This window comes from Propioniferax innocua (assembly GCF_006716235.1).
GTDB lineage: Bacteria > Actinomycetota > Actinomycetes > Propionibacteriales > Propionibacteriaceae > Propioniferax > Propioniferax innocua.
Genome location: NZ_VFOR01000004.1, coordinates 1 through 57,671, shown reverse-complemented (window position 1 = coordinate 57,671; position 57,671 = coordinate 1). Strand labels below are relative to the sequence as shown.

Below are 57,671 nucleotides of genomic sequence, written 5' to 3'. Positions count from 1 at the left end.
ACTTCCTGTTCGTGAGAGTGGCCCAGCTGCGGTTGGGTGATGTCGAGTCCACACTCGAGCAGACCCGACGAGCGGTGGCGGCCCATCGGAAGCAGGATCTCTCCGGTCGATCACGGGAATCGCAAAGTCACTGACAGAGCCGTCGTTCTGGTGTGTAATCGGCGGCAGGAGGTTGTGATCGTGGATCAACACATCGTGGTGGTTGGTGCCGGACTCGTTGGACTCTCGACCGCTTGGCATCTGCAGAAACGTGGCGCGAAGGTCACGGTGATCGATCGCGAGGGGCCCGCCGCGGGCTCGTCGTGGGGCAATGCCGGATGGCTGTCACCGGCTCTGACGGTGCCGCTGGCCGAGCCTTCGGTCCTCCGATTCGGCCTGAAGTCATTGGTCGATGATGATTCCCCGTTGTACATGCCGCTTCGCCCGGACTCGACGCTCATCCGGTTCGGGCTCGGTTTCGCGCGTCGTTCGACGTTGCGGACGTGGAACGCGACGATGCAGCATTATCTTCCCCTGAGCGAGCGGGCGCTCGAGGCCTTCGACGAGATCGGAGCGGATCTCGATGAGGGGACCACCGAGGCCCCCATCTGGGCGGCCTTCCGGTCAGAGGCGGACGCCGCTGATCTGCTGCGTGAATTCGATCTGATCGAGAAGTCGGGCACCGACCTGAGGTGGGAGATGGTCGGCGGAGACGCCGTGCGTGCGGCACGGCCGGTGCTGAGCGACGAGGTGAACGTCGGGGTGCGCATCGATGGTCAGCGTTTCATCAACCCCGGACGCTACTGCGACGCTCTGGCCAAGGCCGTCACCGATGGTGGCGGTGAACTGATCATCGATGAGGTCGAAGGCATCCGGAAGGTCGCCAAGGGCGTCAGCGTGGCCTGTTCGAGTGCGTCGGTGCACGCCGACCATGTCGTCATCGCCACCGGGGCCTGGTTGCCACGGCTGGCTCGCGAGCACAAGGTCCGGGTTCCCCTGGTGGCTGGCCGTGGCTATTCGTTCCGTGTGGATGTCGACGCCGAGCAAGTGCCCGGTCCCTTCTACCTCCCGGGGCAGCGGGTGGCCTGCACGCCGCTCGATGGTGGGCTCCGTGTGGCGGGGACCATGGAGTTCCGTCCGGTGGATGCTCCGCTCGACGAGGCACGGGTGGATGCACTCGTGCGGTCGGTGGAGTCACTGATCGACGCTGATCTCTCGGTGCGCCACGACACCTGGGTGGGGGGTCGTCCCGTCACCGTCGATGGCCTGCCCCTGGTGGGGCCGACGCGCACCGCCGGCGTATGGGTGGCTGGTGGCCACGGCATGTGGGGTGTGACGCTCGGTCCGCTGACGGGTCGGCTCATCGCGGAATGGATGCTTGAGGGTCGTGTCGATCCGGCGCTGAGACCGCTCGATCCACTTCGTTGAGGTTTGGAATACTCGGTGCATGGATTATCGCCCCGAGACATTGGCCGTACACGCCGGTCAGGAAGAAGCCGATCCCGCGACCAATGCGCGGGCCGTGCCGATCTACCAGACCTCATCGTTCGTCTTCGACAGCACCGAGCACGCCGCCGACCTGTTCGCGCTGCGCAAGCCCGGAAACATCTATGCCCGGATCATGAACCCGACGCAGGATGTCTTCGAGCAACGCATGACGGCGCTCGAGGGTGGTCTGGCCTCCTTGGCGACCTCGGCGGGTTCATCGGCGATCACCTATGCGGTGATGAATCTCGCGCAGCAGGGCGACAACATCGTTTCGGTCACCACCCTCTACGGCGGTACCTACGCGCTGTTTGCGCACACCCTTCCCCAGTTCGGCATCGAGGTGCGGTTCGTCGATCCGGACGATCCCGACGCTCTCGCCGCGCAGGTGGATGATCGCACCCGTCTCGTGTTCGCCGAGACGCTCGGCAACCCGACCCTCAACGTCATCGACATCGACGCCTGGGCCCGGGCCGCGCACGCACAGGGGCTTCCGCTCGTGGTGGACAACACCACGCCTTCGCCCCACCTGTGCCGTCCGATCGAACACGGTGCCGATGTCGTGGTGCACTCGGCCACCAAGTACATCGGCGGACACGGCACGTCGATGGGTGGCGTCATCACCGACGCCGGCACCTTCGACTGGGTCGCCAACGCCGCGCGTTTCCCCAACATGACCGGCCCGGATTCGGCCTACCACGGTGTCGTCTGGACCGACGCCGCCGGCCCTGCTGCCTACATCACGCGTGCCCGCACGGTGCTCATGCGCAATATGGGCGCGGTCTCGGCACCGCTCAACAACTTCCTGTTCCTGCAGGGCCTCGAATCCCTGCACGTGCGCATGGAACGTCACTGCGAGAACGCGATGGCCGTGGCGCGTCATCTCCAGGGCCATCCGAAGGTCGACTGGGTGAACTATCCGGGCCTCGACGACAGTCCCCACAAGGCTGTCGCCGACCGCGTCTTCACCGGTCACGGGTATGGCGGTCTGGTGTCGTTCGGGCTCAAGGACGGACGTGAGGCCGGCTCGTCGTTCATCGATTCGCTCAAGCTCTTCAGCCATCTGGCCAACATCGGTGACGCGAAGTCGCTGGCCATCCACAACGCCACGACCACGCATTCGCAGCTCACCGACGATGAGCTCGTGGCTGCCGGGGTGGCGCCTGAGATGGTCCGACTCTCGGTGGGCCTTGAGCACATCGACGACATCATCGCCGATCTCGATCAGGCCCTCGACGCCTGAATCGCGCCGTTTCGGTGGGCGTCCGGAGCCCGGATGTTCTTCGGGCGTCCACCGGCCCGGGATGTTGTCACGAATCGATCTCATCGTGATTGGGGCCGGTCGTCCAGTCCTAATATGCGGGGCGTGACACAACCCACAGTCCGCACTGCCGACCAGCCCACCACCTCTCGCCAGCCTTCCCCGATGGTGCTCAGCGGGGCGCTCGTGCTTCGCCTCGTGCTGATCCTCGGTTGCGCTCTGACCGCTCCGGCGATTATCCGTGCCCTCGACCCGGCCGCCACCGACGCCTCCATCGGTTTGTACGGGAACGCCTGGGTGATCTTGGTCGATGTGGTGACGATCGCGGTGGTCGCGCTCCTGCTTCGCAGCGAAGGTCTGACGCTGGGCCGTCTGCTGTCGGGATCACCGGCCGATGTGGGTTGGGGGTTCCTGTTGTTCCCGATCGTCGCCATGGCTTTCTTCGGTGCGTCCTTCCTCGGCAATCTGGTGGCCTACCAGGGTCCGCCGCCGATGCTTGGCGAGATGCCGAGCATCCCGCTGTGGGTGGGCATCGCAGCGTTCCCGGCCGCCGTCACCATCGCGATCGCGGAGGAGGCGCTGTACCGCGGTTACCTGCAGCCCAGGTTCGAGGCATGGATCGGACGCTGGCCCGGCATGCTGCTCGTGGCCCTCGTGTTCGGTCTCCAGCACATCGGGTTCGCCCTCGGCTCACCGCAGGCGATCGTGGCGAAGGTCATCACCACGTTCATCGCCGGCATCGTGTTCGGCCTGCTCTACTGGTGGCGACGCAATCTCCTGCCGCTGGTGATCGCCCACGCCATGCTCGACATCGTTGGTCTCAGCATCCCGACGCTGATGCTCGCCGTCGGCTGACGCGGATCAGCGCGGCTGACCGTCGGGGAAGTTCCGCATCTGGAGGTCGTGCAGGCCCGCGAGCTGGGCGTCGAGTGTTTTCTGCACGCCATCGATTTCTTCGAGGGCCCGGTCGAACTGCTTCTGCGATGCCTTGTTGTGTTCGTGCACCTGTTGGTAGAACGACGCGATGTCAGGAGCACTGCGGATGGTTTCGCGGTGGGCATCGAGCTTTTCGAGGATCGCGTTGGTGGCTTCGGCGATCGCGCGGCCCAGCAACTCGGGCTGCTCCACACCACGTTCCTGCACCTGGACGCTTTCGATGCGCCCGGCCCGTGCCGTGATCGCGACCAGCCCGTGGGCATCGGAGGCTTGGATGAGTCCCTCGTCGGTGTCGTGGGCAACGCCGTGGCGGGAGGATTCGGTTGTCGGGCCTCGGCCGATGATGCCCTCATCGAATTCATCCACGGGCCATCTCCGGGTTCAGCGCCGAGGTCTCCGGCGGCGTGGGAGGAGCTGGGGCGACCGTTGCAGCGCCGCCCCCGGCTGCGCTGTCGATGACGTCATCCCAGGCGGATTCCGGCTCTTCGGCCGATCCGGAGGCCTCTGTCTCGACCGGAGCATCGGAGTAGGGGTCCACCCCGCCGGGGTAGGTGCCCGGTGGGGTGTCCACCGGGCGGGTTCCGGCGTCGTCCATCGGCTCGGCTCCGACGTCGATCCCCGGGGCGGAGGCCGGTGCCATCCCGGCGGCCGGCCACGGTGTGCTGCTTCCGGCCGGGGACGCTTCGTGGGGGGACGAGGGTCCGGAGAGTTGCGGTGACTGCTGCATGGGGACGGCCGCGTTTCCGAGTTTGCGGGCGGGTCGGTTCTGCAATATGGGAGTGGCCACCTTGGTGTACATCTCCACGATCCGTGCGGCGACATCGAGGACCTTCGACATCCCGAACTTGACGGCCTTCAGCGCGCTCATGAGCTGGACGCGCAGCGCTGCGATCTTGGCGGCGATGGCACCCAGCCCGAGAGGGCCGAGCAGCGCACCGAAAGCCTGGCTGGCGAACAGGATCGCCGCCTCGATGAGGATCATGATGGCGTGCACCTTGTAAGCCAACACCAGTGCGCCCGCCGCCAGATATGCGATGCCGAGCGCAGGTGCCGCCAGCCCTGAGACCATCATGTGGCTTCCGGCCATGGACGACAGGCGCTTTTGGAAGCGCTCGAACGCCGCCAGGCCGTCACTCTCGTTGGACTCCAGCAATTCACTGACCGCGTCGTTCACATCCGCGCGCAGCTGGTTGAACTCGATTCCGGATGAGATGTAGTTGCGCCCGATCGCGAACAGCTGCATCTCGTCGGACTGCGGCCAGACGAACCCCAGCTTCGCGGCTGCTTCCATCAGGAAGCCCGGGATCGGAAGCCCGAACCCCAGGAAAGTGGGGCCCTGGCTCTTGCCTCCGGACATGCCACCCGTGATGCCTCCCAGCATGCCGCCGGGCATGCCACCCGTGATGCCTCCGGGCATGCCACCGAGTGGACCGTCGAAGGACCCGGCGGAGGGGTCTTTCAGCGTCGGAGCGGCCTGTGTCGTGGGTGTGACGGTGGGGCCGGGTGCCGCCGATGCCATGTCGGGGCCGACCGAAGCCGTCGTGAGATCCGCGTTCGGGTGACGCTCACCGGCTGCAGGCATGTCTGCAGCCATCGGGGTGGGGGGCGGGTATGCCGAGAAGTCAGCCATCAGAATCGACCCACCGCATCCACGAGTGTCTGGACCTGCTCGGCCCTGGCGGCGTTGTCCATCTCGGTGTCGGCGTACAGGCGGCCGGTGTTGTCCAGCGCGGCACCGACGCTGTGGGCGCAGTGGCCGACTTCATGGAAATATTCGACGCTGGGTTGGTGCGTCCGCTGATGGAACGACGAGATCATCGATCCGATGTCGTCGCTGCCGAACGCGGAAGCAGAAGTCTGCTGCATGCTGCTGACGGCCTCCATCCAGTGGTCGGCCGAGGACGAGATGATCTTCGCCGTGCTCCTGATTTCTTCTGGGCTCACCCGCATGACCACATGCTCACTCAATCACGTGGTGATGTTCACCCTGCGGGCGTCGGAAGTTTCCCTCTGGACATGCGTTCGGCACCGAACCACGAGCGGGCCGGCGGTGATGTTCTCACCGACGGCCCGCCCGAATCAGATGTCGTGCTGTTCGATCACTTCATGAGCGTTGCGCGAGCAGCGGCGAAGCGTGCGATCGGCACACGGTAGGGGGAGCAGGAGACGTAGTCGAGTTCTGCGCTCTCGAAGAACTCGATCGACTCCGGGTCGCCGCCGTGCTCACCACAGACACCGCACTTCAGACCGCTCTTCTGGCCGCGGCCACGCTCGACGCCGACCTTCACCAGACCGCCGACACCGTCGACGTCGACGCTGGCGAACGGATTGCGCGGCATCACGTCGTGGGCCACGTAATGCCCGAGGAAGCCGCCCTCGGCGTCATCACGCGAGATGCCGATGCCGGTCTGGGTGAGGTCGTTGGTGCCGAAGCTGAAGAAGTCGGCGTGCTCGGCGATCTGGTCGGCCACGATGGCTGCGCGCGGCAGCTCGATCATGGTGCCCACCGTGTAGTCGAGTTCCTGACCGGCGGCCTGCAGCTCCTCGGCGATGGCCTCCTCGACGATGGCGCGCTGGCGCTTCAGCTCCTCGGCGTAGGCCACGAGCGGGATCATGATCTCCACGTCGACGGTCTCGCCCTTGCGCTCCCGCACTGCGAGCGCGGCGCGTGCGATGGCACGGGCCTGCATGGCCGGGATCTCCGGGTACAGCATTGCCAGACGGCAGCCGCGGGTGCCGAGCATCGGGTTCTGTTCGTGCAGCTTCTTGATGCTGCCCAGCAGTTTGCGGGCCTGCTCGAGTTCGGCGGCGTCACCACCTGTGAGTTCGAGACGCTGCACCAGCAGCGACTGCTCGACGAGGTCGGGCATGAACTCGTGCAGCGGCGGATCCAGCAGACGCACAGTCACCGGCAGGCCGGCCATGGCCTCGAAGATGCCCTCGAAATCGGCCTGCTGCATCGGCAGGATCTCCTCGAGGGCCGCTGCGCGCTCGTCGTCGTTGTCGGCCAGGATCATGCGCCGCACCGCCGGGAGACGATCGGCCGCCATGAACATGTGCTCGGTGCGGCACAGGCCGATGCCCTGAGCGCCGAGTTCGCGGGCCTTGGCGGCGTCGGTGGCGTTGTCGGCGTTGGCGCGGACGCCCATGCGGCGCACATCATCGGCCCAACCGACCACGGTCTCGAAGTCCTCGCCGAGCTGCGGCGGGACCAGCGGCAGGCCCTCACCGAAGACCTCACCGGTCGAACCGTCAAGGGTGATCACATCGCCCTCGTGGTAGATCTTGCCCTCGATCTCGAGGGTCTTCTCGGCGGGGTTGATGCGGATGCCCTGGGCACCGGCGACGCAGGGGCGTCCCATGCCGCGGGCCACGACGGCCGCGTGCGAGGTCATGCCGCCATGGGCGGTGAGGACGCCCTTGGCCTGGATCACGCCATGGATGTCATCAGGGGTGGTCTCGAACCGCACCAGCACGACGTCCTCGCCGTTCTGTCCCCTTTCCGCGGCCACATCGGCGTCGAACACGACGCCACCGACAGCGGCACCGGGGGAGGCCGGAAGACCGGTGGTGACCGGCGTCGCACCGTGCGAGGTGTCGAGAGCGGGGTGGAGGAGCTGATCGATCTGAGCGGGCTCGATCTTCTTGAGCGCCTCCTCACGAGTGGTGAGGCCCTCCTCGACCATGTCACGTGCGATCTTCAGAGCAGCGGCAGCGGTGCGCTTGCCGTTGCGCGTCTGCAACAGGTAGAGCTGACCGCCCTCGACGGTGAACTCCATGTCCTGCACATCCTTGTAGTGCGCCTCCATGCGGTTCATCGTCGCGATGAGCTGGTCGTAGGCCTCCGGGAGCACCTCGTGCATCTCGGCGAGCGGCTTCGGGGTGCGGATGCCGGCGACGACGTCCTCGCCCTGGGCGTTCACCAGGAACTCGCCGTAGAGCTCCTTCGCGCCGGTGGAGGGGTTACGCGTGAAGCAGACGCCGGTCGCGGAGTCGTCACCACGGTTGCCGAACACCATCTGCATGACGTTCACCGCGGTGCCGAGGCTGGCCGGGATGTTGTTGGCGCGGCGGTAGATCTCGGCGCGCGGGTTCTGCCACGATTGGAACACGGCGTCGACGGCGCGGCGCAGCTGCTCCTTGGGATCGTTGGTCCAGGCACCGCCCAGAGCGTCGGAGGCGAGCTTCTTGAACTGCTCGACGAGCTCCTTGAGATCGTCGGCGGTCAGGTCGGTGTCCTGGTCGACGCCGCGATCGACCTTCATGGCAGCCAGCGCGTCCTCGAAGATGTGGGGCTCGATGCCCTCGACGACCTCGCCGTACATCTGGATGAACCGGCGGTAGGAGTCCCAGGCGAAGCGCTCATTGCCGTTGGCCAGTTTCGCCAGCGCCGGAACGGTCTCGGCCGAGACACCGAGGTTGAGGATCGTGTCCATCATGCCGGGCATCGACTGCACCGCGCCCGAGCGGACCGAGACCAGCAGCGGACGTTCGGGATCGCCGAGCTTCAGGCCGGTGCGCTCCTCGAGACGATGCAGACCGCCCTCGATGTCCTCCCACAGGCCCTCGGGCCACTCGCCGCCGCGGTTCATCGTCTCGACACATGCCGTGGTGGTCACGGTGAAGGCGTCCGGAACGGGAACACCGAGACGGGCCATCTCAGCGACGCCGGCACCCTTTCCGCCCAAGAGGGCTCGCATCGAGGCATCGCCATCTGCGAGGTCGTAGACGTATGTGCTGTGGGTCATCGCTGCTCCTTCGATCGACATTGGTCAGGCGGTGAGGTGTTGAGTGGTGGTTCGGGGGTCACGGCTTCATGATCAGTTCGCCGGCATCGCGTCTGAGCCGGGCGCCTGCGGTGCGGGCGCGATCATCGACGATGTCGATCACATGTGACGCCGACTCCTCGAGGGCGACGCCGGTCTGATCGATCACCGGGCAGCCGAGACGGCGCAGGCTCTGCCGGATCTCGTCGAGCTCGGCCATGATGTGCAACAGGTTGTCGTAGCCGTCGCTGTGACTGCCCGCCGACCCCATGTGCTTGACGCGCGTGCTGCGGATCTTGGCCAGACGTTCGGGATCGATGGTCAGCCCCACCAGGCGCCAACGATCGACCTGGTGGACCTGTTCTGGCACCTTCATGCCGGCCATCAAAGGAACGTTCGCCGTCTTGTAGCCCAGATAGCCCAGATACATCGACAGGGGCGTCTTGCCGCTTCGGGAGACGCCCAGCAGCACGATGTCGGCGTCCTTCAAACCGTCGAGCATCTGTCCGTCGTCGTGACGGACCGCATATTCCATGGCCGCGATGCGCGTGTAGTAGTTGGCCTCCACACCCACCGGGCGCATGGGGACGCGTTCGGCTGCCTGGCCGGTCGCCACCTCCAGACGCTGCAGCGCCGGCCCGATCAGATCGCAGTGGACGAAGCCGAGGTCGGCGCAGATCTCATCGACGAGGTCGCGCTGGTAGGCGTCCACGAGCGTCGACATGACCGCCACGGCGTCGGTGTGCTCGCGGTGGATCTTCTCGAACGTCGCCATGATCTCTTCGGCGGTGTGGATGCGTGGATGCCGCACGATCCGGAACGGACGCGAGGGGAACTGCGCCTGCGCGGCACGCGCAAGGCGTGCAGCGGTCTCGCCGGTCGAGTCGGCGACGACATGGATCTCCAGCGGGGCAGCCACAGGGCCACCATAGCGGTCGAAGCCGTCTCCCGTGCCCCTGCTAGGTTCACGGACATGAGCGATGTCCACATCGGGCTTGCCTCGTCCGCGGCCCTGAACGACGCCCTGCTGGACGCCATCGCCGAGGTGGCGTCGGTTCGCCCCGTTCTGCGCGATGACCTCGGGCTTCCGGCGGCGGGGTGCCGCGTCGAAGTCGGCGAGGGAGACGTGACCGATCTCACGAAACGGGTGCGTCGGATCGCCGCTTCATTCGACGCCACGGGAGCGGTGACCACCGGGCCGCTGGCGTCGAGTGCGCCCGGCCTGCTGATCAGCGACGTCGATTCGACCATGATCACCTCCGAGGTGATCGACATGCTCGCCGAGCACGCGGGCAGGCGTGATGAGGTGGCTGCGGTGACCGAACGCGCCATGCGTGGGGAACTCGACTTCGCACAGAGTCTGGCTGCTCGGGTCGAGGCACTCGCCGGCCTGCCGCTGCGGGTGATCGAGGAGGTGGCCGAAGCCGTGGAGCTCAGCCCCGGTGCTGCCGACCTCGTCGCCCACGTCGAGCGGGGTGGCGGACGCGTCGCACTGGTCTCGGGCGGTTTCATCGAGATCGTGGAACGCATCGCAGCGCGGCTGGGGATTGACCTCATCGCCGCCAACCGGCTCGAGACCGCCGGTGGTGTACTCACCGGGCGCACGATCGGCCCCATCATCGACCGAACGGCGAAAGCCCACTGGCTCGGTGAGTTCGCCAGGACCATCGAGGCCGCATCTGTGGTGGCGATCGGTGACGGGGCCAATGACCTCGACATGCTCGCTCGGGCGGACCTCGGTATCGCCTATTGCGCGAAGCCCGTCACGGCTCGCTCTGCGGATGCGGCGATCGACTTCCCACGGTTGGACGCGGCCGCGGCGTTCTGGCCGAAGCCCGCATGAGACGAGACATCGGACGCCACGGGGGCTCCTGCCGCGTCGATTTCCAGGACGGGGGACACGCCACCGTGCTCGATTCAGGAGCACGGCTGACGGAGCTGCACGTGCCCCAATTGACTGAGGATGTACCCCTGCTGTGGGACGGGACTCCGCGCCCGAGCTCTCTGGCGGTGAGCGGCGTCTCGCCGGTGTTCCCCTGGTTCGCCGGCGGACGCGGAAGGCACCGGCGTCCATCGCACGGGCTGGTGGCCGACAGCAGTTGGGGCCTCCAGCGCATGATCGAGCGCGGCCGCACCCAGGAGATCGAATACACCCTCAATCACGCGCAACTCGACGCCGACCCCGAAGGAGAGCGTCGGCATGAGTTCTCGGCGCGGATGCTGCACGGTTTCGCCGGGCCCGCAGTGGAACCCGGGTCACGGGCCGGAACGCGTCTGGACTTCCTCGTGCGCAATGACGGAACCAACGTGGCTTCGCAGGCGGTCGGCGTGCTCGCCGCAGTGCGTGTCGGCGACATCGAGCAGTGCTGGGTGACGGGCGTGGACGGCCACGACTGGTCGGGGCTGGACGGACAGACAGCCGACACCATGCTCGGCGAACTTTCGCTGCACCAGCCGCTGTGCCGATTGTTCGAACCCCAGGTGCCGACCAGGAACAGTTTCATCGAGATGCACGACCCCTCGCTCGGCCGTACCGTCACGATCACCGGCAGCGGCATCACACAGTCCTTCGTGTGGCGTCCTCCCTACGGTGATGACGGAGTCGCCGACGTGGATGGGGATGAGCACTTCGTCGTCCTGGGGTTCGTCAATGTACGCCGCACTCTTGTGCGCCTCATGCCTGGACAGACCCACCAGATGGCCTTCGGGCTCACGGTGCGAGCCGGGGCCTGACGACGTTCTCGTCGGCACCGTGAGGGGTGAACCCGATGTATTCCTGTGCGCATGATTGAGTGAGAAGTACTTCACCCTCCCGTCGGGCGCGATGCGCGCCGAAGATGTTCGATTGTTGGGTGGGCTGCGAGGCTAGGGCAATGCGAGATCGTGCAGAAAGGTGATCCTTGAAAAGGAATTTCGGAGAATGTGCTCGTTTGGTGGCCATCACGTGTGCATCCGTCATGGTGTTGACGGCGGTTCCAGGGGCAGTCGCGCAAGCGGCAACACCGGCAGAGGGGCCGGCGGAAGCCAGTGGAGCCGACAAGTCCATCGCGTTCTACGTGGGCGGTGACCTGACAGCTGAGGGGCATCCACTGATTGGCGGTTTCGGACACGAGCCATCGAGCCACTGGGTGGAGGTCGTGCCGGAACAGAATCACGCTCCGGGGTCCACCGTGACGGTCGGCGCCACCGAAGAAGCCGATCTGCCCGGAGAGCTCACTGAGATTCCGCAGGTGGAGCGCACTCACCGATATGTCACCTCAAATTACTCCGAGTTCGCAGGATTTCCGGCTCCGCTGACCAACGGTGGGCTCAACGATCAGAACGTTGCTGCTCGGGATGTGTGGTCGGACTCGCGTGAGGAACTGGTTGATCGAACCCCGGAGGGCCAGACAGGGCCGCAATACTCGGATCTATCGCGGATCGCAATGGAACGGGCGTCATCGGCTGAAGAAGCCGTGACGATCTTGGGTGATCTCATCGATGAACACGGTTTCACGACCTACGGTGGGAACTCCCATATGTTCGCCGACGAGAACGAAGGCTGGATCTTCATCGAGTTCGCCGGTGGGGAAGGCCTGTGGGCCGCCGAACGGCTGGGATCAGACGAGGTTCGTGTCTCCTACCCCGGCTACATCCATGAATTCCCCGTTGAGGCTGCGGGGGGAGACCACCCCGATTATCGAGGTTCGGAGAACCTGGTGACCTTTGCAGAAGAACAGGGGTGGTACGACCGGGAGAAGGATGATGAGTTCAACCTCCGAGAAGTCTATGGCGTCGATTTCCCGACCGAGGAGTTCGAGCCGCACCAGCAGGCCGCTCCCGACGACAAAGGCCCCTACCGCAATCCGGTGTCGTTGGAAGCCGAGCTCGAAGAACTCGACGAGGTCACCTTGGAAGACATGCTGAGGCTCGTTCGTGATCCGAGGTGGTCCGATGATCGTTCGGGATATGGTCAGGTCGCCGAGCTGCGTGATGACCTCGCCGATGGATCGTTGGCAACCTTGTGGTTGGCTCCCACGGCTGCCGCGACCGCCCCATACATACCCATCGCAGTGGGTTCGGGGGACCTTCCCGTCGAGTACTCCCAACACCGATACCTGACCGCTGGATCGTCAGCGGAGTATCTGGATCCAGAGTTCATGGAGCAGGAGGCCACCGAATATGCGACCCAGACGTTCAAACGGTTGATGTATGCGGCGTGTGCTCGACCGGAAACATATTTCGATGACGTCACGGCTGCTCTGGAAGGGTTCGAGGCCGAATCGATCGAACAGTGGGATGAAGTCCAGGCTGAGGCCAGAAATGCTGTCGACAACGGCGAGGACCCACAAGCGATCCTGACCGAGTACACGAACGCCCGCGCCATCGATGGCCTGCGTCTCGGGAATCACCTGCTCGATGACGTCCTTGTCCGCTCTCGTGAGGACGGAGGCATTCACCGGCCTTCGGTCGAACAGAAGGAAGGAAACACTGCCTCCGCCCGTTCGGCACCGATGTCTTTGGACGGGGTCTCGGCCCGGGACCGGGTCAACTGCGATGTCGGAGGCGGTTGGAGTGACGGTGATGCTGTCGAACGAGCAGGTGACTATGGTGACCCGGAAGATATCCCGGACTACTCCAGTGCTCGAATCTCGGGACGCGCAGTGTCGAGCGACGCGGCGTCCGGGTCAACACCGCGATGGCTCTGGGGCCTTGGGGGATTGGTCGTCGGCGGTCTTGTCGTCGGCGTTCCGATGTACCTTCGGCGTCGGTTGACGTCCTGACTCAGATGGCGCTGGGCCTTGGCCGACGTTGAGCGCGATGCTGCCGGGCACGAGGGAGGAGATCGACCTCCTGCGCCTTGACTGCGAACCACAGGTGTGTCCCCACCTGCAGATCCAATTCGGCGGCCGCGGAGGAGGTCACCTCGGCGGTGACCTCCCCCAGATCTGGGTGGTTCGCGGTGACGAAGACCCCCGGGCCATCGGAGCGGACCGTGCACACCTCGACCGGCCACGTGTTGCGCGGGGACCCATGTGGTCGTGTCGGATAGACAGCGACGGCACGCGGCGGAAACACCGCCACACCGTGTGAACCGGGGCCATCCTCGACCGGCCGACCGGTGACGGTCGTGCCCGCACAGGTGAGCGTCATGTCGGCGAGCGTTCCGGTCACGAGGTTGACGCCGGCGATCCTTGCCGCGAATCGGCTGCGCGGCCGGGTCAGCACCTCGGTGGTTCTTCCTTCCTCGACGATGCGTCCCTCATCGAGCACGATGACGCGATCAGCCAGGGTCAGCGCATCGGGCAGGTCGTGGGTGACGATGATGCAGGTGGTATTCACGTGGCGGCGCACGAGGGTGCGCAGACCGTCGATGGCTTCGGCGTCGATGGCGGCGAAGGGTTCGTCGAGGAGCATCACGTCGGGCTCGGCGGCGAGGGCGCGGGCCATCGCCACGCGTTGCTGTTGCCCGCCCGAAAGCTGATCGGGGCGTCGATCCGCCCAGTGGGAGGCCTCCAGCCGTTCCAGCCATTCGCCGGCGATGGCCCGCGCGCGGCGTCGGGAGTGACCCGCGGAACGCGGCCCGAAGGCCACGTTGTCGAGCACCGAGAGGTGGGGGAACAGCAGGGCTCGTTGCCCCAGCAGGCCGACGCGGCGTCGATGCGGAGGGAGACCGAGCAGGTTCTGGCCGTGCAGGAGTACCTGCCCGGTGGCCGCGACGGTTCCGGTGATCGCGCCCAGAATGCTCGACTTCCCTGCACCGTTGGGGCCCAGAATGGCAGCGGTGTCGTCGTCGGCCACCTCGAAGGCGGCCTCGATATCGGCGCGGGGGATGCGCACGTCCACCTCGAGCGTCATACCGGCCTCCGGGGCTGGGCATGTGTCGCGGCGACGATGACCCCGGCCACCACGAGCAACAGCAGCGAGAGGGCGATGGCAGCGTCCATGTCGCTCTCCCGGACCAGGTAGACCTCCAAGGGCAGGGTGCGTGTGATGCCCGGGAAGGAACCGGCGAAGGTGATGGTCGCCCCGAACTCGCCGAGCGCCCGCGCGAAACACAGCACCGAGGCCGAGCGCAACGCGGGGGCGATCAGAGGCAGGGTCACCCGGGTCAGGACGCGGCCCGGGCCGGCCCCCAGCGTCGCAGCGGTCCGCTCGTGGTCGACCCCCTGCGTCCGGAGCGCCCCCTCGACGCCGAGCACCATGAATGGCAGGGAGACGAACATCTGAGCCAGCACCACCGCGACGGTGGTGAAGCCGATGCGGATCCCGAACCCCTCGAGCGCGCCACCGAGCAGACTGTTGCGGCCGAACGCCGCGAGCAGGGCCATACCGCTGACCACCGGGGGCAGCACCATCGGCAGCAGCACCACCGTGCGGATCAGACGTTGCGCAGGGAGATGCGTGCGGGCCAACACCCACCCCATGGGGGTTCCCAGTGCGATGCAGAGCGCGGTGGAGCCGAGGGCGGTCCGGAGTGAGAGGCTGAGCGCCTGCCGTGACGCGTCGGAGGTGAGGAGCTCGGGCAGATCGGCCCACGGCACGTCGACGACCGTCGCCACCAGCGGCACCACCAGCAGCAGCGCGCCGAAGCCGGCGGGGAGCCAGATCCAAGCCGGAGTGGCCGAGGGTGCGGTGGGCTGTCTCGTCACGCTGTCGATCCTCGCATCATGGCGTGCCGAAGCCTGCCTCCTGCAGCAGCCGCTGCCCGTCCGGGCCGGTGATGTGGTCGACGAACCGCTGTGCGGCCGGAGCGTCGGACTGCGTCGTCACCGCGATCGGATAGGTGTTCAACGCGGTCTCGGCCTCCGGGAAGTCGACGGCCTCGGCAGCGCCCTGTGACCGTGTGACATCAGTGGAGTACACCAGCCCCACGTCCGCCTGCCCACTGGTGACCTTCCCGAGCACATCGGTGACCGAGTTCTCCTCGCTCACCGGTGTCGTCTGGAGGTCGGCCAGCACCTTGTCACTGGCCGTGCCGCAGGGAACGGCCTCGGCGCAACGGACGAAGAGCAGGTCGGTGCGTGTGAGATCGTCCAGCCCCTGCACGTTCTTCGGATTCCCTGGAGCGACGGCGAGCGTCAGCGTGTTGGTGGCGAAGGGGAGCGGATCGGCCACGGTGCCGTCGGCCCGGGCCTGATCCATCGTCTTCTCATTGGCGGTCGCGAGCACATCGCCCGGTGACCCCTCGGCCAGCTGTGTCACCAGTGACTGTGACCCCGCGAAGCTGAATGTGACCTCGACGCCTGTCTGCTCGGTGAAGTCCTCGCCAGCGGCCTCGAAGACGTCCTGCAGGGACGCGGCGGCCAGGACCGTGATCTGCTCATCAGCGCTGGTGCTGCTGCACCCCGAAGAAAGAAGCGCACATACGGCAATGAGGCAGTAAATGGTTCGCATGTGCGGAACATTAGTCGAGGCTGGTCGCGGGTCTTCTCCCGGGGTCTTGTGTCCACAACCTCCCAGTCGATTTCCCCGGTCCTGCAGAAATCCTGCAGTTCCGGGGGCTCGGCATTCTTGCGGAAGATCGACTGGGAGGTTGTGGTCACTCCGAGCCGCGGCGCGGTACCGCTGCACTGAACCACTGGTCGGTTGTGGTCACCGGTGTGGTTGGCTCGTGCCATGAGCTGGAACTTCCGCAACCTCTGGGATCAGGGATTCGTCCGATGCGCGGCGGTTACGACGGTGACCACGGTCGCCGATCCGCTCGCCAATGCGAGGGCGATCATCGCTTCGGCCAAGGACCTCCACGATCAGGGTGTGGGGCTGGCGGCCTTCCCCGAACTCGGACTGACCGGCTACACGGTGGCGGATCTGCATTTCTCCGCAGCGCTCCAGAAACAGACCCGTAGCGCGTTGGGTGAGGTCATCGAAGCCAGCACCGACCTGCTGCCGGTGCTCGTGGTGGGTGCGCCGCTTCCGCACCGCAACCGCCTCTACAACTGCGCCGTCGTCATCCACCGTGGTGAGGTGCTGGGGGTGGTGCCCAAGTCCCACCTTCCGAACGAGCGGGAGTTCCAGGAGCCCCGGTGGTTCGCTGCGGGCGACGACAGGATGGGCGATGAGATCGGTGCCATCGGGCTGGGCATCGAAGGGTCCGAATCCGTCGCCTTCGGGGCCGATCTCGTCTTCGAGGCCGCCGACGTGCCGGGCTTTGTGTTTCACGTGGAGATCGGACAGGACCTCGGCGTGCCCATTCCGCCGAGCGCCCGTGCCGCGCTCGGCGGCGCGACCGTTCTGGTCAACCTGTCGAGCTCGCCGATCACGGTCGGCAAGTCGGCCGAACGGCATGAAGTGTGCGCCGAAGCGTCCCGACGCTTGATCGCGGGGCACATCCATACGGCAGCAGGGTCGGGGGAGTCGTCCACCGATCTGTCGTGGGACGGGCGGTCGATGATCCACGAGCGGGGTCGGCTGCTGGCCGAGACAGACCGATTCATCGACGCAGCCAGCAGCTGCATCGCCGATGTGGATGTCGAGGCGCTCGTGGCCGAGCGTCAACGGGTGGGTACGTTCGATGACAACCGACGGGCCATGGAATCGGCCACCACGTTCCGAGCCATCCGATTCGATCTCGAGCCGCCGGAGGGCGACACCGGTTTGATCCGGGAGGTCGACCGCTTCCCATTCGTGCCGAGTGATCCCCGGCAGCTCGATCAGGACTGTTACGAGGCCTATGAGATCCAGGTGTACGGCTTGGTGCAGCGCCTCCGATCGATCGGGAACCCGAAGCTCGTGGTCGGGGTCAGCGGCGGTCTGGATTCGACGCACGCCATGGTCGTGGCCGCGAAGGCGATGGACCGGCTCGATCGGCCGCGCAGCGACATCCTCGCTTTCACCATGCCGGGTTTCGCCACCACCGAGCACACTCGCAACAACGCCGAGGCCCTCGCCCGAGCGCTGGGCACGAGCTTCGAGACGATCGACATCCGTCCCACCGCCAAGCAGATGCTCACAGATATGGGGCATCCGTTCGGGCGCGGGGAGGAGGTCTACGACATCACTTTCGAGAACGTTCAGGCCGGGCTCCGCACCGACTACCTGTTCCGGATCGCCAACCAGCGCGGCGGCATCGTCCTCGGCACCGGAGACCTCTCGGAGCTGGCCCTCGGTTGGTGCACTTACGGCGTCGGGGATCAGATGAGCCACTACGGTGTCAACGCCGGTGTGCCCAAGACGCTCATCCAGCACCTGATCCGCTGGGCCGCCGACCGCGGTGGTCTGGGCGATGAAGCAGCCCGGGTGCTGCGTTCGGTTCTCAACACCGAGATCAGCCCCGAGCTCGTCCCCACCAGGGAGGGGGAGGAGCCACAGTCCACCGAAGCCTCCATCGGTCCGTATGCCTTGCAGGACTTCAACCTCCATGCGCTCCTGCACAACGGTGCGAGGCCCAGCAAGATCGCTTGGCTCGCCGAACAGGCATGGTCGGACGCCTCCCGCGGGCGATGGCCGGAGAACCTCCCTGAAGATCAGCGCGTGGCCTACGATCTCAGCGCGATCCGCCACTGGCTCCAGGTGTTCTGCCGACGCTTCATCACCCAGCAGTTCAAGCGTTCCGCTTTGCCGGATGGCCCGAAGGTCGTCACCGGCGGATCACTCTCGCCACGTGGGGGCCACCGTGCACCGTCAGATGCCAGTCCCACGGTGTGGTTGACCGATCTGGAACGTGTCCCCGAGCGCTGACCGGCGTGGAGGAGCCCCGCCCATCCGAATGTCGCCGTCGTGGTTAGGCTCGATGCATGGCTTCGTTCAAGCATCTGGCCCTGACCGGTATCGCGACGGCCGCCTGCGCCGTGGCGGGTTCTGCGGCGACATCCAGAAGTGTCGGCTCACGCTGGTACGAATCACTCGACAAGCCTGCATGGCAGCCACCCGGGTGGGCTTTTCCAGTGGCATGGACGACGCTCTACCTCGACATCGCATGGACCACCGCTGAGGCCATGGACCATATGACGCCCCAGGAGCGAGCCGCGCTGATGCGCGCGCTGGTGATCAATCTCGGTCTGAACGCCGGATGGTGCTGGGTCTTCTTCGACCGCCGACTGCTGAACCTGGGAGTTCTGGTGGCGGCATCCCTCGCCGTGTCCAGCGCGGATCTGGCACGACGGGCTGGTGGAGTACGAAGGGGGCTCGGACGCAGGCTGGCGCCTTACGCGTTGTGGTGCGCGTTCGCCACTGCTCTGACGTGGAGCATCGCCCGCCGCAACGGTTGATCCCCGGGACGTTCCGACATGTCCCGGCTTCCCCACAGATGGGTTCGGGGCCCTATGCTTGCGGCATGTGGACCGATCCGAAGAAGTATTGGGAAGCACTCACAGCAGCAACCGCGGATCGTCCTGCGCCCTGCGCCGTGGTGGAAGCCGGCGCCTGGGCCCACAACCGCGGTGAGCTCGTACGCCGCGTCGCGGATGCTCGCAGCGACGCCGGAATGACCGGTTCCCTCCCGATTCGGGTCGCGTCGAAGTCCATCCGCGTTCGTGGACTGGTCGAGTCGCTCCTTCGGCGTGACGGCTTCGCGGGCGTTCTCGCCTTCACACTCGCGGAGGCCAATTGGTTGGCCGACCACGGTGTCGACGATGTCGTCGTCGGCTATCCCACTGCGGATGCCGCTGCGATCTCGAGGCTCTGCGCGGATGAACGACGCGCATCCGCGATCACGTTGATGGTCGACGCGGTGGAACAACTCGATCTCATCGACGCCGTCCTGCCCGCCGCCCGTCGCCCGGAACTGCGGGTGGCTCTCGAGGTCGATGTTTCATACAACCTGCCCGGAATGCGGGTCGGGGTGTATCGCTCACCGGTGCGGGCGGCCCAGGACGCACGGGAACTGGCCGAGAAGGTTGCAGCCCGGCAGGGATTCCGGCTCGTGGGGCTCATGGCCTATGAGGCGCAGCTCGCGGGCGTCGGTGACGTGCCGTCGGGGTCGTTCATCGAACAGGCGAGGACACGTGCGATCCAGGTCCTCCAATCGCGATCCCGGCCGCAGGTTGCCGAGATTCGGGGCGAGGCGGTCGCCCAGGTCAGGGAGATCGCCGAGCTCGAATTCGTCAACGGTGGCGGGACCGGTTCGATCGAGTCGACTGCGCAGGATGAGTCGGTGACCGAGATCGCCGCTGGCTCTGGACTGTTCGGGCCCGGTCTTTTCGATCACTACCGTGCCTTCCTCCCGGCACCGGCGGCCGCTTTCGCGCTTGACGTCGTACGCAAGCCCACGCCGGACATGGCGACGCTTCTCGGCGGTGGATGGATCGCTTCGGGGCCGCCCTCGTCGTCACGGCTACCGGTGCTGACGTGGCCTCCCGGGTTGGGATACGTGGATGAGGAGATGGCCGGCGAGGTGCAGACGCCTCTCACCGGGGCCGAGGATCTGCGTGTGGGGGATCGCGTCTGGCTGCGTCACGCCAAGGCCGGTGAGTTGGCCGAACGTGTGAACCACCTGACCGTGGTGGACGCCGAGTCGGTTGCTGTCATCGCCGAACTTCCGACCTACCGGGGGGAAGGGCACGCCTTCCTCTGACTCGTTCCACGACCCATAATCGAGGAGAACAGCATGACCGCAATGAAGCGGAAACCTTGGCGGAACTGGGCAGGCACCTGTGCGGTGACTCCGGTGCGCGTCGAGCGACCGACCTCCACCGACGGTGTGGCCGCAGTCATCCGTGACGCGGCGGACGCGGGGTTGTCGGTCAAGGCCGTGGGCGCCGGGCACAGTTTCACCGACATCGCTGCGGCGCCGGGGATCCAGCTCGACCTCAGCGCCCTGCGCGGGATCGTCGACGTCGACCGGGCTGCCCGGCTCGTCACTGTGCGTGCGGACACGCGACTGAATCAGATGCCCGGGCTCCTGCGCCCCCACGGGCTCGCGATGGAGAATCTCGGAGACATCGATGCCCAGTCGATCGCGGGGGCGATCTCCACCGGAACCCATGGCACTGGTCTGCGGTTCGGCGGGATCGCGACGCAGGTCCGTGGCCTGACGCTCGTCGACGGTTCTGGAAACGTGCACCGGGTCGAAGGTGATGATGTTGCCGGGCATGTGATCAGCCTGGGCGCGCTGGGTGTGGTCACCGAGGTCACGCTCCAGTGCGTGGACATGTTCGCACTCGAGGACGTGGAAGCAGCAGAGTCCCTGGAGACCGTGCTGGAGGAGTGGCGCGAACGGATCACCGAACATGACCACTTCGAGTTCTACTGGTTTCCTCACACCGATGTGGCGTTGACCAAGACTCAGCGGCGTCTCCCCGGTGACGCTGAGTTGCGTCCGTTGCCGAGATGGCGTCGACGGCTCGACGATGATGTGGTCTCGAATCGGCTGTTCGAGCTCACCTGTCGGATGGGGCAGGTGCTGCCGACCGCGATTCCCGCGGTGAACCGTGTGGCGACACGTCTGACCGGGCGCCGTACCCACGTGGATCTCTCCACGAACGTCTACACCACCACTCGGGATGTGCGGTTCACCGAGACCGAGTTCGCCATCCCGGTGGATTCCCTACCGGCTGTGGTGAGGGAGATCGATGATCTCGTGACGCGTCGGGACTGGCGGATCAGCTTTCCGATCGAGTGTCGGGCTGCGGCCGCCGACGATGTGTGGATGTCCACCGCGTACCGTCGCGACACCGCCTACGTGGCGGTCCACCGCTACCACCGCGAGCCGAACGAGGCCTATTTCAACGCGTGCGAGGAGATCTTCCGCGAGCACGGTGGGCGTCCCCACTGGGGGAAGATGCACGGCATGGCGCATCGCGACCTGGCCGCCGCGTACCCGAAGTTCGAGGATTTCCTCGTTCTCCGGGACAGCCTCGACCCCCGCCGGGTGTTCGCCAACGCCTACCTCGACCGGGTGCTGGGGCGCTGAGGAGCCGCGTCACTCACTTCTTGCGCATGGGCTGCAGTATCTTCAGCAGCCCCTGCTTGACCTTCCGCACCGGCGGGTAGACCGCCGCCATCGAATCGGGCTGTGCGGGCTTGCGCATCACGGAGCGTTCATGCGAGAAGGTCCGGATCGATGCCTCCCCGTGGTAACTGCCCATGCCGGAGTTGCCGACGCCCCCGAACGGGAGGTCGGGCACCGACAGGTGCAGCACTGGGATCCCGTAGGTCAGGCCGCCGGAGCTGGTGCGTTCGCGGAATGCCGCACATGTTTCGGAGTCATCGCTGAACACGTAGAGCGCCAGCGGCTTTTCGCGTTCATTGATGTGGGCAAGGGCCGCCTCGGTGTCGGCGACGGTGACGACCGGGAGTATCGGGCCGAAGATCTCCTCGGTCATCAACGCGCTGTCCGGGTCCGGGTCGGTGATGACGGTGGGCGCGATGTAACGGTCGTCACGATCGGTGTGGCCGCCGTGGACGATGGTGCCCTGATCGAGCATTCCCGCGATGCGGTCGAAGTGACGTTGGGTGATGATGCGTCCGAAATCGCCGCTGCGGGAGGGGTCCTTGCCGTAGAACTCGGTGATCGCCTTGCCAAGGTTCTCGACCAGCTGGTCGCGTGCCTCGGGCGTGACGAGCACGTGGTCGGGGGCGACGCAGGTCTGTCCGGCGTTGAGGAACTTACCCCAGGCGATACGCCGGGCCGCGACGGTGAGGTCGCAGGTGGCGTCGACGAAGGCGGGTGATTTGCCGCCGAGCTCGAGCGTCACTGGGGTGAGGTGTTCTGCTGCGGCACGCATGACGACGCGTCCGACCGCCGGGTTGCCGGTGAAGAAGATGTGGTCGAAGCGCTCACGCAACAGCTCGCCGGTCTCGTCGGGGCCACCGGTGACGAGGCCGAACACCTGGGGGTCGAGGTATTGCGGGAGAAGCTCGGTGAGGACCTCCTCGGTGTGGGTGGAGATCTCGCTGGGTTTGACGATCACGGCGTTGCCGGCGGCGATGGCGCCGGCGAGTGGAGCGAGGGTGAGCTGCACCGGGTAGTTCCATGGGGAGATCACCAGTACCAGCCCCAATGGTTCGCGGATCACCTCGGCGGTCGCGGGCTTGGCGAACAGGGGGGTGGAGACGCGTCGCGGCGTGAACCAGACCTCGAGGTTCTCTGCGAGGTGCTCGATCTCGGCGGTGGTGATGCTGAGCTCCGTCATGCGGGCTTCCGAGGGGCTTTTGCCCAGGTCGGCCGCCAGTGCTCCGGCCAGATCTGCCTCGTGCTCGATGAGCATCTGGTGAAGCGCGTTGAGTTGATCGCGACGCCAGTCGAGATCGCGCGTCAAACCTGTGGCGAACCCGGTGCGCAGGCGTTCGACGAGAGGACGGAAACGGCTTGCCTCGGAGGCTGGTGGAACAACGCTGCTGACCATGACGTCCAGAGTAAGGGGCATCTGTGGCGTGATTTCCGGGGGCCGTCCGGGTGACTCGTCTCAGGGCCACGTGCGGTGATGTTCTGCTGTCTGCAACGTTCACTCGTGGTGATTGTGATTTTCCCGATTCGTTACCTACACTCAGCGTTTGGTAACGAATTGATATCGACTGATGGGACTAGCGTGACGCGACGAGCAATGGAGGGCTTCGCCCCCGACAAGGGTGCGGACGCCACCGAACACCGCCGCATGATGCCGCTCTCGGAGGGCGCCGCAGGTGCCAGCGCATGGGTTCCCGAGGGGGGCTCGCGTTCGCTGCGGAACCGACGTCTGCTGGTGGCCGTTCCGGCTGCTGCCATGATCGTGATCGGGGCTGCGGCGGCTTTCGCCCTGCCCGGCAACGATGACGTCAGCGCGACCGAGGCCGTCCCGGCTCCCATCGTCGAGACCCCCACTCCGACCCCCACTGCGGAGGAGATCGAGCGTCCGGAGAAGAAGGACGCGAGCCGAAACTCGCCGCGTGGCGACCTCAAGCCCGCAGCGCCCAAGGCCATCAGCGGGTTCGTGGAGAAGAAGGTCGAGAAGACCGGCACGATGTATGCCACCGAGACACTCAACGTGCGGTCCAAGGCGTCGGCGGAGTCGGAGAAGATCGGCAGCATCGCCCAGGGTGATGCGGTTGACATCGCCGAGGACACCGACGACGGCTGGCAGCAGGTGCTTGTCGACGGCGAGGCCGGCTGGGTCTCCGCCGAGTACCTGAGCGATTCGAAGCCCACGACGGAGTCCGACTCGGATGACTCCGACGATTCGGGCAGCGGCTCGTCCGGTTCCAGCGATTCGGGCAGTGACGAGGGCTCCAGCGGGTCGAACGGCTCTGGTGGGTCGTCCAGCCGTAACGGTTCCTCGAACTGCCCCACCAAATCGGGTCTCACCAGCGCGGCCCAGGCCGTCTTGAACGATGTCTGCGCGCAGTGGGGCGGATCGATCAGCGCATACGGTGGGGTGCGCCCCGGCGATTCGGGCAAGCACGGCTCGGGTCAGGCCGTCGACTTCATGATTAGCGACTCCAGTGTGGGCTGGGAGGTTGCCAATTACCTCCGCAACAACGCGTCGTCGCTGGGTGTCACCGAGGTGATCTACGCCCAGAAGATCTGGACCACGCAGCGCTCCGGTGAGGGCTGGCGCGGCATGTCCGATCGTGGCAGCGCCACGGCCAACCACTACGACCACGTACACGTTTCGGTCGGCTGACGTTCCCGCGGGAGCGCCCGCGCCGATCCGGCCGTGAGACATCATCAGGCCCCATGTTCCAACCAGAACGTGGGGCCTGACGCATGCGGTCAGTGTTCTGGTTCAGGGGAAGGGTGAATACGGTGGGTGTCTGTGCACCGACATCGGTGCGCTTGCTTCCACTGAAACCAAAGGAACGGTGAGCACGCTGGATGCCCAGATCGTGGCCGACCTGGTGACCGAGTCCTATCTTCTGGTGATCGAACGCAATCTGCCGCGTTCCGAGTGGCCGGTGGATCCGGGATCGTTCGGGCAGCGGTAACTCAGCCGCGGTCACCTCTTGGGACGGTTCACAACGCCCCACTGGCCCACAGCACACCACTTCCGGTGGTGCCGAGCCGCGTCGAATATGCGTAGGCCTGCGAGTCGCTGAGGCTGGCGACGTAGTCGATGATTCCGCGGCCTCGTGCCATGCGCGCCACGGCGGTGGTGTCGACATTGCCGAGCAACCAGGGTTCCTCATCGCGGACGCGTCGGTAGCCCTGCTCGGCCACCTCGACCAGATCCAACAGACGCTGGGGAGCGCGTCGACCATCGAGACGGTCCGAGAGCCATTCGTCGAGCATGTGCACCAGATGTTTGAGGACGCTGGCCTGACCTCGCTGCACCATGGCGAGATCGGGACGTTCGAGCACGAACTGCTGGTGGATGAACTTCAACACCAGGATCTGGTGCCACGCCAGTGGTGCCACGGTCACCAGTGGAGCGCGCGCTCCACCATGTTCGTTCAGTCTGGCTGACGCCACCAGTTCATCGAGCCATCGTCCGACGAAGGCTGAGATGGAGCGGTCCGAATCCATCGATCCGTCATAGGGGCGGGCCAGCACATCGTCGATGAAGTCGGCACCGATGATGCGGACCGCCTCAGCGAACAGCTCCTCGTCATAGACCCATCGGTCCTTCGCCTCGGCCCGGCGTCGCAGTCGTTCCAGGCTGCCGCCGGGGATCTGGCCGAGGCGCCCGAGTTCATCGGAGGCCATGAGGTGCAGTGACGCCCGGTCGCGCAGCCAGGATCGGAACTCGTTGGCGATGGGTGAGTACTGCAGTACACCCGAGCGGTGGAAGTCTTCGAGGTCGTGCAGGGAGTAGGCGATGTCGTCTGCCAGGTCCATCACGGCGCACTCGAGGGTCTGGCGCCCCGGTTCCAACCCCAACAGGTCGATCACCGAAACCATTTCGCCCAGGTCGGGCACGTAGGCGTTGAACTTGCCCGCACCCGGCCCATCGATGCCTCGCCCGGCGCCACGTGGGCGTTCCTCCCAGGTCGTGGGATGGGGATCGGGCACGGCGAAGCGCCCCCACGGATACTTCAGGACGCCGGCCCGTGATGCCGCCGTCAGGTTGAGGCCATCGGTTCCGATGTCGTGGACCTCGAGTTCGGTGATGATGCGGAAGGTCTGAGCGTTGCCCTCGAATCCGTCGGCGAGCCCGAACTCGTCGCGGGCCAGGCGATCAAGCGTTCGCTCACCCAGGTGCCCGAAGGGTGGATGGCCGAGGTCGTGGGCGATGGCGGCCACCTGGCACACCACGTGGTTGAGACCGCCGAGTGCGGAGAGTCGCTCCGGGGGAGAACTGCGCAGGAGCGCGATGGCGATCGAGCGGGCCACCACGGTCACCTTGATCGAGTGCGTCAGCCGGTTGTGGACCACGCCATCGGTGGCGCCCGGTGTCACCACCTGGGTCACATCGGCCAGCCGCGCGAAGGATGGGGTGAAACGCAGACGTTCCAGGTCGGTGCGGTACTCGGATTCGACGCCCACCGAGAGCGGCCGGTAGACGTCGGGGTCTTCGAGGTGGACGCGTTGCAGTCGCCGTTTCTCCAGGTCTGGGTCTGCCGCCGGTCTGCGATCGTGCCTGTCCATCATGAAGCCCTCCTCGTCCTGACGAACCTACCGCGATAATCTGCCGGTATGCAGACCCCGGTTGATGCCACCACGACGCCCTCCTGGAATCGCCTGACCGAGCTCTCGGAAACCTTCCGTCCCAATCTGCGACGCTGGTTCGACAAGGACCCCCGACGTGCTGAGATGCTCACGTTCACCGCTGGAGATCTGCACGTCGATCTCTCCAAGAACCTCGTGAGCCCCAAGGTCTTCAGCTCACTGCTCGAGCTGGCCGATGATGTGCGGTTGAAGGACCGGATCGAGGCGATGTTCACCGGCGAGCGCATCAACACCACCGAGGACCGCGCGGTTCTGCACACGGCGCTGCGTCTTCCGCGTGACGCCCAGCTCGTGGTGGACGGGCAGGATGTCGTGGCCGATGTCCACGAGCAGCTCGATCGTGTCTGCGAGTTCGCCGAGCGTGTTCGCTCCGGTGAGTGGCGTGGCGTCACCGGGCGTCCCATCGAGACGGTTGTCAACATCGGTATCGGTGGCTCCGATCTTGGCCCGGTCATGATCTACGAGGCGCTCAAGCACTACGGCAAGTTCGGGCTGCAGTGCCGTTTCATCTCCAACATCGATCCCACCGACGTTGCCGAGGCCACCTTGGGCCTCGACCCGGAGACCACGCTGTTCATCGTGGCATCCAAGACCTTCACCACGTTGGAGACGCTCACCAACGCCCGGCTGTGTCGTACCTGGCTGATCGACACGCTCACCGAACGGGGCGCCATTCCCCACGACGGGGGTGCCCGTGACGCGGTGGCCAAGCACTTCGTCGCGGTCTCGACGGCGTTGGACAAGGTGTCGGAGTTCGGCATCGACCCGCAGAACGCGTTCGGTTTCTGGGACTGGGTCGGTGGCCGCTATTCGGTGGATTCGGCCATCGGAACCGCGCTGGCCGTCTACCTGGGGGCGGACCGGTTCCGTGAGCTCCTGGCCGGCTTCCACACCATGGACCAGCACTTCCGGCAGGCCCCGTTCGAGCAGAACGTCCCGGTGCTCATGGGCCTGTTCAACGTCTGGTACACCAACTTCCTCGGCGCCCACACCCATGCCGTGCTTCCCTACAGCCAGTATCTGCATCGTTTCCCCGCGTACCTGCAGCAGCTCACGATGGAGTCCAACGGCAAGTCGGTGCGCGCCGATGGTGAGCCGACGCTGTACGACACCGGTGAGATCTTCTGGGGCGAGCCCGGAACCAACGGTCAGCATGCCTTCTACCAGCTCATCCATCAGGGGACGCGCCTCGTCCCGGCCGATTTCATCGCCTTCGCCAATCCGACGCATCCGCTCCGCGACGGTGACCACGATGTGCACGAGCTGTTCCTCGCCAATTTCTTCGCCCAGACGCGGGCGCTGGCGTTCGGACGCACCGCGGAGGAGGTTCGTGAGTCGGGCGTCACCGATGAGGTGCTGGTGGCTGCCCGCACGTTCGAGGGCAACCGCCCCACCACGTCGATCCTCGCCGGCGAGCTCACTCCGAACACGTTGGGCCAGCTCATCGCGCTGTACGAGCACATCACCTTCGTTCAGGGCGTGGTGTGGGGGATCGACTCGTTCGACCAGTGGGGAGTCGAGCTCGGTAAACAGCTGGCGAAGGAGCTCACCTTGGCTGTTGAGGGCGACACCGATGCCCTCGCGGGGCAGGATTCCTCGACGCGAGCATTGATCGAGCGTTACCGACAGCTGCGGGGCTGACCGAGTAGCGGAACCGTCCTCTGCCGGGGCGCGTGGTTTTTTTGGATGGGTCCTCTAATCTTTGACCCGTGCCCAAAGCCCTGCGTCGCATCCTTGGTGCCTGCCTCGGCATGGCCGTGGTGGGGGTCGTCTTCGTCGTTGTCATCGAAAGTGCGGTCACCGCGTGCGCAAAGGGCCGGACGCATGGCGTCGCCGATGTCCCGGAACGTCCGGTGGCTCTGGTCCTGGGAGCGCAGATCTATCCCGACGGCACTCCGTCTCCGTTTCTGAAGGGACGCCTGGACCTGGCGGCGGATCTGTATGAGGCCGGCAAGGTCAGCGTCATCCTCGTCTCGGGTGACAACCGCCAAGAGCACTACAACGAGCCCGACGGCATGCGGAACTACCTGATCCGCAAGGGCATCCCCGCGTCGAAGGTGGTGGCCGACTACGCCGGGTTCGACACCTATGACTCCTGCGTCCGGGCCAAACGCATCTTCGGCGTCGATCAACTCACCGTGGTCACGCAGGAGTATCACCTTCCGCGCGCGGTGGCCACGTGCACCATGGTCGGGGTGGACTCCACCGGTGTGGGTGATGTCTCGGTCAAGCGGCAGTCGCGCACCTGGTATCAGGGCGAGGTGCGCGAGTGGATGGCCAACATCAAGATGGTGTGGGACGTCGGCACGCGGCGTGAACCCACCCTGGGGCCACGTGAGACGAGCGTGCAGGAGGCCCTGGAGAGCTGACCTGCGACCACCTGGTCAGGGGATCAGCTCACCGAGCGCTGCGCCCGGTCGGAGACCTGTCCGATCATGCGCTCGACGATGTCTTCGAGCATCACCACGCCGATGACCGCTCCGCCCTCGGAGACCAGTGCCATGTGTGCCTTGTCCTTCTGCATCGCCGCCAGGACGTCCTGCAGACTCGCGTCGGAGTGGACGGTGACGAGATCGTGCCGTTCATCGGGACGGATGGTGCGGTCGAGCTCTTCGTCGGGCACTCCGAGCAGGTCCTTGACGTGGACGTAACCGAGGTGGTCGCCGTTCGTGTCGACCATCGGGAATCTGGAGAAGCCGTGGGTGACACAGGCCCGTTCCGCATCGGCGACCGTGGCGTCCTCGGTGAGGGTGCAGAGGGTGTCCATGGGCACCATCACGTCGTTGGCGGTCTCATCGCCCAGAGTGATCGCCCCGGCCATGAGCCGCATCTCGTTCTCCTCCAGGAGCCCCGACTCATGGGACTCGGTGAGGTATTCGCGGGCCTGATCCGCGGTGACGGTGGAACTGACGTCCTCGGTCGGCTCCACCCGCACGATCTTGAGAACCAGGTTGGCCAGAGTGTTCATGACCCACAGCAGGGGCCGGAGAACCCACGAGATGGCGTACATCGGTGGGCCCAGGAGCAGTGCGGCACGGTCGGGGGAGGCGATTGCCATGTTCTTGGGCACCATCTCGCCGACCACCATGTGGAGGTACACCACGAGCACGAGGGCCACGGCGAAGGCGACCGGGTGGACGAAGTGTTCGGGGAGACCGGCCCATGCGAACACCGGCTGCAGTGCGTGGGCCACCGCCGGTTCGCCGACGGCACCCAGGCCCAGCGAACACAGGGTGATGCCGAGCTGGGCCCCGGCCATCATCGTGGTGACTCGGTCCATGGCCCGCAGGGTGATGCGCGCGGCCCCCGAGCCTTCGGTGGCGAGCACCTCGATGCTGGAGCGCCGTGCTGACACGAGGGCGAACTCGGCGCCGACGAAGAAGGCGTTGCCGGCGAGTAGCACGAGGGCGAGGAGAATGGCGAGCCAGTCGGTCATGCGTCATCCTCCTCGATCGGTGAGGTCTTGAGTGTCAACAGGTCGACGCGGCGTCCGGCGAGGCGGGTGACGGTGAGTTCCACACGAATGGGTGAGGGCAGGTCATCGTCGTCACGGTGGGTGAAATCGCGCCCCTCGAACTCGACCACATCGCCTTCCTCAGCGAATCGTTCGAGCCGTTCGGTTATCAGGCCGCCGATGGTCTCGCTGGTATCTCCCTCGGGGAGTTCGATGCCAAGACCGGACCGGATCTCGTCTGGACGAAGCATGCCCATGAGCTCGACGCTGCCATCGGCCCGCATGACCCACCGCTGTTCGGGGGCGTCCTGCTCGTCGGCGATCTCTCCGACGAGTTCCTCGACGAGGTCCTCCAAGGTGATGAGCCCGTCGGTACCGCCGTACTCGTCGATGACGACCGCGATCTGGAGCCCGTCCCTGAGGACGTTCAGTACATTGTCCAGGGGCATCGTGTCGGGGACCTCCACGATGTCCCGAATGATCTGCCGCACAGGTGTGGTCGCTCGGGCCTGGCGTGGTATCTCCAGCGCATGCTTGAAGTGCACGACGCCACGGATGTCATCGGCGTGCTCACCGGTCACCAGCATGCGGGAATAACCCGTCTCATGGCAGGTTTCGAGCACCTCGGCGACGCTGGCGTCGACATCGACGAACAGAATCTGGGCGCGGGGTGTCATGGCGTCGGTGGCGTGCTTGCGGCCCAACGCCTCGCCGTGGGTCATCTTGCGGGCGACCTCGGTGTCGAGGGTTCCCTCACGGGCCGACCGGGAGGCGATGGCGCTGAGTTCCTGCGGGTTGCGGGCCGACGCCAGTTCCTCTTGGGGCTCCATGCCGAGGAGCCGCACCAACCCGTTCGCGGTGCCGTTGAAGAACGCGAGTGGCCAATGCATGACCCAGCAGAAGGCGATCGATCCGGGAGCGACCCACTTCGCCAGCCGCAGGGGCTGGGCCAGGGCCCAGTTCTTGGGGAACAGTTCGCCGAGCACCATCTGGGAGATCGCGGTGATGATGAACGCCAGCGTCATGGAGACACCGAAGGCGGCGGCCTCGGGGAGCCCGGCAGCTGTCATGGGCACCTTGAGCACCGCAGCGACCGACGGTTCGGCGATGTAACCGACGATCAGCGAGCTGACGGTGATGCCGAGCTGCGCGCCGGAGAGATGCGTGGAGAGTTTGGAGAGAGCGCGCTCCACGTTCGCCGCCCCCGGCTCGCCGTTCTCGACGGCCAGCCGGACGCTGGAACGATCCACCGTCACGAAGGCGAACTCGACGGCAACGAAGAAGGCGTTGACCGCGATGAGGGCCACCACGCAGAGCAGAAGAATTCCGGTGATGGCAGTCATGGGAGATCACGGCCTTCAGCAGGCGGTGTGGACGCAGGGGATTGTGCGGCCGTGAGGTCGGTCTGAGGGGCCGGTCGGGCGCTGTCAGAGCGGCCGACCGGCCGGGGACTCGGGGGTTTGTCGTTCATCGATTGGGGGCGACGAAGGTCGCCGGGTCACCCCCGCAGCGTTTGCCGGCTTCACAGGCGTCGAGGTCGGCCATCGCTTCGGCAGGGAGCTCGAAGTCGAACAGCGCGAAGTTCTCGGCGATCCGCTCGGGTGTCACCGACTTGGGGAACACGATGTAGCCGTGCTGCAGGTGCCAGCGCAGAACGATCTGGGCGGGCGTGCGGCCGAGCTCGGTGGCCCACTTCTTGGGCGCATCCAGATCGAAGTCGCCCAAGCCGAGCGGGGAGTAGGACTCCACCTCCACGCCGTGGCCACGGGTGTGAGCCACGAGGTCGGCCTGTTGGAACGAGGGATGGATCTCGATCTGGTTGACCGTGGGCTTGACGCCGGTGGCGTCGATGATCTGGTCCAGATGCGGGGCGAGGAAGTTCGAGACACCGATGGAGCGGGTGAGGCCCGCCTCCTTGAGCTCGATCAAGGATTCCCACGCCTGCTGGTAATGCCCCTGGGTGGGCACCGGCCAGTGGATGAGGTAAAGATCCACCTGCTCCAGGCCGAGCTTGGTGAGGGATTCCTCGAGGGCCGGGCGGGCGTCCTGGTGGCGCGTGTTCCACAGCTTCGTGGTGACGAACAGGTCGTCGCGTTTCAGCGCGGATTCAAAGATCGCCTTGCCGACGCCTTCCTCGTTGCCGTAGATCGCAGCGGTGTCGATGTGGCGATACCCCACCTCGAGCGCGGTGGAGACGGCGCGGGTGATGTCATCGGTGGACACCTGCCACACGCCGAAGCCCAGCTGGGGGATGGTGTTGCCGTCGTTCAGGGTGACCGAGGGAACGTTCATGTGTGGAACAATACCGCGCATGATCGATCCCACCAGCCCTGTTGCTCCGTCGGCCGGTCTTCCGGAGACTCTCAGCGCTCGCATCGAGAAGGTCATCGGGGTCGACCCGGAGTTGCGTCCGGCCACCAAACCGCAGTTCGGGCACTTCCAGTGCAATGCGGCCATGCGCCTGGCCAAGAGCGAGGGCAAGCCGCCCCGTGAGATCGCCCAGCGCATCGTGGAGGAACTCGACATCGACGACCTGTGCGAGGAACCCGAGGTCGCCGGTCCCGGTTTCATCAACCTCCGGTTGAAGGCCGAGGTGCTCGCCGCTGCTGCTGAGCATGTGCGTACCGATGAGTCCACCGGCATCCAGCAGGTCCCCGAGCCCCAGCGCGTGGTCATCGACTATTCGGCTCCCAACGTCGCCAAATCGATGCACGTCGGGCACCTGCGCACCACGATCATCGGGGACTGCTTCCGCCGGGTCCTGGGGGCGGTGGGCCACACCGTCATCGCGCAGAATCACATCGGTGACTGGGGACGCCAGTTCGGCATGCTCATCGAGCAGATCCTCGATGAGGGCATCGACCCCGCCGAGCTCACACTCGAGGAGGCCGACGCCCTGTACAAGCGCGCGAACGCGCACTTCAACGAGGATCCGGACTTCGCCCGGCGTGCCCGCGCGCGGGTCTCGGTGTTCCAAGGGGGAGATGAGGAATCGCTGGCGATCTGGCGTCAGCTCATCGAGATCTCCAAGCAGGGCTTCAATGCCGCTTACGAGCGCATGGACGTGCTTCTCACCGACGACGATCTCGCGGGCGAATCGACCTACAACGACGATCTGCCCGTGGTGTGTGCCGAGTTGGAGGACAGTGGCGTCGGCGTCATCGACGACGGCGCTCTCTGCGTCTTCCTCGACGGATTCGACGCGCCGCTGATCGTGCGCAAATCCGACGGGGGCTACGGCTACGCGACCACCGACCTCGCGGCGATCCGCCACCGGGTCGGTGCACTTGACGCCGATCGCATCATCTACGTCACCGACGTGCGTCAGGGCGGCCACTTCGCCCAGATGTTCGCTGCGGCCCGCAAGGCCGGGTTCCTGCCCGAGGATGTGAGTGCGGAGCATGTGGGTTACGGCATGGTGTTGGGCAACGACGGAAAGCCGTTCAAGACCCGTGACGGATCGGCGGCGACGCTGGAGAGCCTGCTCGACGCTGCCGAGGCCGAGGCGCCGCGTCCCATCGCCTTGGCGGCCATCAAGTACGCCGACCTCTCCTCGGGGCTGCAGAAGGACTACGTGTTCGACGCCGAGCGCATGGTGCAGACCACCGGCGACACCGGCCCCTACCTGCAGTACGCGCATGCTCGCTGCTGCCAGGTGCTGCGGAACGCCGAGGAGACCGGGCTGACCGAGCGTGCGGTGACGCGCGTCGACGAACCTGCCGAGCAGGCACTGGCCATGGCGCTCTCGCGCTTTGGTGATGTGGTGCATGAACTCGCGCAGAACCTGCAGCCGCACAAGCTGTGCACGTATCTGTTCGAGCTGGCCACCGCCTACTCGACGTTCTATGAGCAATGCCCGATCCTGAAGTCCGAGGGAGAGGTGCGCGTCTCGCGTCTGGGCCTGTGTGAGGCGACGCGGGATGTCCTGGCCGCCGGGCTGGATCTGTTGGGTATCGATGCGCCCGAGCGGATGTGAGCCGGAGAGCTGTGGGCCGGTTCCGGGTGGACTGAGGCTGCCTTAGACTCCTGGCCGTGCTCAGGGGGAGGAATCGGCTGCGGCCGTGGTGGATCATCGGGGTCGTGCTGATCCTCGTCGCTGCCGCGGTCGTCGTCGGCGTCAACCGATGGGGAAATGCCGACAAGATGGCCATTCGCAGATTCTTCGCAGCGCTCCAACGGGCGGATGTGGCCGAGGCGGAGCATCTGGTGGTCGACAGTGTCGACGTCACCGTCGCAGACCAGGAATCGAGCAATGAGAAGACGCCGCTCTCGTTGGTCCGCATCGAGTCCGACGGCGATCGCCGCTATGGCGTCACCTACCGCCTTGGTGATGCCGAACACGCCGCTCGGGTAGAGGCGGTGGGGGAGCGCGGCAGCGTCCGGCTTGACGGCCTTGTGTACACGATTTCGTTCGATGGGGCCGTGTTGGGCGACAGATACGACCGCGGCATGCGGGCCTGGCCCGGAACCTTCGTGAGGGAAGCACCCCACTTTATGGCCGAGAGTGGGTTGGTGCGTGCAGACCCGGTCGAGGTCACGGTGACGCAGGACAATCATGCCGAGTTCGATGTGAGCGTGACGTCGGTGGGCAGGGCCAGGGCGCGGCGACAGGTGGGCTTCGAGTTGATGGTTTGTGATCGCTCGTCGGCGCAGCTCACCGTGTGCCCTGCCGGGGGTGGGCCGGGGACCGACCGGTCGAACTTCCGTGTTCTCGAATGGCAGATCGCCGACGACTCGCCCGAGCACTATGGCGGGCCGATCACCTACTCCTATTGGGAACGCGAGGGTCAGGGGCAGGTCGCCAAGATCCACGAGACGCAGGCCTTCATGAAGATCGATCCCGATGGTGTGGAGCTCGCACGATGAAGACGTGGATCGGGGAGCACGTCAAGAAGCTCATCGCCGGGGCATTGGTGCTGGTCTGTGTGATCTGGGCCATCGTCGCTGCAATGACGCATCAGGGGAACAAGGACATCGCGAAGATCGAGCAGATCTTCTCCGACGCCGGTGACGGCTCGGTGTATTCGGCCGCGCTGGCCACCAGTGGGGAGTTCTCCGGCGTCGTGGCACCGATGTCAGCCGCCGAGTTGGTGTCGGTGCGTCAAACCGGTCGGCGTGGTTACCGCGTCACCTATCGCGTGGCCGATGAGGAACATGTCACCTCGGTGCGCGCCAGTGGCGACCCCGTGCGTATCGAAGGGCTGGCGGTACGGGTCATGGTGGAGGCTCCTGCCCTCGAGGCGCCGGTGATGCTGTCCCAGCACGCGGTGACGGGCCCCATCGATCTGTTTCCGGGGGTTTATGGCCTCGAGGGTTTTCGCCGCGACTACGGGGAGCCCGCCACTCCTTTGGTGGATCTCGCCCCGTCCATGGTGGTTGCAGCCCATGACGCAGGTGAGCCGGTGTCGATCCAGGCCGAGCCGAGCGTCAGCGCGGTTGGGGCGGACAGGGCCGAGGAAGCGGTCATCGACCACCTCACCCACATGTGCCCGGCCCGTGACCTGCCCTGTCCCGATCTGCCCGGCGGTGAAGCGGCCCGGGTCGTTGACGCAGAACTGACCGGGTGGGACATCACGGATGAGGCGATTGGCCATTACGGAGGAACGGCCACGTTGAAGGTCACGTCCGCTGAGCCGGGCATGGAGCTTGGTGATCGGCATCGTGAAACCGTCGAGATGGAGATCTTCGTCGATTTTCGAGGTAAGGACGTGGCCGTTCTTACCGAGTGAAGTGTTGCTGTTCAGGCACCGCAGTGTGGACGACCACAAGCTGTGGGAACCATCGGACGCTTTGGTGCGCCTCACGTACCGTTCACGCTCTACTATGTCGCCCTAGGAGGTAGACATGTCCCAACCCAATGGCCCACAACCGCACCCCGGTGGAGCGCCCCATTTCGGTCCCGCCGGTCCCCAAGGGCCCGTAGGGCCACCCGGCCCCGGTGGTCCCGGCGGTTTCGGAGGTCCGGGCGGTCCGGGATTCCCGGGCCCGCAGGATCCCCCGAAGAAGAAAGGCCTGCCGCTGGGACTGCTCATCGGCGGTGGGGCCTTCGTCCTCATCCTCGTTGTGATGGCAGCGTTGATCATCCCGGCGGTCACCAAGGACAAGGGGAAGGCCGCCATCGAGAACCTCTTCGCGGCGCTCGCGGAGTCCGATGCGCGGACAGCGGCGACGCTCACCGGGGAGTCGGGAACCTATGCGATCACCGACGAGATGCTGCGTCGCAGCAATGAGTTGGCGCCGATCGAGCTGAAGTCGGTCAATGGAGCTGGTGATGACCGCTACACAGTGGTCTTCACGCTGGGGCAGGAGGAGTACCGCACCACGGTGAAGGCTGTGGAGCGATACGGGCAGGTTCAGGTGGACGACGTCACCACCCGCGTCTCGTTCGACACCGGAGAGTCCTACGCGACGGTCCAGATGAATGGTGAGGACGTCTACACCGATCAGCACATCTACCCCGGCGTCTACGAGCTCTCCGCCAAGGACAACGAGAACATCACGTTCAATCCCGGCCAGGTCACCATCGACCTCAGCGAGACCTCCACCACGCTCAAGCCGGAGATGTTGGCGTCCGACGCCGGTAAAGAGGCGGCGAAGGAAGCCATGGCCGAGTGGGTGGAGCAGTGTGTGCAGTATGCGAGCACAGGTACCGAAGGATGCCCGGTGAAGCTCGACGACTCGAACACGACCATCGTCGGCGTCGACTGGGAGCTGAGCTCCCAGGGCATCGAGAACTTCGAGGAGACCGATGCATCGGCGGCTCACTACGGTGGCAAGGTCACCGTGAGCGCCAAAGCCACCTACACCGAATACGACAAGGACTACAACAGCTCCGAGAAATCGAAATCGGGGAGGTTCACCGAAGAGATCTTCGTCGATCTCACCTCGAGTGAACCCCGCGTCATCCGCTGATTTGCGCGATTCGCTCCAGTGAAGGTCGTCGTCATGGACGACTTTCACTGGAGCGAGGAGCTTCTGGCGCGGTTCTGACGTCGGCGTGCCAGATGCCGGGCTCTGCCGACGGTCAGTCGGTGCGTCGGCGCAGCGTCAGGAACACCGGGCCGCGTCCGGTGGCGGGAGCGACGCAGGTCGACGCGCTTCCACATGAACCGCAGCCATCGCTCGGGCACGCCGAGCCGATCTCTTCACGCTCCAGCATGTTCATGCGCTCGAGCTGGTGGAGAGCGGCTTCGACCATGCCGGGGCCCAGCCCGGTGTGCTCGCAGATCGCCCTGTGGCCCGTCGCGCCGGCGGTGATGGCGTCGAGAACCTGACGCATGGGGCCACCGCTCACAGGATCAACACTCCCACCTGGAACACGAGCACGGCGAGTCCGTAGGCCAGCGCGAGCTGCAGGACCACACCGAAGACCGTCCATGCGAGCCCGATCTCACGCTTCTGGGCCGCCAGCGTCGCCACGCAGGGCGTGTATGCGAGCAGGAACAGCATGAAGGCGATGACGGCGAGGGTTGGATGCCCGCCCGAGGCGGTGTCGAAGGTCATGCGCAGCTGATCGGCGAGAGCACTGACGCCTTGACCGGTGGGATCGAGCGTTGAAGGGTCGGCCACGGCATAGGTCTGGGCCCAAGAACTGATGACCGCTTCCTTGGCGAGGAAACCGGTGATCAGGGCACCGACGGCTCGCCAGTCGGCGAATCCCGCGGGGGCGAACACCGGAGCGAGCCAGGAGCTGATGGTCGCATACCAGCTTTCGGTGGGCGGGACCTCGCCGATCGCATGCCCTCCCGATGCGGGAAGGGCCTGCAGCAGCCAGACGATCATCACTGTGACGACGATGATCCCGCCGGCTGTCTGGAGGAACCCGCGCAGACGCATCCATGTCACCTGTGCCACCAGACGTGGTTGTGGACGCTGGTAGGTCGGAAGATCCAGAACCAGGGCGCTGGAGCCCATGGCGCGCCACAGCGTCGAACGAAGGGCCAGGCCGGTGAGCACCACCAGCAGGATCGACACCAGATACATGGCGAACACGACACTCCCCGCGTTCTCGGGGAAGAACGTCTGGGCCAGCATCACGTACACAGCGAGGCGGGCGCTGCACGAGGTCAATGGGACCAGCAGAGCAGTGAGGATACGTTGCTTCGCGTCGCCGAGGACTCGCGTCGCACTGACCGCCGGAACATTGCAACCGAACCCCACGATGAGAGGCAGGAACGCCTTTCCCGGCAGGCCGATGGTCCGCATGAGCCGGTCGGTCACCACGGCCGCACGCGCCATGTAACCCGAGTCCTCCAAAAGGGCCAGCAGACAGAACATGATCGCCATGAGTGGCGCGAAGGTCAGGACGGTTCCCACGCCGGTGACAAGGCCATCGACGATCAGCCCGACGACGAGGGGGTGGGCGACTCCCAGGGCTTCGAGTCCTGCGGTGGCCCCATTGGCGATCGGGCCGGTGAACAGGGCGTCGAGCCCGTCCTGCAGAGGAGCGGCCACTGCGGTGGTGAGTTGGAACACCAGCCACATGACGCCGAGAAAAGCCAACGGGCCGATGATCGGATGCAGCAGAAGGGAGTCGATGCGCTCGGTCTTCGTGCGGTCCTGCTCGGACTCCACGACAGCGCTGGCGACGGCGTCGTCGATCCAGGCGAAGCGAGCGTCGGCGCGGTCGAAGTCCGAGCCCTCGGGCGCTGTTCTGGCCGGTCGGGCGGGGGCGGGCGCGTCGAGTGATGCTGTCAACGCATCGGCGAGGCTTTCCAAGCCGGTGCCGCGTCGAGGATCGAGCTCGATGACCGGGTGCCCGAGCTGCTCGGCGAGCTTTACGGCATCAACCGAGACACCACGACGTTCGGCGACGTCGTTCATCGTCAGCGCGACGACCATGCGATAGGGCTGCTCGGCCACCTGCGCAACCAGATACAGGCTTCGGGCGAGGTGGCTGGCGTCGGCCACCACGACGATGGCGTCGGGGCGTTCCTCGAGGGGAACCTCGACCAGCAGATTGCGGGTGAGCTCCTCGTCGGGGGAGAGCGGATCGAGCGAGTAGGTGCCGGGGAAATCGATGGCATCCACGGTGCGATCGCCCATGCGCCAGGAGCCGCGTCCGATCTCGACGCTCGTGCCGGGCCAGTTGCCCATGACGCGGCGAGCCCCGGTCAGGCGGTTGAACAGGGTGGACTTGCCGCCGTTGGGGGCTCCCACGAAGGCGACGATCGGGCTGCCGACTGGGGCCGATCGGCCCGTTTCGGCAGCATGGCAGGAGGGGGCATGCGAGCTCATCGCAGCTGTGCTTCGCGTTCGCTCCGGGCAGGGGCTGGGTGCGGGTCGAGCGTGTGCTCGTCGGTGACCATGATGCTCCTGCATGTGGCGCGATCCAGGGCGATACGGGCGCGGCCCACCGCCACGACACGTCCGCCACCGGTGGTTCGACGCATGGCGCTGACCACCTGACCGCGGCGGATTCCGATCTCGGCGAGACGCAGCCTCAGCGCTGCGGGGACCTCGGGTTGTCCCAGCTCGACCGGCGTGCCGATGGCGGCGTCCAACAATGTCGACTGCATGGGGCAAGTCTAATGTAGGTATGCCTTACCTACAATGGTGATGTTCTTCACTGATGGGGATCGCGGGAGGATTCTGCGGAACGGCTCGAAGCGGGTAAAGTGAGCGGTCGGCTCATATGAGCCCGTATCGCACTCCTGCCATGGGACCGACCCATGGCCGCCGAGACCAGAGGAGGTGGGGCCGCGCATGCGCAAATACGAAGTCATGGTCATCATCGACCCCGACGCCGACGAACGCCAGGTTGCTCCCTTGATGGAGCGCTACCTGAAGATCATCACCAACGGTGGCGGCACCGTGGACAACGTGGACCTGTGGGGCAAGCGTCGCTTGGCCTACGAGATCCAGAAGAAGCATGAGGGCATCTACGTCGTCCTCGAGCTCACCGCCAAGCCGGATGACGTCAAGGAACTGGACCGTCAGTTCACCATCAACGAGCAGATCATGCGGACGAAGGTCATCCGCCCCGACCTGCACTGATCGCTTGCGACGGGCCGGCGTTTCCGTCGGACCGACTTGGCAAGCTGGTGTCACGCTCAACTGACTGGAGATCCTCATGGCTGGCGAAACCCAGATCACTCTCATCGGAAACCTGACCTCCGACCCGAACCTCCGCTTCACGCCCTCCGGCGCTCCGGTGGCCAATTTCCGCGTCGCTTCGACGCCGCGGACATTCGACCGCCAGACCAACGAATGGCGCGATGGTGAGGCTCTCTTCGTGGACTGCGCCGTGTGGCGTCAATACGCGGAGAATGTCGCTGAATCCCTGACCAAGGGCATGCGTGTCATCGTGCATGGCCGGTTGAAGGCGCGCTCGTACGAGACGCGCGAGGGTGAGAAGCGCACCGCGTGGGAGGTCGACGTCGACGAGGTGGGCCCGGCCCTGCGTTACGCGACCGCCCAGGTCACCCGCACCAGTGGTGGCGGTGGCGGTTACTCCAGCGGGGGTGGCGGTGGCTACTCCGGCGGGGGTGGCGGCGGCTACGGCGGCGGCAGCGGATACTCCGACGGCGGGGGTCGGAACCAGTCGGCCAATGACTGGGGTTCCAACTCCGGCCGTGGGTCCAACAACCCGAACCGTTCGGGTGGCGAGGACCCCTGGGCGTCGGCACAGTCCGACGAGCCCCCGTTCTGATCGGGCACCACACACTTTCCATCCATCAGGCACATTCCGGCGTCATGCCGGGCTCATGAAGAAGGAGCACCACAATGGCCGCAGCATCGCGTAAGCCGATGAAGCCCAAGAAGGCCGTTCCGGTCAAGAAGACCCGGATCGACCATGTCGATTACAAGGACATCAACACCCTGCGTAAGTTCATCTCCGAACGAGGCAAGATCCGCGCCCGCCGCGTGACCGGCCTCTCGGTGCAGGACCAGCGCAAGGTCGCGACCGCCATCAAGAACGCGCGTGAGGTTGCTCTGCTGCCCTACGCCTCGACCGCTCGCTGATAAGGGGGATCTGGAGATGAAGCTCATCCTCACTGCAGCCGTGGAGAACCTCGGCATCGCCGGCGACGTCGTGGAGGTCCGTGACGGTTACGCCCGCAACTTCCTGCTGCCCCGCCACTACGCGATCGCGTGGACCAAGGGCGCGGAGAAGCAGATCGAGGGCATCAAGCGTGCGCGTGACGCCCGCGAGATCCGCGATCAGGAGCATGCCGCCGAGATCCGCGACCAGCTCGAGAAGATGTCGTTGACCATCACGGTGAACGCCTCCGAGAGCGGCAAGCTCTTCGGTCGCGTCACCGCCGCCGACGTCGTCAACGCCATCAAGAAGGCCGGTGGCCCCAGCGTCGACAAGCGCGCGGTGGAGTTCACCAAGCCGGTGAAGAGCCTCGGCAGCCACATCGTCGGCGTCGACCTCCACGAGGCCGTCATCGCACACATCCCTGTGGAGGTTGTCGCGGCCTGAGTCGCGTCCACGCCTTCATCTGAAGCGGTCGATCCCCATGGGGGGTCGACCGCTTTTGGTTTTGGGGTGCGGGGGCTGGGGCCCCACCTCTACGTTCTGCCGGATAGACGCGGCCCGATGTCAAGGTGGGGCTGAGGATCCTCAGAGCAGCCCGGCTGCTCGTCCCACTTTCTGCCACCACTCCACGAGCACAGGGATCGGCGCATGGGCATTGAGGCCACTGGGTTGGGGGATGACCCATAGTTCGGCGTCGCCGATGGTTGCGTCCTGACGCCCCAGCTTGGCGTGGCGGTCCGCGAAAGCCGTCCGGTAGGCGGTGATGCCCACGACCACCACGACGCGGGGCTCGAGTTCGGCCGAGAGGCGCTGTACATGAGCCCGTCCCTGACGGAGCTCGTCGGAGGTGAGTTCGTCGGCACGCGCGGTGGCGCGGTTCACCAGGTTGGTGAGAGCCATGCCGTGGTCGTGCATCATCTGTTCATCCTCGGGCTTCAGGCCTGCGCTGGCGTCGACGCGCCACGGCGTCAGCCCCGCTTGATGCAGCGAGGGCCAGAACCGGTTTCCGGGGTGAGCGAACGGCGCATTGACCGCGGCGGTCCACAGGCCGGGGTTGATGCCCACGATGAGAATTGCGGGATCGGGGGAGAGGATGTCGTCGACCACGCCTCCGGCGAAGTCCGGCAGCTCCTCGCGGGTCGGGCGTCGACCGCCCAGGGGTGAGGTGCGCATGGAGCCATGATGCACAGAGGCCGTGAGAACAGGATTGCTGCTCCCGGGTAACCGATGGTTCTCGGTGCAACCGAGGTGTGGCATATGCAGGCGCATCGCCCGTGATCTGCGAGCCTGAACGACGCTTGGTTCCTGTGTGGGGCGGACGTGGGGAAACCAATCATTACTGATTGGTAACCTCTGGTTCGCAAGGCCAGCGAAATCTGGCATATTCGAGCCAACACGCCGCTGACAAGGGAGTCGCCATGACGGAGAACGCCAACCTCGCACTGAACCTCGACGCCACTGCAGCCCGTGTGCCCGACACGGTCGCTCTGGTCTTGGATGGCAGGACCATCACCTACGCCGAATTCGCTCAGGCCGCTCGTGCGGTCGCCGGATGGATGCGGAGCCGAGGTGTCGGCGTGGGTGACCGGGTGGCGCTCATGCTTCCCAATGTTCCGCAGTTCGCGATCATCTACTACGCCGCGATGCGCCTGGGCGCCGTGGTGGTCCCGATGAATCCGTTGTTCAAGGAACGCGAGATCCGTTACTACTTGGAGGATTCCGGCGCCTCGATGCTGTGGTGCTTCCCCAGCGACGAGGCCCAGCATGCGGTCGAGGGGACAGCGGCCGAACTTGTGCCGGTGGATCCTGCGGGGCTGTCCGGTCAGCTGGGTGAGCCCGTGGACGAGGTGGCACATCGTGAAGCCGCTGACACCGCGGTCATCCTCTACACCTCGGGGACCACGGGGCGGCCCAAGGGCGCGGAGCTGACCTACGCCAACCTGCAGACCAACAGTGCGCTCGTCATCGACACCTTGCTGCACCTGGAGTCCGACGATGTGATCATGGGATGTCTGCCGTTGTTTCACGTCTTCGGGATGACCTGCGGTCTGAACACCGCGGTCGCTTCGGGATCGACGCTGACGCTCCTGCCACGCTTCGATCCGGTCAAGGCCCTGGAGATCATCGAACGGGATGAGGTGACGATCTTCCTCGGCGTCCCCACCATGTATGGAGCGATGCTGAACAGCGCCGCTGAACTCGATCCGAAACCGGACCTGAGTCGCCTGCGCCTCGCGGTCTCCGGAGGTGCCAGCCTGCCGGTGGAACTGCTCAGGCGTTTCGAGAGCGACTTCGACTGCACCCTGCTGGAGGGTTACGGCCTGTCCGAGACCAGTCCGGTGGCGTCGTTCAACCACCCCGACGGCATCAGGAAAGCCGGTTCGATCGGGACGCCGGTGCGTGGCGTCGAGATGAAGCTTGCGAACCCCGACGGCAATGATGTGCCCGATGGGGAGATCGGTGAGATCTGGATCCGGGGCGAGGGGCTGATGAAGGGGTACTGGAATCGTCCCGACGCCACCGCCGATGCGATCACACCCGAGGGCTGGTTCCGCTCCGGTGATCTTGCCCGCCGCGATGAAGACGGTCTGTACTACATCGTCGACCGCCAGAAGGACATGATCGTGCGTGGCGGGATGAACGTGTACCCGCGGGAGATCGAAGAAGTCCTCTACGAGCACCCATCGGTGGCCGAGGTCGCGGTGGTGGGGCGTCCCGATGAACGGTTGGGGGAGGAGATCGCCGCCCACGTGGTGCTGCGTGAGGGTGCTCAGGTCACTGCGCAGGAGCTCATCGCGTTCGTGAAGGAGCAGGTCGCGCCCTACAAGTACCCGCGCGAGGTCATGCTCCTCGATGCCCTCCCCAAGGGCGCGACCGGCAAGATCCTCAAACGCGAGCTGCGGAGATCCTGAACCCTCTCCGGGGGTCGGGCGACGCCACCGCTGCTTGGCGTCCGTCCGTGGCCGTCATGCCGGCTGCACGAACCTTCGGTAGGACTCGACGATCTCGTGCACCGAGGGCGACACCGTTTCGTCGGTCAGTGTCAGCAGATCGCCGTCGACGGTCAGCGCAATGCCGTGGGGTGTGTGCGCGTGAGAGGCGTGGCGGGCCTCCATGATGTGCACGCGAGGCCAGGGGATCAGCTCTTCGCCACCCCCGGGGACCGGTCGGCGGACGCCATGGTGCGTCAGCGTCATGAGCCAGCCGTCACGCGTCGTGACCTTGGTGATCGCATGCAAGCGTCGTTGGGCCTGACGCGGCATCCACCAACCGAAGAGCACCAGATCCACCACGGTGATCGCGCCCATGATCACCGAGAGCTCGGGTTGACTGCGAAGGAAGAACACGACGAATACCACGAGGGCGGCGGCGCTGCCCAGACCCACCAGTCGCACGAGATTGAAGCTACGGCTCAGTCGTGCTGCGACATCGAGGGCGGCGTCGGTGTCGTAGTGGATTCGCAGGTCGTTCACGAAGCAGACCTTAGAGCCTTGGGCCTCCTCCTGCGAGGTGGTGCCTGTGCCCGAAGATCCCCGGCTCGACGTTGTGCCGCGCAGACGCGGCATCGGGTAGAGGTGGGGCTCAGTTGTGGGGGTCCTGAGCTTCAAGATGCTCGGGCGTGGGCGCGAAGTCGGCGATCTCGTCGGCATTGGCCCGCAGCTGGGGGTCGTTGATCAGATAGTTGCGGGTCTCGCGGACCACGAGCCCAGAGAGGATCAGCAGGCCGATGAGGTTCGGGATCGCCATGAGCCCGTTCATCACGTCAGCGAAGTTCCACACCACGGCCAGCGGGATGGTGCACCCGATATACACGACCAGTCCGAACAGGATGCGATATGGCATGACGCCACCGCGTCCCACCAGACGCTCGACGCAGCGTTCGCCGTAGTAAGCCCAGCCGAGGATGGTGGAGTAGGCGAACAGCACCAGCGCGAGAGTGACGATCCAGTGACCCCACTGGCCGGGGAGCCCGTGCGAGAAGGCCTGACCGGTCATGGTGGCCGCGACGTCCTCGCCGCCGGTCCAGGTGCCGGTGGTGATGATCACCAGACCGGTGAAGGTGACCACGACGATGGTGTCGATGAACGTCTGGGTCATCGACACCAGGCCCTGGCGCACGGGGTGGTGCGTCTTGGCCGACGCTGCGGCGATCGCTGCCGAGCCCATGCCCGACTCGTTGGAGAAGATGCCGCGGGCCACACCCATCTGGATCGCGACCATGATGGCCGACCCGACGAAGCCACCGGTGGCGGCGGTGCCGGAGAACGCGTCGGTGAAGATCTGGACGAAGGCTGCGGGGACCTGCCCGGCATTGGCGATCAGGATGTAGATGGCGCCGCCCACATAGAGCACGATCATGGCAGGGACAAGGCCAGCGGTGACCTTGCCGATCGCCTTGATCCCGCCGATCAGAACCACCAGCACCATCACCGTCAACACGATGCCGGTGACCCACATGGGCACGTTGAACGAGTGCTGCACATTCTCGGCGATGGAATTGCCCTGCGTCATGTTGCCGATACCGAATGAGGCGAGGAACGCGAACACCGCGAAGATCAAGGCCAAAGCCTTGCCGAAACCGCCGCCGACGCCCTTCTCGAGGTAGTACTGGGGACCGCCGGATTTCTCCCCGGCGGCGTCATCGGTGCGGAAACGGACGCCGAGGAACGCCTCGGTGTACTTCGACGCCATGCCCACCAGGCCGGTGCACCACATCCAGAACAGGGCGCCTGGCCCGCCGATGGCGATGGCGGTGGCGACGCCCACGATGTTGCCGGTGCCCACGGTGGCGGCCAGTGCGGTGGTCAGTGCCTGGAACTGCGAGATGTCGCCCTTGTGGTCGGCTCCCTCGTCGGACCGGTCGATCAGAGCAAGACGCAGCGCGGGAAAGAGCTTGCGGAACTGGAGGCCGGACAGCCTGATCGTCAGGAAAAGTCCGGTTCCGAGCAGGAGCGGGATGAGCAGGAATGGTCCCCACACGACGCCGCTGATGGCTTCCAAAGCGCTGTTGATCGATTCGATGACGTCCTGCATGGGCCCCCCTTGGCCTTGAATGGTGACGGCCGCAAGCTACTGGCTCACATGCGTTCCGTCCAGAGGTTCTGCAAAATAAGACGCGACGGCCCCACCACTGTGACAGTGATGGGGCCGTGGCTCTTGACCGGACGGGCCGAGTCGTACGCGCGACGCGGATCACTCCGCAGGCCGGATCAGGACGCGGATCACTCCGCAGGCAGGATCAGACCGTTGTACTCATCCTCGATGAACTTCTGGGTCTCAGGCGCCTGGAGCAGTTCCAGAAGCTTCTGGACGCGTGGGTCGTCCTTGTTCTCCTGGCGTGTCACCAGCACATTCGCATACGGGTTGCCCTCCACCTTCTCGACGCTCAGCTGGTCCTCCTTTGTGAAGTCGGCCTCGAGCGCGTAGTTGTCGTTGATGACCGCGGCGTCGACATCATCGAGGGATCGGGGAACCTGGGCGGCCTCGAGCTCCTCGAACTGCAGATTCTTGGGGTTCTCGGTGATGTCATCGGGGGTCTGGCCATCTTCGGGGAGGGTGATGAGCCCGGCATCGGCGATCACCCTGAGAGCCCGAGCCTCATTCGTGGGGTCATTGGGAACGGCGATCGTGGCACCGTCGGGGAGCGCTCCCAGATCGTCGAGCTTGTTGGAGTACACCGCCATCGGGCCCACGGTGACGCCGCTCACCGCGACCAGATCCGTTCCATGGGAGGCGTTGTACTCGTCGAGGTACGGCTCGTGCTGGAAGAAGTTGGCATCGAGTGAACCCTCGTCGAGGGCCTGGTTCGGGGTCACGTAGTCGGTGAACTCCTCGACCTCGAGCTCCAGCCCGGCCTCCTCGGCAAGCTCATCCTCCACGAAATTGAGGATCGTGCCGTGGGGCTCGGGGCTGGCGCCCACCACGAGGGGTGCGTCGGGGTCGGCGGGGTCGTTCCCACCAGCCCCGCAGCCGGTCAGTGCCAGGGCTGCGGTGAGTCCGATGGCGATTGTCGTGCTCGTTCGCCGGAGTGTTGTGCCGAAGGCGGTCATGGTTTTCTCCTGAAGTTCTGAATCGGATCGCTCGCGTCGTTTTGACGGCGATCCCGGTGTTCTTGGAAAGGCTTGGAGGCGCGGTGAACCGGGAAGAGGTGGTTCACCGCTTGGACATTCGGCGGGCCGCCCACGAGCCCGCAGACTGCACGAGACCGGTGATGAGCACCAGTTCGATCACCACGACCACCACGTACATCGGTTCGAACCGCTGGTAGCCGAAGCGCACCGCGACATCTCCCAGGCCCCCCGCGCCGATCGCGCCGGCCATGGCCGAGAAGTTGATGAGGGAGACCACTGTGGTGGAGAGGCCGAGGATCATCGCCGGCAGAGCCTCAGGGACAAGGACGGTGCGGATCACCGACCACGGGCCGCCACCCATGGACTCCACGGCCTCCACCAGACCCCCGGGGACCTCCCGAATGGCGATCTCCACCAATCGCGCGAAGAACGGGATGCCGGCGGCGGAAAGAGGGACCACCGCAGCTGTCGCGCCGATCGACGTGCCGGCGATGAAACGCGTCACCGGGATCAACGCCACCATCAGGATGATGAAGGGCAGGGAGCGTCCGATATCGACGATGATGCTGAGAGCACGGTGGGTCACTCGGCTCAGCAGACGCGACCCGCCGAGCCGGTCGAGAACGCCCCCGCGGTCGAGCACCACCAACAAGACGCCCATGGGCAGCCCGATGAGGACGGTGAACACCAGCGTCAGGCCACACATGTAGAAGGTGTCGATGGTGCCCTCGAGCACCTGTTCGGCGAGGCGAGACCAGTTCATGCAGAGTCACCCCCGTGGGAATGGTTGACCACGGCACCGACCCGCTTGAGGTCGTCGAGGAACGCCTCACGGTCACTGACTCCACGCACGAGGATGCGGACACGGCCACGCGTCCCGCCCCGTTGCTCGACGCTTCCAGCGAGCAGCGTCACCTCGCAGCGATGGCGCAGTGACAGGTCACCTACGGGAAGAGGTGAGGTGATCGCCAGATCGAGCATCCAGCCATGATCGGGACTTTCCTCGGTGACCAGGGGGAAGAGCCGTTCGGCCAGCACTGAACCGGGGTGGCCGACGAGATCAGCCACCACCCCGGATTCGACGAGTCTGCCGTTCTCCATGAGGGAGGCGCTCTGGCAGATGTTGCGGACCACCCCCATCTCGTGGGTTATCAGCAGGATCGTGAGACCGAGCTGCGCATTCAAGCGGCGCAGGAGGGCGAGGACCTGATCGGTGGTGGCCGGATCCAGTGCGCTGGTGGCTTCATCGGCCAACAGCACCGCAGGGTTCGTGGCGAGGGCACGTGCGATGCCGACACGCTGTTTCTGCCCGCCGGACAGACGTGAGGGGTGCTCGTGGAGACGTCCATGGAGGCCGACGATCTCAGCGAGTTCCTCGATGCGGTCAGGGCGGGCGGGAATCCCGGCGAGCTCCATCGACAGCGCGATGTTCCCGGCCACGGTGCGTGACGACAGGAGGTTGAAGTGCTGGAAGATCATGCCGATGTGGCGCCGGGCCGTACGTAGGGCTGCGGGGGAGAGTGTGGTCAGTTCCTGCCCGGAGACCTGCACGCTGCCGGCGTCGGGGCGTTCGAGCATGTTGACGCAGCGGATCAACGTGGACTTGCCCGCGCCGGATTGGCCCACGACGCCATGGATCGTTCCCTTGGGAACCGAGAGGTCAACGGAGTCGACCGCGTGGACGGGGCCACGGCGGCCGGGGAATGTCTTGGAGACTCCGGACAACTCGATCACAGCCCATGACCTTATCTCGCATCCACCCATAGGAAATACTTTTGAGACGATAAGTGTCTCAATGGTGTCGAGGATCACATATCGAGGCCCAGCCGCATCCAGTGATCGGTGCGCGCTCGAAGCGACAGGGTGACCCCCCGTGCCAGCATGAAGGCGGCGAAAGCCACCCACAGCCATGGCAGTGAGGCGCCCATCAGATGAACGGCGAGGGCCAACGGTGCGAATGCGATGAGCGTGATGACTCCGGCGATCGCGAGATAGCGTCCATCACCGGCGCCGATCAAGACCCCGTCCAGTACGAACACGACCCCGGACAGCGGCTGGGTGAGGGCAACCACCCACAGAGCATTGCGTACGTGGTCATGGACCGCTGGGTCGGAGGTGAACAGCCACCCGATCCATGGTGCCGCGGCTGCGATGGCAAGACCGAAAGCGATACCGGCGCCGATGCCCCAACGAACCATGAGCCTGGTCAGTTCGCGCACACGGTCGGGGTCGGAAGCGCCGAGGTGGCGTCCGATGATCGCCTGGGCAGCGATGGCCAGGGCATCGAGCGCGAATGCGAGGAGGTTCCACAGGCTCGTGGTCACCTGGTGGGCGGCCAGCGGAGCCGCTCCCATCTGTGCCGCCACGAAAGCGGTGAGCAGGATGCTCGCCCGCAGCGTGATGGTGCGCACGAACAGCCACCCTCCGTCGCGCGCCGAGGCGAGGACGCCAGCCGGGTTGAACGCGGGCCGGACACGCTCGCGTCGCATCCCTCGTAGAACGACGAGGCAGAGGGCACCGGTGGCGGCGGTCTGCGCGAGCAGTGTGCCGATGGCCGCACCGGCGATGCCCAGACCCAAGCCATAGACCAGAGCGATGTTCAAAGCGATGTTGGTGAGGTTCGCGATGACCGCGACGTAGAGGGGCGTACGGGTGTCCTGAAGGCCACGAAGGACGCCGGTGGCGGCGAGCATCACCAACATGGGGGCGAGGGCCCACCCTGTGATCGACAGATAGGTGTGGGCGGCGTCTGCGGTGGCGTGATCGACGCCAAAGGCTCCGATCACGGGCCCCAGGAATGCCACGAGCGCCACTGTCAGGGTGAATCCGATGAGCGTGGCGAGCACCATTCCGTCGAAGCCGCCGGACAGGGCCTTCGCGCGATCGCCGGCGCCGAGTCTGCGGGCCACGGTCGCGGTGGTGCCGTAGGCGAGGAAAACGCAGAGCCCGGCCAGCAGGGTCAGGATATTGGTCGACACCGCCAAGCCTGCGAGCTCGGAAGTTCCGAGGTGCCCCACCACCGCAGAGTCGGCGATCATCAGCAGCGGCTCGGAGATCAGCGTCGCGAAGGCGGGGATCGCGAGCGCGAGGATCTCACGGCTGTGGCTGCGTGAAGGTTGGGCGGACACCGGCTCACTCTAGGCATGGAGCCGAAGATGTCCACAACCGCCCACCGGATTCTTGGCGGATGGGTGGAGCCCCAGGGCCATGCCCTCGCCGGCGATCGACTGGTCGGTTGTGGACATCGGCAGTGCCTCGATCTGCGAGGCAGGCTGCTGTCGCGGTGGTTCACCGGTGGGGTACGCCAGTAGGCTGGAGTGGCGATTTAGAAGGGGTGCAGGTGAAGGTGAAGACCGATCTTCTGGTGGTGGGTTCTGGGCCCGCGGGTGCGGCTGCGGCCACATGGGCGGCGAAGCAGGGCATGGATGTGCTGTTGACCGACCGAGCGGTGTTTCCTCGCGACAAGACGTGTGGTGACGGGCTCACCCCACGTGCGGTCAAGGAACTGCAGGGCTTGGGCCTGGGGGAATGGCTCCGTGGGCACACCGTCAACCAGGGGTTGCGGGCGCACGGATTCGGCCAGCGTCTGCACCTGAAGTGGCCTGGTGGTGCCTTCCCCGACTGGGGCTCCGCTGTGGCCCGCACCGAGCTGGACGACCACATGCGCACATTGGCGATCGACTCAGGGGCCGAAGCGGTGGACGGTGCTGAAGCCATCGACGTCGTCCGGCACGGCGAACGTGTCACCGAGGTGATCTTCCGGCGAGACGGCGAACCGTGGAATGTGGAGTGCAAGCGGCTGATCGTGGCCGACGGCGTCCGCTCTCCGTTGGGGCGGATGCTCGGGCGCGAATGGCATCGCGACACCGTCTATGGGGTGGCGGGCCGCTCCTACATGGAATCGGGGATGAGCGATGATCCGTGGATCAGCTCCCACCTCGAGCTCCGCGATGAGAACGGTGAGAACCTGCCCGGGTACGGCTGGATCTTCCCTCTTGGCAATGGCCGGGTGAATGTGGGGTTGGGTGCTCTGGCGACGGCCAAGCGTCCCGCAAAGCTCGCGGTTCGTCCGTTGATCGACGTGTACGCCCGGCTGCGCCGTGAAGACTTCCAGCTCCGGGGGACCCCGCAGGACAAGGCATCGGCCCTGTTGCCGATGGGCGGTGCGGTCTCCGGTGTCTCGGGCCCGAACTGGGGCCTCATCGGGGATGCCGCCGCGTGCGTCAACCCCCTCAACGGTGAGGGCATCGACTACGGCCTCGAGACCGCGCGTCTACTGGTGGAACTGTTCACCGAGACCGACGATGTTTCAGGTGCATGGCCCGATGTGCTCACCAAGCACTACGGCGAAGGGTTTTCCATCGCGCGGCGTCTCTCCGGGCTGATCACGGTGCCGGGGCTTCTTCCCACGCTCGGGCCGATCGGCATGCGTTCGGAACCGTTGATGACGCTGGCCCTGCGCTGGATGGGCAATCTGCTCGATGAATCCGACCGCGACCTCGCCGCACGGCTGTGGCGCTGGGCCGGACGCCGCTCGGTGGCGCTCGACGCCCGGCCGCCGTTCCGCTGAGCGGCTTCGCTCGCATTTGCGGGCTGCTGAACGACACAGGAGGGAAGATTTCCCTCCTGTGTCGCTCAGGGGGAACGAAATGCGAGCGATCACCCATCGCCGTCGGGGCCCGTCCCTTTTGGCCGATCGGGTTCTGCTCAGTCGAGTAACCGTGCTCCGTTCCGCACGTTGGTCAACATCTCGGGGTGCAGCGGGGTGTCGCTGCGGAGGATGCTCAGGCTTCCGTCGGCTTCGAGGACGATGCCCTGCACTTCGTCCAGTGACCCGACCCCCGATTGGCGCAGGCGTGCCCACATGACGTGTTCGTGGAGGTGGTAGCGGCGCATGGCGCGACGATCCAGGTGTCCGTGGTCGTAGACGAGGACCGCTCGGCGATGACTCAGCAGGCCGACCCGGCGGCCGGTGCCGAAGATCGACTCGAGCAGGACGAGGGTCGCAAGGCAGGTGAGTCCTCCCAGGAGTGTGGCGTTGGGGCCGAGCATGGAACGCCCGACGATGGCGCCGAGTACCAGCACCACCGCCAGTCCGGTGCCGGAGCGGTTGGCATACAACCGTTGCCCCCAGAATCGAAGGATCACGGTGAAGGTCAGGTAGAGCACGACGGCCGAGATCAGGACCCCCGCAAGGTGCGGTGCCGAGGTGCCGATTTCCTGCCAGAGCCGTGCTGTGAAGTCCATGACCGCATGGTGCACCCACCTGCCGGGGTGGGTCCATGTGGGGTGGGATGGCCCGCCGCCTGTTGTTCCGAAAGGCGGAACAGATTCCCGAACCCGGGCGCCTAGGTCACTACTAGGGTTATGACTGGGGCACCCTAGGTGTCCCCGGGGGCAGAGTGAATGGGGAGCGGCAACGACTGCCGCCACGATCGCCATGACGGGATCAGTGCCGACGCTGCCACTGGAGGGTGTACATCATGACAATGCAGTTCGATCTGGACAACGCGATCATTGATGACCGCGAGAAGGGCATCTACCGGGCCAACCGGGCGATGTTCACCGATGAAGAGATCTTCGAGCTCGAGATGAAGTACATCTTCGAGGGCAACTGGCTCTACTTGGCGCATGAGAGCCAGCTCCCGAATCCGGGTGATTACTTCACCACCTACATGGGCCGTCAGCCCATCATGCTGACTCGCTCCAAGGACGGCGAGATCAACGGGCTCATCAACGCCTGCGCGCACCGCGGCGCGATGCTGTGCCGCAAGAAGACCGACAATCGCCTGACGATCACCTGCCCCTTCCACGGCTGGACGTTCCGCAATGACGGCAAGCTCCTCAAGGTCAAGGACCCCGACGGTGCCGGGTACCCCGCAGAGACGTTCAACGTCGACGGCTCACACGACCTCACCAAGATCCCGCGGATCGGGATCTACCGCGGCTTCATCTTCGGCAGCCTCAACCCCGACGTCCTCACGCTCGAGGAGCATCTCGGTGACACCACCAAGGTCATCGACATGCTCGTCGACCAGTCGCCCGAGGGGGTGGAGGTGCTCCGCGGTTCGTCCACCTACACGTTCGACGGCAACTGGAAGGTGCAGGCCGAGAACGGGGCCGATGGCTACCACGTGACCGCCACACACTGGAACTACGCCGCCACCACATCGCGTCGCTCCACCGGTGAGTCGAAGAACACCACCGAAACCGTGGACGCCGGAAAGTGGGGCAAGACCGGTGGTGGCTACTGGTCGTATCCCAACGGGCACCTGTGCCTGTGGACGTGGGCGTCCAACTGGGAGAATCGTCCTCTCGCGCCGATCATGGATGAGCTCAAGGAGGAGTTCGGGGACGCCAAGGGCGAGTTCATGGTCAAGGGTTCGCGCAACCTGTGTCTGTACCCGAACGTGTACCTGATGGATCAGTTCTCGACACAGATCCGTCATTTCCGTCCCATCGCGCCGAACAAGACCGAGGTGACGATCTACTGCATCGCGCCCAAGGGCGAGAGCCCTGAGGCTCGCGCGCACCGAATCCGCCAGTACGAGGACTTCTTCAACGCCTCGGGTATGGCGACGCCCGATGATCTGGAGGAGTTCCGCTCCTGTCAGTTCACCTTCCACGCCAGCAATGCGCCGTGGAACGACATGAGCCGCGGCGCCGAGCACTGGATCGACGGCCCCGACGAGGTCGCCGAATCGCTCGGGATGAGCGGTGTCCTCTCATCAGGGGCCACCAATGAGGATGAGGGTCTGTACCCGATCCAGCATGGCTACTGGCTGCAGGTCATGCGCAATGCGGTCGCCGGTGCCGACACGGCTCGGGCGGGCGCCGATCAGGCCAAGGCCGTGGCGGGCTCCGCGCACGAGCTTGCGCAGGAAGCCACCAAGACCCCGGCAAGGAAGTCGGCCGCTCGCAAGACGACCGCCAAGAAGACGACCGCGCGTAAGCGTTCCTGAGGAGCAGACACAGATGACCGAGACCACGGGCCAGCAGGTCTACATCGACCAGACCACGATCGAGCAGTTCCTCTACCGTGAGGCGCGCTATCTCGACGACCGTGAATTCGAGAAGTGGTTGGACTGCTACCACGATGACGTCGAGTTCTGGATGCCCTCATGGGATGACAACGAGGAGCTCACGCAGGATCCCCAGACCGAGATGTCCCTCATCTACTACCCGAACAAGGGTGGGCTGGAAGATCGTGTCTTCCGTATCCGCACCGAGCGGTCGAGCGCGACCTCCATCCCGGAACCGCGGACGAGTCACAACATCACCAACGTCGAGGTGATCGAGCGTCGTGGAAACCTGGTGGACATCCGTTTCAACTGGCACACGATGTATTTCCGCTACAACACGGTGGACCCCTATTACGGGACGTCCTTCTACACCATCGACTTCGGTGGGGAATCGCCGCTGATCCGCCGCAAGACCGTGGTGCTGAAGAACGACTACATCCACCACGTCGTGGACATCTACCACATCTGATCACCCTGCCCGCAGGCCGAGCCGCGTCCGGAACGACCATGCCCGGAACGACCTGTCCAGAAGGATCTGGACGCGGCCGGTCGGCCCGCCGATCCTGCCTGCGGAGCACCCGGAGAGGGAGCCATGACTGACTACAAGGTCGCACTCAACTTCGAAGACGGGGAGACCCGTTTCATCACGGTGGCCGACGACCAGAGCATCGCCGACGCCGCTTACCGGCAACGCATCAACATTCCCGTCGACTGCAATGACGGAGCCTGCGGAACCTGCAAGGCGCGCTGGGAATCCGGCGACTACGACGCCGGGGACTACGTCGAGGATGCCCTGAGCGACGCCGAGGCGGCCGAAGGATTCCTGCTGGCCTGCCAGGCCAAGCCGAAATCCAACATGGTGGTGGGCATCAACAGCACGTCCGCCATCGCGAAGACGCAGGCGCGGACGTACAGGGCCACGATCAGCGAGATTACCAAGCACAGCCCCAAGGTGATCCGATTCCGCATGTCGATCCCGAACCGGGAAGAGCTGGCGTACCTGCCGGGCCAGTACGTGAATCTGAAGGTTCCCGGCAGCGACGACACCCGTTCGTTGTCGTTTGCGAATGACCCGGAGACCGACGAACTGGAGTTCCTTGTCAAGATCGTCCCGGATGGGCTTCTCTCCACGTGGCTCGCCGAGCGGGCACAGGTGGGTGACGAGGTCGAGTTCACCGGGCCGAATGGATCGTTCTTCCTGCGTGAAGCCCACCGTCCGGTGCTCATGGTGGCCGGTGGTACCGGGCTTGCTCCGATGCTCGCGATGCTGCGCACCCTGCGTCGCTCCGGGTCGGACCGCACGGTGCATCTCGTCTACGGGGCGACCGAGGACCTCGACGTGTGCGAACTCGACACACTCGAAGAACTGGCCTCCGGACTCAAGAACTTCACGTGGGACTACGTGGTCTCCGACCCCAACACCAAAGCGAAGAACCAAGGCTTCGTGATGCCTTACATCACCGCCGACCATCTTCACGGCGGTGACACCGCGGTCTATCTCTGTGGCCCGCCGCCGATGGTCGAGGCCGTTCGCGCCTACTTCAAGGACGACCTCGCGGTGGAACCCAACGGGTTCTTCTACGAGAAATTCACTCCGAATGCCACCAGCGCCGAGAAGCCCGGTGCGCCGGCGGAGGAGTTGACCCCCGACGAGCGTCGTTCGACACCGGAGCGTCCCCCGGTGGCCACGGCCCCGCCCGTTCGCGGGGAGGCGCTGGTCGGCGATGGTTCCGGAGCGAGCGCCGCACCCGCTGCGCGACCTGCCGGCACGGGGCGTCTGCTGGAGGCCGGAGCCGAGGCTCGAGGGCTGCTCGGCACCGTCCAGTTCCCAGCGCGTGACCTTGAACCCGTCGCGGAGGCCGCCACGACGCCCGAGCCGGCCGAGGATCGACGCTCGATGCTGGGCGTGGAGCGGTTCGAGGCTCGTGGTTCTGGTGAGGTGACGCCGCTCGACGCTGACCGCGCGCTGGCCGAGGAACAGGGCACCCGAACCCTGCTGGGTGTGGAGCAGTTTCCGGCCCGTGAGGTGGAGTCCGTCGGTGGGGGCGCCCCTGCCGGCATCGCCGCCACCCATGTTCCAGGTGATGCGACGGAGGACGGTTACGAGATCGGCGAGGAGCATCCACCGGTGCACCAGTCCGACTCGGTGTTCGAGGCCCGTCTCGCACTCGAGCTGGGTGCATTGGAGATGGTGATCGGGCGTCTCGACAGCAGTCAGATCGCCGGATATCGGCTTCTCGCCAACTCGACCCTCCCGCACATCGAGGGGGATCGGTTCGTGGACCCGTTGGGGTTCATCGAGTCCAACGCGGCGTTCCACGACTATCTGTTCACCCTCACCGGCAATGACCATCTGCGTCAGGCCTATGTGCGGTTGGGCGTCAAGAACGCCATGGAGGAAGCGCTCGAACACGCCACCTGGTGCCACCCGCTGGTGGGGCAGGACCATCTCGACATCGTCGACGCCCTCGAAGCGGGGGACCGCGAACGTGCCCGTGCGCTGTTCATCGCTCACGCCGAACGATCCAAGATCACCACACGGCGGGCCTACGCCGAGGCACAGGACCGACCGAGGTTCATCACCCCGGGACGTTTCAGCGGCAAGGTGGTGCTCGTCACCGGTGCCGCCCAAGGGATCGGTGAGGCCGTCGCCAAACGCATCAGCGCCGAAGGTGGCGATCTTGTTCTTGCGGACCGCAGTGAAATCCTTCTCGAGCTGGGCGACAGGCTCACCGCAGCAGGCGGACGTGTGGTCACACAACTCGCCGATCTGGAAACCTACGCCGGTGCGCAGTCGGTCGTGCGCAGGGCGATCGACACCTTCGGGCGTATCGACGTCGCGATCCACGTGGTGGGTGGCACGATCTGGCGTCAGCCCTTCGAGCACTACACCGAGGATCAGATCGTGGCGGAGATCAACCGCTCCCTGTATCCGACGCTGTGGGGTGCCCGCGCGGTACTGCCGCACATGTACGAGCAGGGGCATGGGACCATCGTCAATGTGTCTTCCACCGCCACCATGGGTCTCAACCGTCTCCCGTACGCGGCCGCGAAGGGCGGCGTCAATGCGCTGACGCGGTCGCTCGCGTTCGAAGCGGCCGAGCACGGCGTCCGCGTCGTGGCCACCGCACCGGGCGGTACTGAAGCGCCGCCGCGCCGCATCCCGCGTGGTGGTGAACCAGAGACCGCCGAGCAGGAGGCCTGGCATCAGGTCACGGTCGATCAGACCGTCGACTCGAGTCTGCTGAAACGTTACGGAACGCTCGATGAGCAGGCGGCAGCCATCTGTTTCGTCGCCAGTGACGAGGGCTCGTACCTGACCGGTCAGATCCTGCCTGTCGCCGGCGGCGACCTGGGCTGACATGTTCAACGGCTCTCATGACGCGGACCGGCTCGGCAATCCCGCCGAGACGGTCCGCCGTCACGTGGAACGGGCTCTGGCCGGGCGGGCATCGATCCTTCTTCTGCTTGCACAGGATGTGGCCGATGCGTCAGCAGCCCTGCACACGTGGGTGGCGCCGTTGTTGGACAGGGACGATGACGGGCCCCGTTACACCCAGGTGACGGGTCTGGCGTGGGAACGGGAACAGCCCGGTGGCGTACTGGAACGGCTTGGACTGGACGTCGAGGATCCTCTGCTGGGGTTGACCGAGGGGCGTCGCGTCCTGGCGGTGAGCGAAGCCGGTGACGCCGACCCGGCGTCCTTGCAGGCCCTGTCGTCGGCTGTCCACCGGTTGGGCAGCACACCGGTCCTGGTGGTGCTGACGGCCTCCACGGCGCAGGCCCAGGCCGGTGATCTCGGTGAGATCGCGCGTGCCCACCGTGAAACGACGGTGCGTCTCGATCGACTCGACGGAGTTGGGGTGCAGGGCCTGGGCGCCAGGTTGGGAATATCGCTCGACGATCACACCGCCAGGCGTCTGGCTGACCACACGGCCGGATCGACCGCGGCGACGTTGGAGCTGTTGGAGCAGCACGACCCTGCCGAATGGCGATCCCCGGACACTCCGTTGCCTGCCACGGCGGGGGCACTGCGTCAGATCGAGGACATCTGGCTCGCAGATCCCGAGGTGCGTCCCCTCACCGAGGCGTGCGCGGCGATCGGGAGCTGGTGCACTTTCGAGGATGCGGCTGCGGTGGCCGGGCTGGGGGAGAACGCCGGTGAGGTCGTGGACCGGGCAGTCGAGCTGGGGGCATTGACCACGCGGCG

The 57,671-nt window shown here is 65.6% G+C and carries 53 protein-coding genes (1 of these 53 running past the window's edge); 29 read left to right on the top strand and 24 right to left on the bottom strand.

From position 1 onward, the window contains the following. The 4 genes from FB460_RS12275 to FB460_RS12260 form a co-directional block, all read left to right on the top strand. A protein-coding gene (locus FB460_RS12275) for a MurR/RpiR family transcriptional regulator (protein WP_425466998.1) crosses the window boundary here: on the top strand, positions 1-134 show its final stretch. It extends 793 nt beyond the left edge of the window; 134 of the gene's 927 nt are visible here — the last part of the coding sequence; the start codon falls outside the window, past its left edge; it ends in the stop codon at positions 132-134. 46 nt (positions 135-180) lie between these two features. Further along, the gene (locus FB460_RS12270; protein WP_246044412.1) at positions 181-1,407 is read left to right on the top strand and encodes an NAD(P)/FAD-dependent oxidoreductase; all 1,227 of its coding nucleotides are present in this window, start codon (positions 181-183) and stop codon (positions 1,405-1,407) included. 19 nt (positions 1,408-1,426) lie between these two features. Next, the gene (locus FB460_RS12265; RefSeq protein WP_142094495.1) at positions 1,427-2,707 is read left to right on the top strand and encodes an O-acetylhomoserine aminocarboxypropyltransferase/cysteine synthase family protein; all 1,281 of its coding nucleotides are present in this window, start codon (positions 1,427-1,429) and stop codon (positions 2,705-2,707) included. Between the two features lie 123 nt (positions 2,708-2,830). Beyond that, positions 2,831-3,580: a CPBP family intramembrane glutamic endopeptidase gene (locus FB460_RS12260; protein ID WP_170210095.1), complete on the top strand. Its 750-nt coding sequence runs from the start codon at positions 2,831-2,833 to the stop codon at positions 3,578-3,580. Between the two features lie 6 nt (positions 3,581-3,586). Here the strand turns inward: FB460_RS12260 and FB460_RS12255 are convergent, their stop codons facing one another. The 5 genes from FB460_RS12255 to FB460_RS12235 all read right to left on the bottom strand — a co-directional run bounded on the left by FB460_RS12255 (position 3,587) and on the right by FB460_RS12235 (position 9,346). Continuing rightward, complete coding sequence (locus FB460_RS12255) at positions 3,587-4,027, bottom strand: hypothetical protein (RefSeq protein ID WP_142094493.1); 441 nt, start codon at positions 4,025-4,027, stop codon at positions 3,587-3,589. Next, positions 4,020-5,243, bottom strand: a complete 1,224-nt coding sequence (locus FB460_RS12250; RefSeq protein WP_142094492.1) for a WXG100-like domain-containing protein — start codon at positions 5,241-5,243, stop codon at positions 4,020-4,022. Before FB460_RS12250 ends, FB460_RS12255 begins: the two co-directional genes overlap by 8 nt. A gap of 47 nt (positions 5,244-5,290) precedes the next feature. Next, positions 5,291-5,611, bottom strand: a complete 321-nt coding sequence (locus FB460_RS12245) for a hypothetical protein (protein ID WP_142094491.1) — start codon at positions 5,609-5,611, stop codon at positions 5,291-5,293. Positions 5,612-5,760: 149 nt separating this feature from the next. Then, positions 5,761-8,409 carry a pyruvate, phosphate dikinase gene (gene ppdK, locus FB460_RS12240; protein WP_142094490.1) on the bottom strand — a complete coding sequence of 883 codons (2,649 nt, stop codon included), beginning with the start codon at positions 8,407-8,409 and terminating at the stop codon, positions 5,761-5,763. 58 nt (positions 8,410-8,467) lie between these two features. Next, positions 8,468-9,346 (bottom strand): pyruvate, water dikinase regulatory protein, encoded by an 879-nt coding sequence (locus tag FB460_RS12235; protein WP_142094489.1) that lies wholly within the window; start codon positions 9,344-9,346, stop codon positions 8,468-8,470. Between the two features lie 54 nt (positions 9,347-9,400). Between FB460_RS12235 and serB the strand changes: the two genes are divergently transcribed. The 3 genes from serB (at position 9,401) to FB460_RS12220 (ending at position 13,190) form a co-directional block, all read left to right on the top strand. After that, positions 9,401-10,270 carry a phosphoserine phosphatase SerB gene (gene serB / locus FB460_RS12230; protein ID WP_142094488.1) on the top strand — a complete coding sequence of 290 codons (870 nt, stop codon included), beginning with the start codon at positions 9,401-9,403 and terminating at the stop codon, positions 10,268-10,270. After that, positions 10,267-11,160, top strand: a complete 894-nt coding sequence (locus FB460_RS12225) for an aldose epimerase family protein (RefSeq protein ID WP_142094487.1) — start codon at positions 10,267-10,269, stop codon at positions 11,158-11,160. The genes serB and FB460_RS12225 overlap by 4 nt, the downstream gene beginning before the upstream one ends. 200 nt (positions 11,161-11,360) lie before the next feature. After that, positions 11,361-13,190 (top strand): C69 family dipeptidase, encoded by a 1,830-nt coding sequence (locus FB460_RS12220; protein ID WP_211345996.1) that lies wholly within the window; start codon positions 11,361-11,363, stop codon positions 13,188-13,190. 1 nt (position 13,191) lies between these two features. On the opposite strand, the gene FB460_RS12215 is transcribed toward FB460_RS12220, so the two are convergent. The 3 genes from FB460_RS12215 to modA are packed head-to-tail and all read right to left on the bottom strand — an operon-like array spanning position 13,192 to position 15,804. Further along, positions 13,192-14,265 carry a sulfate/molybdate ABC transporter ATP-binding protein gene (locus FB460_RS12215; protein WP_142094486.1) on the bottom strand — a complete coding sequence of 358 codons (1,074 nt, stop codon included), beginning with the start codon at positions 14,263-14,265 and terminating at the stop codon, positions 13,192-13,194. Continuing rightward, the gene (locus tag FB460_RS12210; protein WP_246044411.1) at positions 14,262-15,059 is read right to left on the bottom strand and encodes an ABC transporter permease; all 798 of its coding nucleotides are present in this window, start codon (positions 15,057-15,059) and stop codon (positions 14,262-14,264) included. Before FB460_RS12210 ends, FB460_RS12215 begins: the two co-directional genes overlap by 4 nt. A 16-nt stretch (positions 15,060-15,075) precedes the next feature. Beyond that, the gene (gene modA / locus FB460_RS12205) at positions 15,076-15,804 is read right to left on the bottom strand and encodes a molybdate ABC transporter substrate-binding protein (RefSeq protein ID WP_142094484.1); all 729 of its coding nucleotides are present in this window, start codon (positions 15,802-15,804) and stop codon (positions 15,076-15,078) included. Between the two features lie 222 nt (positions 15,805-16,026). Between modA and FB460_RS12200 the strand changes: the two genes are divergently transcribed. From FB460_RS12200 to FB460_RS12185, 4 genes are all read left to right on the top strand, one after another. Then, positions 16,027-18,087 carry an NAD(+) synthase gene (locus FB460_RS12200; protein WP_142094483.1) on the top strand — a complete coding sequence of 687 codons (2,061 nt, stop codon included), beginning with the start codon at positions 16,027-16,029 and terminating at the stop codon, positions 18,085-18,087. Between the two features lie 56 nt (positions 18,088-18,143). Continuing rightward, positions 18,144-18,617 (top strand): TspO/MBR family protein, encoded by a 474-nt coding sequence (locus tag FB460_RS12195; RefSeq protein ID WP_142094482.1) that lies wholly within the window; start codon positions 18,144-18,146, stop codon positions 18,615-18,617. Positions 18,618-18,682: 65 nt separating this feature from the next. Continuing rightward, a complete protein-coding gene (locus tag FB460_RS12190; RefSeq protein ID WP_211345995.1) occupies positions 18,683-19,921 on the top strand; it encodes an alanine racemase in 1,239 nt (412 codons plus the stop codon). A 33-nt stretch (positions 19,922-19,954) separates the two neighbouring features. Further along, positions 19,955-21,259 carry a D-arabinono-1,4-lactone oxidase gene (locus FB460_RS12185; protein ID WP_142094481.1) on the top strand — a complete coding sequence of 435 codons (1,305 nt, stop codon included), beginning with the start codon at positions 19,955-19,957 and terminating at the stop codon, positions 21,257-21,259. Between the two features lie 13 nt (positions 21,260-21,272). Here the strand turns inward: FB460_RS12185 and FB460_RS12180 are convergent, their stop codons facing one another. Further along, positions 21,273-22,694 carry an aldehyde dehydrogenase family protein gene (locus FB460_RS12180; protein WP_142094480.1) on the bottom strand — a complete coding sequence of 474 codons (1,422 nt, stop codon included), beginning with the start codon at positions 22,692-22,694 and terminating at the stop codon, positions 21,273-21,275. A 183-nt stretch (positions 22,695-22,877) separates the two neighbouring features. Between FB460_RS12180 and FB460_RS12175 the strand changes: the two genes are divergently transcribed. Next, positions 22,878-23,948 carry an SH3 domain-containing protein gene (locus tag FB460_RS12175; protein WP_170210092.1) on the top strand — a complete coding sequence of 357 codons (1,071 nt, stop codon included), beginning with the start codon at positions 22,878-22,880 and terminating at the stop codon, positions 23,946-23,948. 178 nt (positions 23,949-24,126) lie between these two features. Continuing rightward, positions 24,127-24,249, top strand: coding sequence for a hypothetical protein (locus FB460_RS13445; protein WP_281281850.1), 123 nt, complete (start codon positions 24,127-24,129; stop codon positions 24,247-24,249). A gap of 28 nt (positions 24,250-24,277) precedes the next feature. Here FB460_RS13445 and FB460_RS12170 read toward each other — a convergent pair whose 3' ends face one another. Continuing rightward, positions 24,278-25,852, bottom strand: a complete 1,575-nt coding sequence (locus FB460_RS12170; protein WP_246044410.1) for a deoxyguanosinetriphosphate triphosphohydrolase family protein — start codon at positions 25,850-25,852, stop codon at positions 24,278-24,280. Between the two features lie 45 nt (positions 25,853-25,897). Between FB460_RS12170 and pgi the strand changes: the two genes are divergently transcribed. Continuing rightward, on the top strand, positions 25,898-27,571 hold the full coding sequence (gene pgi, locus FB460_RS12165) for a glucose-6-phosphate isomerase (protein ID WP_142094478.1): 1,674 nt from the start codon (positions 25,898-25,900) through the stop codon (positions 27,569-27,571). A gap of 68 nt (positions 27,572-27,639) precedes the next feature. Beyond that, the gene (locus tag FB460_RS12160; RefSeq protein ID WP_246044409.1) at positions 27,640-28,299 is read left to right on the top strand and encodes a SanA/YdcF family protein; all 660 of its coding nucleotides are present in this window, start codon (positions 27,640-27,642) and stop codon (positions 28,297-28,299) included. A gap of 23 nt (positions 28,300-28,322) precedes the next feature. On the opposite strand, the gene FB460_RS12155 is transcribed toward FB460_RS12160, so the two are convergent. The 3 genes from FB460_RS12155 to FB460_RS12145 all read right to left on the bottom strand — a co-directional run bounded on the left by FB460_RS12155 (position 28,323) and on the right by FB460_RS12145 (position 31,676). Beyond that, positions 28,323-29,366, bottom strand: coding sequence for a hemolysin family protein (locus FB460_RS12155; protein ID WP_142094477.1), 1,044 nt, complete (start codon positions 29,364-29,366; stop codon positions 28,323-28,325). Then, the gene (locus tag FB460_RS12150) at positions 29,363-30,727 is read right to left on the bottom strand and encodes a hemolysin family protein (protein WP_142094476.1); all 1,365 of its coding nucleotides are present in this window, start codon (positions 30,725-30,727) and stop codon (positions 29,363-29,365) included. Before FB460_RS12150 ends, FB460_RS12155 begins: the two co-directional genes overlap by 4 nt. A gap of 124 nt (positions 30,728-30,851) precedes the next feature. Further along, positions 30,852-31,676 (bottom strand): aldo/keto reductase, encoded by an 825-nt coding sequence (locus FB460_RS12145; RefSeq protein WP_142094475.1) that lies wholly within the window; start codon positions 31,674-31,676, stop codon positions 30,852-30,854. Positions 31,677-31,695: 19 nt separating this feature from the next. On the opposite strand from FB460_RS12145, the gene argS reads away from it, so the two are divergent. From argS to FB460_RS12125, 4 genes are all read left to right on the top strand, one after another. Then, the gene (gene argS / locus FB460_RS12140; protein ID WP_142094474.1) at positions 31,696-33,360 is read left to right on the top strand and encodes an arginine--tRNA ligase; all 1,665 of its coding nucleotides are present in this window, start codon (positions 31,696-31,698) and stop codon (positions 33,358-33,360) included. 56 nt (positions 33,361-33,416) lie between these two features. Then, the gene (locus tag FB460_RS12135) at positions 33,417-34,250 is read left to right on the top strand and encodes a hypothetical protein (protein ID WP_142094473.1); all 834 of its coding nucleotides are present in this window, start codon (positions 33,417-33,419) and stop codon (positions 34,248-34,250) included. Beyond that, a complete protein-coding gene (locus tag FB460_RS12130) occupies positions 34,247-35,113 on the top strand; it encodes a hypothetical protein (RefSeq protein WP_142094472.1) in 867 nt (288 codons plus the stop codon). Before FB460_RS12135 ends, FB460_RS12130 begins: the two co-directional genes overlap by 4 nt. 115 nt (positions 35,114-35,228) lie before the next feature. Continuing rightward, positions 35,229-36,296: a hypothetical protein gene (locus FB460_RS12125; protein WP_142094471.1), complete on the top strand. Its 1,068-nt coding sequence runs from the start codon at positions 35,229-35,231 to the stop codon at positions 36,294-36,296. A 112-nt stretch (positions 36,297-36,408) separates the two neighbouring features. Here the strand turns inward: FB460_RS12125 and FB460_RS12120 are convergent, their stop codons facing one another. The 3 genes from FB460_RS12120 to FB460_RS12110 all read right to left on the bottom strand — a co-directional run bounded on the left by FB460_RS12120 (position 36,409) and on the right by FB460_RS12110 (position 38,902). Then, on the bottom strand, positions 36,409-36,663 hold the full coding sequence (locus FB460_RS12120; RefSeq protein ID WP_170210091.1) for a FeoC-like transcriptional regulator: 255 nt from the start codon (positions 36,661-36,663) through the stop codon (positions 36,409-36,411). A gap of 11 nt (positions 36,664-36,674) precedes the next feature. Then, positions 36,675-38,543 (bottom strand): ferrous iron transport protein B, encoded by a 1,869-nt coding sequence (gene feoB, locus FB460_RS12115; protein ID WP_246044408.1) that lies wholly within the window; start codon positions 38,541-38,543, stop codon positions 36,675-36,677. 74 nt (positions 38,544-38,617) lie between these two features. Next, positions 38,618-38,902: a FeoA family protein gene (locus tag FB460_RS12110; RefSeq protein ID WP_142094468.1), complete on the bottom strand. Its 285-nt coding sequence runs from the start codon at positions 38,900-38,902 to the stop codon at positions 38,618-38,620. A 187-nt stretch (positions 38,903-39,089) separates the two neighbouring features. On the opposite strand from FB460_RS12110, the gene rpsF reads away from it, so the two are divergent. From rpsF to rplI, 4 genes are all read left to right on the top strand, one after another. Beyond that, positions 39,090-39,380: a 30S ribosomal protein S6 gene (gene rpsF / locus FB460_RS12105; protein WP_142094467.1), complete on the top strand. Its 291-nt coding sequence runs from the start codon at positions 39,090-39,092 to the stop codon at positions 39,378-39,380. Positions 39,381-39,456: 76 nt separating this feature from the next. Next, on the top strand, positions 39,457-40,035 hold the full coding sequence (locus FB460_RS12100; protein ID WP_142094466.1) for a single-stranded DNA-binding protein: 579 nt from the start codon (positions 39,457-39,459) through the stop codon (positions 40,033-40,035). Positions 40,036-40,109: 74 nt separating this feature from the next. Next, a complete protein-coding gene (gene rpsR / locus FB460_RS12095) occupies positions 40,110-40,349 on the top strand; it encodes a 30S ribosomal protein S18 (protein WP_142094465.1) in 240 nt (79 codons plus the stop codon). Positions 40,350-40,365: 16 nt separating this feature from the next. Beyond that, a complete protein-coding gene (rplI, locus tag FB460_RS12090; protein WP_142094464.1) occupies positions 40,366-40,812 on the top strand; it encodes a 50S ribosomal protein L9 in 447 nt (148 codons plus the stop codon). Positions 40,813-40,953: 141 nt separating this feature from the next. On the opposite strand, the gene FB460_RS12085 is transcribed toward rplI, so the two are convergent. After that, positions 40,954-41,541 carry a mismatch-specific DNA-glycosylase gene (locus FB460_RS12085; RefSeq protein WP_142094463.1) on the bottom strand — a complete coding sequence of 196 codons (588 nt, stop codon included), beginning with the start codon at positions 41,539-41,541 and terminating at the stop codon, positions 40,954-40,956. Positions 41,542-41,786: 245 nt separating this feature from the next. Here FB460_RS12085 and FB460_RS12080 point away from each other — a divergent pair, with 245 nt between their 5' ends. After that, the gene (locus FB460_RS12080; protein ID WP_142094462.1) at positions 41,787-43,280 is read left to right on the top strand and encodes a long-chain-fatty-acid--CoA ligase; all 1,494 of its coding nucleotides are present in this window, start codon (positions 41,787-41,789) and stop codon (positions 43,278-43,280) included. A 54-nt stretch (positions 43,281-43,334) separates the two neighbouring features. Here FB460_RS12080 and FB460_RS12075 read toward each other — a convergent pair whose 3' ends face one another. The 6 genes from FB460_RS12075 to FB460_RS12050 all read right to left on the bottom strand — a co-directional run bounded on the left by FB460_RS12075 (position 43,335) and on the right by FB460_RS12050 (position 49,567). Then, the gene (locus FB460_RS12075) at positions 43,335-43,841 is read right to left on the bottom strand and encodes a hypothetical protein (RefSeq protein WP_142094461.1); all 507 of its coding nucleotides are present in this window, start codon (positions 43,839-43,841) and stop codon (positions 43,335-43,337) included. Between the two features lie 109 nt (positions 43,842-43,950). Further along, a complete protein-coding gene (locus tag FB460_RS12070) occupies positions 43,951-45,402 on the bottom strand; it encodes an alanine/glycine:cation symporter family protein (RefSeq protein WP_142094460.1) in 1,452 nt (483 codons plus the stop codon). Between the two features lie 188 nt (positions 45,403-45,590). Further along, complete coding sequence (locus FB460_RS12065; RefSeq protein WP_142094459.1) at positions 45,591-46,418, bottom strand: MetQ/NlpA family ABC transporter substrate-binding protein; 828 nt, start codon at positions 46,416-46,418, stop codon at positions 45,591-45,593. Positions 46,419-46,521: 103 nt separating this feature from the next. Next, positions 46,522-47,202, bottom strand: a complete 681-nt coding sequence (locus FB460_RS12060; RefSeq protein WP_142094458.1) for a methionine ABC transporter permease — start codon at positions 47,200-47,202, stop codon at positions 46,522-46,524. After that, a complete protein-coding gene (locus FB460_RS12055; protein WP_142094457.1) occupies positions 47,199-48,173 on the bottom strand; it encodes a methionine ABC transporter ATP-binding protein in 975 nt (324 codons plus the stop codon). Before FB460_RS12055 ends, FB460_RS12060 begins: the two co-directional genes overlap by 4 nt. 74 nt (positions 48,174-48,247) lie before the next feature. Further along, positions 48,248-49,567: an MATE family efflux transporter gene (locus FB460_RS12050; RefSeq protein WP_142094456.1), complete on the bottom strand. Its 1,320-nt coding sequence runs from the start codon at positions 49,565-49,567 to the stop codon at positions 48,248-48,250. A gap of 212 nt (positions 49,568-49,779) precedes the next feature. On the opposite strand from FB460_RS12050, the gene FB460_RS12045 reads away from it, so the two are divergent. Beyond that, positions 49,780-51,009, top strand: a complete 1,230-nt coding sequence (locus FB460_RS12045; RefSeq protein ID WP_281281849.1) for a geranylgeranyl reductase family protein — start codon at positions 49,780-49,782, stop codon at positions 51,007-51,009. Between the two features lie 137 nt (positions 51,010-51,146). On the opposite strand, the gene FB460_RS12040 is transcribed toward FB460_RS12045, so the two are convergent. Next, the gene (locus FB460_RS12040; RefSeq protein WP_170210090.1) at positions 51,147-51,686 is read right to left on the bottom strand and encodes a DUF421 domain-containing protein; all 540 of its coding nucleotides are present in this window, start codon (positions 51,684-51,686) and stop codon (positions 51,147-51,149) included. Positions 51,687-51,922: 236 nt separating this feature from the next. Between FB460_RS12040 and benA the strand changes: the two genes are divergently transcribed. The 4 genes from benA to FB460_RS12020 all read left to right on the top strand — a co-directional run. Beyond that, a complete protein-coding gene (gene benA / locus FB460_RS12035) occupies positions 51,923-53,401 on the top strand; it encodes a benzoate 1,2-dioxygenase large subunit (RefSeq protein ID WP_142094453.1) in 1,479 nt (492 codons plus the stop codon). 13 nt (positions 53,402-53,414) lie between these two features. Next, complete coding sequence (gene benB / locus FB460_RS12030) at positions 53,415-53,930, top strand: benzoate 1,2-dioxygenase small subunit (protein ID WP_142094452.1); 516 nt, start codon at positions 53,415-53,417, stop codon at positions 53,928-53,930. 123 nt (positions 53,931-54,053) lie between these two features. Further along, a complete protein-coding gene (gene benC / locus FB460_RS12025; protein ID WP_142094451.1) occupies positions 54,054-56,822 on the top strand; it encodes a benzoate 1,2-dioxygenase electron transfer component BenC in 2,769 nt (922 codons plus the stop codon). Between the two features lies 1 nt (position 56,823). Then, positions 56,824-57,671 (top strand): hypothetical protein (locus FB460_RS12020; RefSeq protein WP_211345992.1); only part of this gene is annotated, 848 nt, incomplete at its 3' end.

Excerpts from the sequence above, each read along its gene's own strand:
- FB460_RS12130 (WP_142094472.1), top strand. The coding sequence starts at position 34,247 with ATGAAGACGTGGATCGGGGAGCACGTCAAGAAGCTCATCGCCGGGGCA.
- modA (WP_142094484.1), bottom strand. The coding sequence starts at position 15,804 with ATGCGAACCATTTACTGCCTCATTGCCGTATGTGCGCTTCTTTCTTCG.
- FB460_RS12110 (WP_142094468.1), bottom strand. The coding sequence starts at position 38,902 with ATGCAGTCGACATTGTTGGACGCCGCCATCGGCACGCCGGTCGAGCTG.
- FB460_RS12180 (WP_142094480.1), bottom strand. The coding sequence starts at position 22,694 with ATGGTCAGCAGCGTTGTTCCACCAGCCTCCGAGGCAAGCCGTTTCCGT.
- ppdK (WP_142094490.1), bottom strand. The coding sequence starts at position 8,409 with ATGACCCACAGCACATACGTCTACGACCTCGCAGATGGCGATGCCTCG.
- rpsF (WP_142094467.1), top strand. The coding sequence starts at position 39,090 with ATGCGCAAATACGAAGTCATGGTCATCATCGACCCCGACGCCGACGAA.
- benA (WP_142094453.1), top strand. The coding sequence starts at position 51,923 with ATGACAATGCAGTTCGATCTGGACAACGCGATCATTGATGACCGCGAG.
- FB460_RS12080 (WP_142094462.1), top strand. The coding sequence starts at position 41,787 with ATGACGGAGAACGCCAACCTCGCACTGAACCTCGACGCCACTGCAGCC.
- FB460_RS12065 (WP_142094459.1), bottom strand. The coding sequence starts at position 46,418 with ATGACCGCCTTCGGCACAACACTCCGGCGAACGAGCACGACAATCGCC.
- FB460_RS12120 (WP_170210091.1), bottom strand. The coding sequence starts at position 36,663 with ATGCGTCAGGTTCTCGACGCCATCACCGCCGGCGCGACGGGCCACAGG.
- FB460_RS12155 (WP_142094477.1), bottom strand. The coding sequence starts at position 29,366 with ATGACCGACTGGCTCGCCATTCTCCTCGCCCTCGTGCTACTCGCCGGC.
- pgi (WP_142094478.1), top strand. The coding sequence starts at position 25,898 with ATGCAGACCCCGGTTGATGCCACCACGACGCCCTCCTGGAATCGCCTG.
- FB460_RS12070 (WP_142094460.1), bottom strand. The coding sequence starts at position 45,402 with ATGCAGGACGTCATCGAATCGATCAACAGCGCTTTGGAAGCCATCAGC.
- FB460_RS12170 (WP_246044410.1), bottom strand. The coding sequence starts at position 25,852 with ATGATGGACAGGCACGATCGCAGACCGGCGGCAGACCCAGACCTGGAG.
- FB460_RS12060 (WP_142094458.1), bottom strand. The coding sequence starts at position 47,202 with ATGAACTGGTCTCGCCTCGCCGAACAGGTGCTCGAGGGCACCATCGAC.
- FB460_RS12190 (WP_211345995.1), top strand. The coding sequence starts at position 18,683 with ATGTGGACCGATCCGAAGAAGTATTGGGAAGCACTCACAGCAGCAACC.
- FB460_RS12150 (WP_142094476.1), bottom strand. The coding sequence starts at position 30,727 with ATGACTGCCATCACCGGAATTCTTCTGCTCTGCGTGGTGGCCCTCATC.
- FB460_RS12085 (WP_142094463.1), bottom strand. The coding sequence starts at position 41,541 with ATGCGCACCTCACCCCTGGGCGGTCGACGCCCGACCCGCGAGGAGCTG.
- benC (WP_142094451.1), top strand. The coding sequence starts at position 54,054 with ATGACTGACTACAAGGTCGCACTCAACTTCGAAGACGGGGAGACCCGT.
- FB460_RS12125 (WP_142094471.1), top strand. The coding sequence starts at position 35,229 with ATGTCCCAACCCAATGGCCCACAACCGCACCCCGGTGGAGCGCCCCAT.
- FB460_RS12250 (WP_142094492.1), bottom strand. The coding sequence starts at position 5,243 with ATGCCTGCAGCCGGTGAGCGTCACCCGAACGCGGATCTCACGACGGCT.
- FB460_RS12215 (WP_142094486.1), bottom strand. The coding sequence starts at position 14,265 with ATGACGCTCGAGGTGGACGTGCGCATCCCCCGCGCCGATATCGAGGCC.
- benB (WP_142094452.1), top strand. The coding sequence starts at position 53,415 with ATGACCGAGACCACGGGCCAGCAGGTCTACATCGACCAGACCACGATC.
- argS (WP_142094474.1), top strand. The coding sequence starts at position 31,696 with ATGATCGATCCCACCAGCCCTGTTGCTCCGTCGGCCGGTCTTCCGGAG.
- FB460_RS12225 (WP_142094487.1), top strand. The coding sequence starts at position 10,267 with ATGAGACGAGACATCGGACGCCACGGGGGCTCCTGCCGCGTCGATTTC.
- FB460_RS12200 (WP_142094483.1), top strand. The coding sequence starts at position 16,027 with ATGAGCTGGAACTTCCGCAACCTCTGGGATCAGGGATTCGTCCGATGC.
- FB460_RS12100 (WP_142094466.1), top strand. The coding sequence starts at position 39,457 with ATGGCTGGCGAAACCCAGATCACTCTCATCGGAAACCTGACCTCCGAC.
- FB460_RS12265 (WP_142094495.1), top strand. The coding sequence starts at position 1,427 with ATGGATTATCGCCCCGAGACATTGGCCGTACACGCCGGTCAGGAAGAA.
- rplI (WP_142094464.1), top strand. The coding sequence starts at position 40,366 with ATGAAGCTCATCCTCACTGCAGCCGTGGAGAACCTCGGCATCGCCGGC.
- serB (WP_142094488.1), top strand. The coding sequence starts at position 9,401 with ATGAGCGATGTCCACATCGGGCTTGCCTCGTCCGCGGCCCTGAACGAC.
- FB460_RS12040 (WP_170210090.1), bottom strand. The coding sequence starts at position 51,686 with ATGGACTTCACAGCACGGCTCTGGCAGGAAATCGGCACCTCGGCACCG.
- FB460_RS12185 (WP_142094481.1), top strand. The coding sequence starts at position 19,955 with ATGACCGCAATGAAGCGGAAACCTTGGCGGAACTGGGCAGGCACCTGT.
- FB460_RS12245 (WP_142094491.1), bottom strand. The coding sequence starts at position 5,611 with ATGCGGGTGAGCCCAGAAGAAATCAGGAGCACGGCGAAGATCATCTCG.
- FB460_RS12145 (WP_142094475.1), bottom strand. The coding sequence starts at position 31,676 with ATGAACGTTCCCTCGGTCACCCTGAACGACGGCAACACCATCCCCCAG.
- FB460_RS12195 (WP_142094482.1), top strand. The coding sequence starts at position 18,144 with ATGGCTTCGTTCAAGCATCTGGCCCTGACCGGTATCGCGACGGCCGCC.
- rpsR (WP_142094465.1), top strand. The coding sequence starts at position 40,110 with ATGGCCGCAGCATCGCGTAAGCCGATGAAGCCCAAGAAGGCCGTTCCG.